The organism is Nonomuraea sp. NPDC001636 (assembly GCF_040298265.1).
In the GTDB taxonomy this organism is placed as follows: Bacteria; Actinomycetota; Actinomycetes; order Streptosporangiales; family Streptosporangiaceae; genus Nonomuraea.
Genome location: NZ_JBEOZT010000001.1, coordinates 340,105 through 395,845, shown reverse-complemented (window position 1 = coordinate 395,845; position 55,741 = coordinate 340,105). Strand labels below are relative to the sequence as shown.

Genomic DNA, 55,741 nt, shown 5'->3' with positions numbered 1-55,741 from the left:
TGCCCGGGTCGTCGTGCGGGCCCGGGATGTAGAAGGGCTTGCCGTCGCGGCCGAAGGTGATGGCCGAGCCGCCCTCCCACTTGCCCAGCAGGTCGCTGACGGGCGAGAAGTCCTCGTGGGGCTCGAAGCCGAGGGTGCGCGCGTAGTCGATCGAGCCGAAGACCAGGTGCTGGGCCAGCTCGATCGGCGCCTCCTGGTAGCCCGCGTACTCACCGAAGAAGTATTCGCGGAACCTGCGCAGGTCGCGCTCGTCGAGCACGTCGGGGCCGATGGTGTTCTTGATGCCGAGGCAGTAGACGTCGGCGAGGTAGCCGCAGACCGTCATCCGGTCCCAGGTGTGGCGCCGGGCGACCAGCACGCACACCATGCCGCCGGCGCCGGACTCCGGGGCCTCGTCGACCCAGCCCTTGGCCGGGTCGACGCCCAGCCCGGCGCTCCAGCCGACGTTGATCCAGCAGCCGACCACCTCGGGCTCGGCCGACGTCACGTTCTCGGCGGCGATGGCGCGCACGAGGGGCGCGACGACCGACGGCGACACCTTGAGCGCCCGGGCGATCTCCTTGGGGGACCTGCCCTGGGCGCGCAGCTCGCGTACCTGATCCTTCAACTCCACACGCGGCAGCCTAGCGCCCGGCGTCCCGTCAGGCGGACAGGCCGCGGGCGAGCCACGCCAGGAACCGGAGCGGCCGGGCCTTCCCCTCCGGCTCAGCCGACGGACGAGGTCACGGTGTCGACGTGCTTCTGGCTGACCGACCGCCCCGACACCAGCACGAGGTCGAGCGCGCGCAGGTCGGCCAGGCGGTCGAGCGGGTTGCCGCGGACCGCGATGACGTCGGCGCGCTTCCCGGCCGCCAGGCTGCCGGTCTGGGCCCCGACCCCGCACGCCTCGGCGGCGCGTACGGTGGCCAGCTCGACGATCTCGGCGTTGCCGAACCCGGCCTCGGCGAAGACCTCCAGCCCCGACACGTAGTCGTCGGTGCGCTTGTCCAGCCCGGCGATGGCGAACCCGGTGTCGGTCCCGGCGACGAGCCTGATCCCGGCCTCGCGCATGGCGGCGAGGTTGCCCAGCCAGCGGTCCATCGGCTCGGCGCCGACGAGCGCGCGCAGGTTCCAGAACTGGCCGTGCACGGTCGGGCACACGTACGTGCGGCTTGCCGCGATGCGGTCGGCCAGCCGCGCGTCGTAGGCCGGGCCCGCCGGGGTGTGGAACGTGCAGTGCTCGATCGTGGTGACCCCGGCCTCCAGCGCGTTGCCGATCGACTCGGGGGCGTGGGCGTGGGCCGCGACGGTCTTGCCGCGCGTCGCGGCCTCCTCCACGGCGGCCCTGATCAGCGCGGCCGGGTACTGGGCCCGCCAGCTCGGCACCGAGCCGGGCGACATCTCGCCGCCCGAGGCCATCACCTTGAGGCAGTCGGCGCCGGCCCGCAGGTTCTCCCTGGCCACCCGGCGGACGGACGGCTCGTCGTCGGCCTCGCCGCCCATGTACCAGCAGTGGCCGCCGGTGACCGTGATCGGCCGGGTCGCGGCGATCAGGTGGGGGCCGACGGCGAGGCCGCTTTCGATCGCGTCGCGCAGGGTGAGGTCGAGGAAGCCGCGGCCGCCGAGGTCGCGGGCCGTGGTGACGCCCGCGGAGACGAGCTTGCGGGCGTTCTCGGCCATGCGCAGCAGCAGATGGCCGTCGCTCACGGCGCTGCGCCCGGTCACCGGGTCGACCGTGCCGTCGAACCCGAGGTGCACGTGCGCGTCGACGAGACCGGGCAGCAACGTGTGGCCGGGCAGGTCGAGCGTCTCCGCGGCCTGTCCCGCGCTGCCGCGCGGGCCCACCGAGACGATGCGCGAGCCGTCGATCAGCACCTCGCCGTCCGTGATGACCTCTCCGGGACGCCCGGTGAGCACCGTGCCGGCACGGATGATCCGCATGCCCTCCACAGTGCCACACGCGGCCCCGCCACGCCCGCCCCGCCGGGCGCCGGAAACACGGCCCCCCAATTGATAGGAAGGTTTACTTATTACGGCATGATGGCCGTCCATGTGGACGCGCGACTTCGTGCTCTTCTTCACCGCCCGCACGGTGTCGATGCTGGGCTCGGCGATGATGCCGGTGGCCACCGCGCTCGGCATGCACGACGCCGGTTACGGCGCCACCGGCGTCGGCCTGGCGCTGGCCGCCTGGATGGTGCCGATGGCCGGGCTCATCCTGTTCGGCGGCGTGCTCATGGACCGGTTCACGCCCCGCCGCATGATGGTCGGCGCCGACCTGGCCAGGACGGCGACGCAGGCGGGCACGGCGGCCCTGTTCGGGCTGGGCCGGCCGGAGTTGTGGCAGGTCGTGGCGCTGTCGGCGGTCGCAGGAGCGGCGGCCGCCATGTACACGCCGGGCGTCGCGGGCACTATCTCGCGGATCGCGGCCGACGTGCAGCGGGCCAACGCGACCCTGCGCATGTCCGAGGCGATCATGCAGTTGCTCGGGCCGGGGCTGGCGGGGGCGCTGGTCGGGCTGGCCGGGGTGGGCGTGGTGTTCGCCGCCGACTCGGCCGGGTTCGCGATCAGCGCGGCGTGCCTGCTGCTCATGCGGGTGCGGGTGGCGGGCTCCGGTGAGGAGCCGGTGCTGGTGCGGCTGCGGGAGGGCTGGCGGGAGTTCCGGTCGCGCACGTGGATGTGGAGCGTCATCCTGATCTGGGTGGTCTTCGGGATCACCCTGTTCGGGCCGCTGATCCCGCTGGGCTCGGTGCTGGTGACCGACGCGTACGGGCAGACCGCGTACGGGCTGGTCATGTCGGCGAGCGGGGCCGGGACGATCGTGGGCGGCCTGGTGGCGCTGCGGATCAGGCCGGCCAGGCCGCTGGCGGCGGGCGGGATCGGCATGTTCCTGTTCGCGCTGGAGCCGCTGAGCTTCGCGGCCGGCGTGCCGCTCGGCGTGATCATGGCCTGCCACGTGGTGGGCGGGGCGGGGTGGGCGTTCTGGTCGGTGATGTGGGCGACGAGCGTGCAGACGCTGGTGCCGGCCGAGGCGCTGAACCGGGTCAGCGCGTACGAGATCGGCGGCTCGACCATGTCGCTGCCGATCGGCCAGGCGCTGGCCGGGCCGGTCGCCGCCCTGGTGGGCTCCCGCGAGGTGCTGGGCTTCTCCGCGCTGGTCACGGTCGCCGGCTGCCTGGCGCTGCTGACCTTGCGGCCGGTGCGGCAGATCACCGTAAGGCCGCCGGAAGAGGACCGTAAGGCCGCTCCCGCATCGTAGAGGCATGACAACGACGCAGACCGCGCAGTACGAGATCGTCCGCACCTTCGACGCCCCCCGCGAGGACGTCTACGCCGCCTGGACCCAGCCCGAGCGCTTCTCCCGCTGGTTCGGCCCCCGCATGCTGGCCACGCCGGTCGGCCGGATCACCCTCGACGCCCGTCCCGGCGGCCGGTGGCGCGCGACGCTCGTCGGCGAGGAGGGGTTCGAGGCGACGCTGGAGGGCTCCTACCGCGAGGTGCAGGAACCCGCCCGGCTGGTGTTCACCACCGGCGACCCCGACAACCCCGGCGACGGCCCGGCCTCGGTCGTGACGCTCGACCTGCTCGACCGGGACGGCGGCACCGAGATGCGCTTCCACCAGTTCGGCGTCAACACCGACCAGGAGCACGCCGAGCAGGCCAGGGCAGGCTGGGACGAGTTCTTCGACCGCCTGGCCGAGCATGTCGCCCGCTGATCCCGAGCGCGTGCCGACCCTCAGAACAGGCCGAGGGCGTCGTCCAGCTTGTACGTGCCGCCCCGCTCGTACGCCGCGGCGAAGGCGCGCTCACCGAGCGCGTCCCGGACCCTGGCCGTGACCCGCTGCTCCGCCTCGCGTTCGGCGGCGTTGGCCGGGGTCTGGATCTGCTCGCGGACCGCGGCGGCCAGCCCCAGCAGCACCGCCGCCCGCTCGGTCGGCCCGGCCGCCGACGCCGCGCCCGCGACGCACGCCGCCGCCGTGCGCGGGTCGCCGACCCTGACCGCCGCGGCCAGCGCCTCCCGGTGCAGCTCCAGGGCCGCGGCCGGGTCGCCGCGCAGCTCGGTGACGTGGCCCAGCTCGACCAGCAGGTCCGGCAGATGCAGCGGCGGCTCGACGGCGGGGTCGCGCGGCAGGCCCGCCAGCAGGTGGTGCAGGTGCGACTCGGCCAGGTCGAGCAGCCCGGCGCGGCGCGCGGCGAAGGCCAGGCCCATCTCGGCCATGGTCTCGCCCATCTTGTAGCCCTGGCCGAGCGCCAGCTTCATCGCCCGTCCGCACAGCTCCATGGCCTGGTCGTAGGCGCCGTCGTGCAGGGCCGTCCAGCCCAGCCAGGCGATGCGCCCGGCCACCTCGGGCCACAGGCCGAGCTCCTCGGCCATGCGCAGCCCCTCGGCGAACAGCCGGCGCGCCCGCTCGTGGTCGCCGGCCATCTCAGCCGCGCCCGCCAGCCATTCGGTGGCCTGCAACATGCCCCAGCGGTCGCCCAGCTCGCCGAACAGCCGCGCGCTCTCCCCCGCGTCGCGCTCCAGCGCCTCGGTGTCGCGCATGGTGAACGCGTCCCGCGCCCGCCTGGCCAGCGCGACGGCGACGCCCCACGTGTCGCCGAGGGCGCGGCAGGCGGCCAGCGCCCGTCCGGTCAGCTCCTGGCCGGTGACCATGTCGGGCACGCTCATGCCGGCGAACAGCTCGGCCCTGGCCCGCTCGCCCGGGTCGGCGACCCGCTCCAGCAGCGGCTCCCACGCGACCTGCTCGCCCAGCAGGAGCGCGAACCCGGCATGCCAGGCCGCCGCCCGGTGCCTGGCCGGGCCGTCCGGCCCCGCGACGGCCAGCGCCGCGCCCAGCGAGCGCCTGCCCTCGGCCAGCCGGCCGCGCAGGAACCAGTACCAGGCCAGCGCGTTGACCAGGCGCGCGGCGGTGTCGGCGGCCCCCTCGGCGATCGCGGTGTCCAGCGCGGCCCGCATGTTGGCCGACTCGGCGTCCAGGCGCAGCAGGCGGTCCCGCTGCTCGCCGCCGTACAGGCCGGGTTCGGCCGCCACGGCCAGCTCCAGGTAGTGGCGCAGGTGGGCGCGGCGCACGTCGGCCAGCTCGCCGGCCTCGGCCAGGCGGCCCACGCAGTACTCCGACACCGACTCCAGCAGCCGGTACCTGACGCCCGTCGTGCTCTCGGCGACCACCACGAGCGAGCGGTCGACCAGCCGGGCCAGCAGGTCGAGCACATCGAGCCCCGGCTCGGCGCACACCGCCTCGGCCGACTCCAGGGTGCAGCCGTCGGCGTGCACGGCCAGGCGGCGCAGCACCACCCGTTCCTCGTCCGACAGCAGGTCCCAGCTCCAGTCGATCACGGCGGTGAGCGTCTGCTGCCTGGCGGGCGCGCCCCTTCGTCCGGACGCCAGCAGCCTGAACCGGTCGTCCAGCCGGTCCACCACCCCCTGGACGCCCAGCGCCCGCACCCGCGTCGCGGCCAGCTCCAGGGCCAGCGGGATGCCGTCGAGCCGCCGGCAGAGCTGGGCCACCGCCTGCGCGTTGCCCGCCTCCAGGGCGAACCCGCGGGCCGAGGCGGCGGCCCTGGCGACGAACAGCCGGACGGCGTCCGAACGGGCCATCTCCGCCAGGTCCGTGCCCGCCGGCAGGTCGAGCGGCGGGACGCTCCACAACACCTCGCCGTCCACGCCGAGCGGCTCCCGGCTGGTGGCCAGGACGGTCAGGCCAGGCGCCGCGGCCAGCAGCCCGTCGACCACGTCGGCGACCTGCTCGACCACGTGCTCGCAGTTGTCCAGCACGAGCAGCACGCGCCTCGGCCGCAACGCCGCGGCCAGCCGCTCGCGCACGTCGCCGCCCGACGGGTCCTCCCGGATGTCCAGGGCGGCCATGATCGCCTCGGCGGGCGAGTGGGTGGCGCCGTCGAGCGCGACCAGCCAGGCGCCGTCGGCGAAGCCGTCCAGCAGCCGGTGCGCCGCCTCCAGCGCCAGCCTGGTCTTGCCGACGCCGCCGGTGCCGGTCAGCGTCACCAGCCGCTCGGCGGTGACCAGCGAGCAGACCTCGGTCAGCGCCCCGTCCCTGCCGACGAGCTTGCTGACGGACGCGGGCAGGTTCGTGGTGGGCCGCTCGGCGGGCAGGCTCAGCGCCGGGTCCTGGGCCAGGATCGCCTGGTGCAGCGCGACCAGCTCGGGGCCGGGGTCGAGGCCCAGCTCGTCGGCCAGGCGCTCGCGCAGCTCGGCGAAGCTCGCCAGGGCGTCGCTCTGCCGTCCGGCCCGGTACAGGGCGCGCATGTGCACGGCGCGCAGCCGCTCGCGCAGCGGATGCCGGGCCACCAGGTCGCCCAGCTCGCCCACGAGCAGCCCGTGCTCGCCCAGTTCGAGCCGGGCCTCGGCGCGCTGCTCCAGCGCCGTGAGCCGCTGCTCCTCCAGCCGGACGATCGCCGACCTGGTGTACTCCTCGTCGGCGAAGTCGGCGTACGCCGCCCCCCGCCACAGCGCCAGGGCGTCGGCCAGCAGCCCCGCCCTGGTCCGCGGGCTGTCGGCGGCCTCGGCGCGGGCCAGCAGGCCAGCGAAGCGGTCCGCGTCGAGCGCGCCGGGATCGGTGCGCAGCAGGTAGCCGGGCGCCCGCGAGACCACCAGGTTCTTGCCGCCCGGCTCGGCGTCCTCCAGCGCCTTGCGCAACTGGGACACCCGCACCTGGAGCGCGCCCGCCGGGTTGCCCGGCGGCTCCTCGCCCCACAGGTCCTCCACCAGCCGGTCGGCCGAGACCGGATGGCCCTCGTGGACGAGCAGGTCGGCGAGCAGCGCCCGGACCTTGAGCCCGGGGATCGTCACGGGCTCGCCCGCGTCGGTCCACACGGCCAGCGAGCCCAACACCCCAAAACGCATGTCCGTCACCTTATGCGCCGCCGTAAGCCCACGAGAAGCGCACCGGAAGCGCCCTCCGGCACCGTGAAGGCAACGAAAGGGGAAACGACATGAAGACCGGCACCCTCGCTGGACGGCGTGAATGGACGGGCCTCGCGGTCCTCGCCTCGGTGGCCCTGCTGCTCTCCATCGACCTGAGCGTGCTCTACCTGGCGCTGCCGCACCTGAGCGCCGGACTCGGCGCCTCCGCGCCGCAGCAGCTGTGGATCCTGGACATCTACTCGTTCATGCTGGCCGGGTTCCTGGTGACGATGGGGACGCTGGGCGACCGGATCGGGCGGCGCAGGCTGCTGCTGATCGGCTCGGTGGCCTTCGCCGCGGCCTCGGTGGCCGCCGCGTACTCGGTGAACGCGGAGATGCTCATCGTGTCCCGGGCGCTGCTCGGCGTCTCGGGGGCGACGCTGCTGCCGTCGTCGCTGGCGCTGATCCGCACGATGTTCACCGACGGCCGGCAGATGGGCACCGCGATCGGCCTCTGGTACGGCTGCTTCATGCTCGGCATGGCGGTCGGCCCGCTGGTGGGCGGGCTGCTGCTGGAGCACTTCTGGTGGGGGTCGGCGTTCCTGATGGGCGTGCCGTTCATGGCGGCCGTGCTGGTCGCCGGACGGCTGCTGCTCCCCGAGTACCGCGACCCGCACGCCGGCCGCCTCGACCCGGCCAGCGTGGCCCTGTCCCTGGCGACCATCCTGCCGGTCGTCTACGGGCTCAAGGAGGTCGCGCGCGGCGGCTGGCAGCCCGTCCCCCTGCTCGCGGTGGCCGCCGGGACGGCCTTCGGCGTGGTGTTCGTCAGGCGGCAGCGCGAGCTCCCCAACCCGCTGCTGGACCTGCGGCTGTTCGGCAACCGCGCGTTCGCGGCGACGCTGGGGATCATGTCGCTCGGCGGGATCGTCATGGCCGGGACCACGCTCATGACCACCCAGTACCTGCAGACCGTGGAGTCGTTGTCGCCGCTGGGCGCCGGGCTGTGGCTGGTGCCGCAGAACGTGGCGATGATCGTGGCCCTGTCGGTCGCGCCGCGGCTCGCCGCCCGGATCGGCACCGCGTACGTGATGGCCGCCGGGCTCGCGCTGGGCGCCGTCGGGCTGTTCCTGCACACCCAGGTCCCCAGCGTGGGCGGGACCGGGCTGGTCGTCACCGGGCTGGTCCTGGCCTCGGCGGGCATCGCGCTGCCGATGGGCGCGGGCAACAGCGTGATCATGACGGCCGCGCCCGCCGAGAAGGCCGGGTCGGCGGCGGCGCTGACCGAGACGAGCGGCGAGTTCGGGGTGGCGGTCGGGGTGGCCGCGCTCGGCAGCCTGGGCACGGCCGTCTACCGCGGGCGGCTCCCCGAGCACCTGCCGGTGGAGGCGGTGCGGGAGAGCATCAGCGCGGCGGTGACCGCCGCCAAGGACCTGCCCGGCCTGCTGGAGATGGCGCGGGCGGCGTTCACGGCGGGGCTGAACACGGTGGGGGCGGTGAGCGCGGTGGTCTTCGCGGGCCTGGCCGTCTTCGCCCTCCTCACCCTCCGCCACCACCGCCCCACGCCCTGACCCCTTCGTGCCCTCTCGCCCTCTCACCTCTTCGTCCCCACGCCCTCCCGCCCTCTTCGCCCCTTGACCGCCGGCCCAGCCGGCGGTCCTTCGCCGTCCCCGGGTCTCTCGGGACATGCCGTTCGTACGCCCGGTCAACCGGACCGGGCCGGCCGTTCGTGCGCCGGGTCAGCCGGACGGCGGCGCCTTCCGGGCATGCCGTTCGTACGCCGGGTCAGCCGGACGGCGGCGCTTTTCTGGCCGAGCCGCGGTAGCCGGCCGCGTCGTAGCGGCGTTCGTTGTCGGCCAGCTTGGCGGTCGCCGCCGCCACCAGATCGACCCCCAGGACGTCGGCCAGCCGGACCAGGTACAGGGTCACGTCGCCGAGCTCGGCGCGGATGCGGGCGAGCGTGTCGGGGTCGGGGTTCGCGGACTCCTCGGCGGTCAGCCACTGGAACTCCGCTACCAGCTCGCCCGCCTCCCCCGCCAGCGCCATCGCCAGGTTCTTCGGCGTGTGGAACCTCTCCCAGTCGCGGGCCCGCGCGAACTCCCGCAGCCGTACGGCCAGCCCTTCCAGCTCCTCGCTCACGCCACCCGACCCTACTGGCCCACCGGCCGATTCATCACGACCGGTGATGACAGTCCGGGCGAACCCCGTCTGGTTCCCCGGCCGCTTCCGCCATCGACCGGCTTCCGTGTCCTCCCACTCCAACGGCCCGGTCCTGGCCCCGGCGCCCCCGGGTACGACGACGAGACGGCCCGCGTCGGGGCCGGGCTGCGCTGGGGCCAGGTCATCGACGCCGCCGCCGGACCCGGCCTCGCCCTCTGACGGGCACTGCCAGGCCCCCAAAGCCCGTTTGACGCCCTCTGACGAACGAAACGCGCGCCAGACGGCTCCAAATGGGTATGGTGATCCCGACAAGGGAGACACCGTGCTTCTCAACTTCCGGTTGGCCAACGTCCTGTCGTTCCGTGACGACCAGCGTCTCTCGCTGATCGCGACGGAGCTGAACGACGGCACCGCCCGCCCCATCCCGGTCCGGGAGGGAGGGCGGCCCCTGTCCGTGCTCCCGGTCCTGGGGATCTACGGAGCAAACGCCTCGGGAAAGACCAACACGCTCGCCGGTCTGCGGCTGATGCGGCAGGCCGTGCTGCACTCGGTGGCGTGGATCAGCGAGGAGAAGCCGACTCGCCGGATCCCCTTCGCGCTCGACCCGGGCTGCGCGGACGAAACCTCCTTCGTCGAGATCGACCTCGAACTGGCGGGTGTCCGCTACACCTACGGATTCGAGCTGGACGACGAACGCGTCCACGCCGAATGGCTGCACGCCTATCCCAAGGGGCGACGTCAGGTCTGGTTCGACCGCGACGGCGACGACATCCGCTTCGCCGGGGAAGGGCTGCGCGGCGAGAAGCAGGACCTTGCGCGGAAGACCCGCCCGGACTCCCTCTTCCTCACGGTGGCCGCCGAGTGGAACAACGAGCAACTGCTGCCGGTGTTCGAGTGGTTCCGCGACAATCTGTGGCTGATCAGCCCCGAACAGGACCTGCCCCAGCGCCAGGAGTTCACCAAGGCCAGGGCTCTTGCGGACGAACGGTTCAGGGATCAGGTCGGCCGCCTCCTGACCCGGGCCGACCTCGGCATCGTCGGCTTCGACAACGACGCCCTGGCGCGCGGCGACGTCCGGCTGCTCCACCGCGCGGGTGATCACACGGCCTCTCTGGACTTCGCGCACGAGTCCATGGGCACGCGCGCCTGGTTCGCGATGCTGGGGCCCCTGCTGGAGGCGTTCCAGCACGGCACCACCGTGCTCGTGGACGAACTGGACGCCAGCCTGCACCCCGCACTCGCGGCCGAGGTGATCAGGATGTTCGAGGACCCCGAGGTCAACGCCCGAGGGGCGCAGATGGTGTTCACGACGCACGACGCGTCGCTGCTGCGTCCGCTCGCGGGCGGGGAGCGGATCCTGGACCGTGACGTGGTCTGGATGGCGGAGAAGGACCCCAGGGGCTCGACGGAGCTGTATCCGCTGTCGAGCCTGCGTCCACCACCCCGTCCGAACGAGAACCTCGAACGCGGCTGGCTGCTCGGCCGCTTCGGCGGCGTGCCACGGGTCGCCCCCGGCGAGCTGGCACGCGAGGCGGGAGAGGCACTCGCATGAGCCCCGACAAGGTCAGGAAGAAGCGCCAACGCGGCTCCAGCCTGACGGCCCAGCCGCCGCCCCGCGCCGCCAATCGCATCTTCTACGCCGTCGCCGAGGGCGCGGTGACCGAGTACGACTACCTCACGATGCTGCAGAACGCGTTCTCCCGGCAGTGCTCGTTCCGCATCGACATGCCGAAGTACCGGCCCGACGACATGAAGCCGTGGAAGGTCGCCCAGCGCGCCCTGACCGTCGCCAAGGAAGACGCTCTTCGACCGGACAACGAGCAGTACGCGGAAATCTGGGCACTCTTCGACCGCGACCAGCACGGTGACCTGGACGACGCCCTGAGCGCGCTCAAGGAGCACTCCAAGATCAGGGTGGCCCTGTCCCATCCGTCCTTCGATTTCTGGCTCTACCTGCACTACGGCCTCTACGACCAACCGCAGGACGGCCGTAACCACCAGGTCCACCAGTTGTTGTCGCAGCGGCCCGGCTTCGCGGGTTTCGGGGCGAGGGACAAGAGGATCACCAAGGCCCGCGCCGACCACCTCATGCCACGCCTCAAGACCGCGTTCGACAACGCGCGGAGCTTGGACAGGCGCTGCGCCTCGGGCAGGTGCTCCCATCCGCGGGGCTCCGAACCGCGTTGCGACCTCCTCGACCAGGACCCGTCCAGCGGCATGTGGCGCCTTCTGGAAAGCCTCGGCATCCCGCCATTCCTCTGAGGCGGCCGGAGCGACAGGCTCGGCGAGCGAGCACCGAAGTGCCGCACATGCGACCAGGGCTGTCGAGCGGCGGACGCGAAGAGGTCTCGCAGGTCAAGGGCGAGGCGCCAAGGTGCCGGAGGCGCGGGGGTGCGCCGGAGGCGCCGGAGGAAGGGCGCCTGAGCCCGGAGGGCGAAGACCCTTGGAGCGCACCTCACTCCACGGCGGCCGTGCTTTCGCGGACGATCAGTTCCGTGGCCAGTTCCACCCGTTTCGTCTCCGGCACCTCGCCCTTCCCCATCCCCAGCACCGTACGGGTGGCCAGCGCCGCCATCTCCTGCAACGGCTGGCGCACGGTCGTCAGCGGCGGCCAGGCCGACTTCGACAGCGGCAGGTCGTCGAACCCCACGACGCTCAGGTCCTCCGGGACGCGCAACCCCCGCTGCCGGGCGGCCTCGAACACGCCGAACGCCATCAGGTCGCACCCGGCGAAGATGGCCGTGGGCGGCTCGTCCAGTGACAGGAGTTCGTGGCCCTGGTCGTGGCCGGAGTCGACGAGGAAGGTGCCGCGCCGGACGAGTTCGGGGGCGAGCGGCACGCCGGCCGTCTCCAGTGCGGCCCGGTAGCCGTCGACGCGGGCCTGGCTGCACAGCATGTCGGCGGGGCCGCTGATCATGCCGATCCGGCGGTGGCCGAGTTCGAGCAGGTGGCGGGTGGCGGCCAGGCCGCCGTTCCAGTTGGTGGCGCCGACCGAGACGATGCCGGGGGCCGGCTCGCCCTCGGGGTCGACCACCACGAACGGCAGCGACCGCGCGCTGAGCTGGGCCTGCACGCCGGTGGACAGGCGTGAGGCGACGATCACCACGCCGTCGGTGCGGCGGGCGGCCAGGCGTTCGAGCCAGTCGCGGCCGGGACCGGCGTGGGTGTGCAGCACCGAGATGACGACGCTGGCCCCGGCCTCGTGGGCCGCGCTCTCCGCGCCGCGCACGATCTCCATGGCCCATGGCGACTCGATCTCGGCGAACACCAGGTCGATCAGGCCGGCGGGGGTGTCGTCCTGGCTGACGCGCCGCTGGTAGCCGTGTTCCTGGAGCAGCCGTTCGACCTTGTGACGGGTCGCCGGCGCCACCTCGGGCCGGCCGTTGATGACTTTGGAGACCGTGGGGATGGAGACCCCGGCCTCTTCTGCGATCAGTGCGATCGTCACGCGCCTCTTAGCTGACACGTTCGGGAGTGTATCCGAAAGTTTCGGACTGGGATCGCTCCCAAAACAGCTATTGACGCCCTGCGCAGCACGTACCTATGCTCCGACCAACGAAATTATCGGGGGCTATACGAAACTTTCATACCGCTCGTGCCCGATGAAGGGACCCCTGGATGAAACGCGGTCTGATCCTCATGGCCACCGCCGTGCTCGTCGCCGGATGCGGCAGCGGCGGGAGTGGCGAGAGCGGCGGGCAGCCCGGCGCCTCGCAGCCCGGCCAGAAGCCCGCCAAGGTGACGCTGGAATGGTGGCACCTGTCCACCGCCGAACCGCTGAAGTCCCTGTGGGCGCAGCGGGCCAAGGACTTCGAGGCCGCGCACCCCGACGTCACCATCAAGGCGACGGTCCTGGAGAACGACGCCTACAAGGCCAAGCTGACCACGATCACCCAGTCGGGCAAGGCCCCCGACGTCTTCGTCACGTGGGGCGGCGGCGTGCTCAAGCAGCAGATCGACGCCGGCCTGGTCAAGGACCTCTCCGCCGACGTCGCGCCCGTGCTGGGCACGTTCACCCCCGCGGCGCTGAGCGCGTACCAGTTCGACGGCAAGACGTACGGGCTGCCGACGGACATCGGGCTGGTCGGCTTCTGGTACAACAAGAAACTCTTCGCCAAGGCCGGCATCTCGGCCCCGCCCGCCACCTGGGCGGAGTTCCTCGACGACGTCAAGAAGCTGAAGGCGTCCGGCACCACCCCGATCGCGCTGGCCGGCAAGGAGAAGTGGCCGGGCCACTACTACTGGGCCTATCTGGCGATGCGCATCGCCGGCCTGCCCGCGCTCACGCAGGCGGGCGTGGACCACGACTTCACCAAGCCCGACTTCGTGGCCGCCGGACAGCAGGTCAAGGCGCTGGCCGAGCTCCAGCCGTTCCAGAAGGGCTTCCTCGGCGCGGGGTACGGCACCCCTGACGGGCAGGCGGCCACGGTCTCCAACGGCAAGGCCGCCATGGAGCTGATGGGCCAGTGGGCGCCGGCCGTGCAGAAGGACTCCGGCAAGGGCCTCGGCGACGACCTGGGCTTCTTCCCCTTCCCCGCGGTCGAGGGCGGCAAGGGCTCGATCGGCGACGCCTTCGGCGGCGGCAACGGCCTGTCGGTGGGCGCGGACGCGCCCCCGCAGGCCGTGGAGTTCGTGAAGTTCATGACGCAGATGGACCAGCACACCAAGGCCGTGGCGGCGGGCGGCGTGCTGCCGGTGCTCAAGGGCGAGGAGAGCGCGGTCAAGGACGCCAACCTCAAGCAGGTCGCGACCCTGCTGGCCGGGGCCTCCGGCTACCAGCTCTACCTGGACCAGGCCTACCCGCCGGCCGTCGGCCAGCAGGTCAACGACAGCGTGGCCGAGCTGATCGCCGGGACCAAGACGCCGGAGCAGATCGGCCAGGACATCAGCGAAGTGGCCAAGAGCGAATGACGACGCTGACCCGAGGGCCGGCGGCGGTCGCGCCGCCGGCCCCCGCCCCGCCGGGCCGGCGGCGCGGGCGCGCGGTGACGATCGCGCTGTTCCTGCTGCCCGCGCTGGTGCTCTTCGTCCTGCTGGTGGTGGCGCCGATCCTGGTCGCGGTCTACGCCAGCGCGTTCAAGTGGAACGGGTTCGGCGGGCTGCCCACCGAGTTCGTCGGGCCGGACAACTTCACCAGGCTGCTGTCGTCCGGCATCTTCGCCACCGACCTGTGGCACCTGGTGGTCCTGGTGCTGTTGTCGGTGCTGGTCCAGCTGCCGTTCTCGCTGGCCGTGGCGATGCTGCTGAACCAGCGCATCCGGGGGCGGGCGGTCTACCGGCTGGTGTTCTTCGCCCCGTACGTGCTGTCCGAGGTGATCACCGGCGTGCTGTTCTCGCTGATCCTCGCGCCGGACGGCGGGATGGCGAACCAGCTGCTGTCGGTGTTCGGGCTGGAGTCGGAGTTCCTGGCCGATCCGGACACCGTGATGCCCGCGCTCTTCCTGGTCATGACGTGGAAGTACTTCGGCTTCCACATGATGATCTACCTGGCCGGACGGCAGGGCATCCCGAACGAGCTGATCGAGGCCGCGCAGATCGACGGCGCGACGGCCTGGGAGACGTTCCGGCACATCACGCTGCCGCTGCTCGGGCCGACGATCAGGATCAGCGTGTTCCTGTCGGTCATCTACACCATCCAGCTGTTCGACCTGGTCTGGATCCTCACCGGCGGCGGCCCGTCGCACTCCTCGGAGACGATGGCCGTCACCATGATGGAGTTCGGCTTCAAGCGCTCCCAGGTGGGTTACGCCAACGCGATCAGCGTCGTGATGTTCGCGCTCAGCCTCGTCTTCGCCCTCGTCTACCAGCGCGTGGTGCTGCGCCGGGACCTGGCGGGCGCGACGACGTCCATGGGAGGCCGCCGATGAACCACGGAAGGCCGCCCGCGCGGCGGCGCCGTCCCACCCTGCCCCTGCACGTGATCGCCTGGATCGTCGGCGCGTTCATCCTGGCGCCGATCGTGTACGCGCTGCTCGGCGGGTTCAAGAGCAACAGCCAGCTCTCGGGCAACCCCTTCGGCCTGCCCGATCCCTGGGTCACCGCGAACTACACCGACGTGCTCGGCTCGGGGTCGTTCTGGCGGCAGGTGTGGAACAGCACGTTCATCGCGGTCGCCACGACCGTGGTGATGGTGGGGCTGGCGGCGCTGGCCGCGTTCGTCTTCGCCAGGTTCGCCTTCCGCGGCAGGGAGGCGCTGTTCACGCTGTTCACCGCGGGGCTGATGTTCCCGTTCGCGGTGGCCATCCTGCCGATCTTCGTGCTGCTGCGCACGTTCGGGCTGCTGGACGACCCGCTCGGCGTCATCCTGACGCAGGCCGCCTTCGGACTGCCGCTGACGATCATCATCCTGCGGGGGTTCTTCCGGAGCATCCCGGGCGAGATCGAGGAGGCCGCGATCATCGACGGCTGCTCGCCGTTCGGGTTCTTCTGGCGGATCCTGCTGCCGATGGCCCGCCCGGCCATGGCGACGGTCTCCGTGCTGGCCGTCGTGGGGAGCTGGAACAACTTCATGCTGCCCCTGGTGGTCTTCAGCGACGAGTCGAGCTGGACGTTGCCGCTCGGCATCCAGCAGTTCCAGGGCCAGTACGCCACCGACACCGCCCGCGTCCTCGCCTACCTGATCCTGGCCATGGTGCCGGCGCTCGGGTTCTACGCCATCGCTGAACGTCACCTGGTCGGTGGGCTCACCGCGGGTGCGACGAAAGGGTGAACATGCTCCACGTCTCAGGAAGCCGGCTCCTCACCCCCGAAGGCACGCCCGTCCGGCTCAGGGGGGTGGGCCTCGGGGGCTGGATGAACATGGAGAACTTCGTCACCGGCTATCCCGCGAACGAGACCTCGATGCGCGCGGCCGTGGCCGGCGTGCTGGGCGAGGAGCGGGCCGAGCTCTTCTTCGACCGGCTGCTCACCTCGTTCTTCACCGGGAGCGACGCCGGGCTGCTGGCCGGGCTCGGCATGAACTGCGTGCGCATCCCGGTCAACTACCACCACTGGGAGTCCGACGACCGGCCCATGGAGATCGACCCGAGGGGCTTCCGGCACCTCGACCGGGTGATCGGCCTGCTGGCCGAGCGCGGCCTCTACAGCGTGATCGACCTGCACGCCCTGCCTGGCTCCCAGAACCAGCACTGGCACAGCGACAACCCCACGCACGTGGCGGCGTTCTGGCAGCACCGGCACTTCCAGGACCGGGCCGTGCACCTGTGGGAGGCGCTGGCCGACCACTACCGCGGGCATCCGTGGGTGGCCGGGTACAACGTGGTGAACGAGCCGGGCGACGTCTCGGGCAAGGTGGTCGGCCCGTTCTACGACCGGCTGGTCAAGGCCGTACGGGCCGCCGACCCGGATCACATCCTGTTCCTGGACGGCAACACCTACGCCACCGACTTCTCGATGTTCCGGGAGATGTACGAGAACACGGTGTTCGTCATGCACGACTACGCCCTGGCCGGGTTCGCCCACGGCGGCCCGTACCCGGGGCTGACCAGGGGCGAGTGGTGCGACCGCGGGCAGCTGGAGGAGACCTTCGCCCGGCGGTCCCGGTTCCAGCGCGAGACCGGCACGCCGTTGTGGGTGGGCGAGTTCGGCCCGGTCTACACCGGCGACCCGGACCGGGACGCCCAGCGCTACCAGGTCCTGCGCGACCAGCTCGACATCTACGACGCCCACGACGCGGGCTGGTCGCTCTGGACGTACAAGGACGTGGGCCTCCAGGGGCTGGTGCACGCGTCGGGGGCGTACCTGGACCGGTTCGGCGCGTTCATCGGCAAGAAGCGGCGGCTCGGCGCGGACCGGTGGGGCTCGACCATGGAGGAGTGCGCCGACGTGCTGGCCCCGCTGCACCGGCTGGTCGAGACCGAGTTCCCGGACTGGGCGCCCTACCCCTGGGGCGCCCGCTACCAGACCGACGACCTGATCAGGCACATCCTGCTCGCCCAGGCCCTGCTGCCCGAGTACGCCGGGCTGTTCAGGGGGCTCGGCGACGACGAGCTGCTGGCCCTGGCCGACTCGTTCACGCTGGAGCAGTGCGTACGGCGGGAGCCGCTGCTCGACCTGCTGGCCGGCAACCTCACCGGGTAACAAACCGCTCATACAGTCGGGTGCGTCACACCACCGGGCAAACTATCGCCATCACTGCTTGCGCTAGGTATGCTTCGGCTGCCCTAATTTAGGTAAGCCTTTCCTCAGCCAGCAGGAGTGACGGTGTTCGCCAGCTACCTCATCGGACTGCGCGAGGGACTGGAGGCGACGCTCGTCGTCTCCGTCCTCATCGCCTTCCTCGTCAAGAGCGACAGGAAGGACAAGCTTCCCCAGGTCTGGACGGGCGTCGCCGCGGCGGTCGCGCTGTCCGTCGGCTTCGGCGCGCTGCTCACCTTCACCGCCGCCAATCTCGGGCACATGGGCCAGGAGCTGTTCGACGCGATCACCTCGCTGCTCGCCGTCGCGTTCGTCACCTGGATGATCTTCTGGATGCGGCGCACCGCCCGCGCGCTCTCCGGCGAGCTGCGGGGCAAGCTCTCCGACGCGCTGCAGATGGGCTCGCTCGCGGTGGTCGTGATGGCCTTCCTGGCCGTGGCCCGCGAGGGGCTTGAGACGGCGTTGCTGTTCTTCGCCGCCGTCCAGGGCGCGACCGCCACCATGGACCCCCTGCTCGGCATCGCGCTCGGCCTGCTCACCTCGATGGTCATCGGCTGGGGGCTGTACAAGAGCGCGCTGAAGATCAACCTCACCAAGTTCTTCACCTGGACGGGCCTGCTGCTCATCCTGGTCGCCGCCGGCATCTTCAAGTACGGCGTGCACGACCTCCAGGAAGCCAACATCCTGCCCGGCCTGAGCTCCTACGCCTTCGACATCAGCGCCGTCCTGCCCGCCGATTCCTGGTACGGCGCGCTGCTTTCCGGCATGCTCAACATCACGCCGCAGCCGAGCATCGTCGAGGCCGTGGCCTGGATCGTCTACCTCGTGCCCACTCTCTTCCTCTTCCTGCTGCCACAGCGGGTGAAGACCACTCCCGCCTCCCCCGCACCCGCGGCCTGAACAGGAGCATCATGCGTACCGCCATCAGCCTGTCCTTCGGCGCGCTCGCCCTCGCGGGCCTGACCGCGTGCGGCTCGGGCACCCCCACGGAGACCGCCAAGGGTCCGGCCGCCGCGCCCGGCAAGATCACCGTGGCCGCGTCCGACACCGAGTGCAAGGTCGCGGTCGCCGAGGTCGCGGCGGGCACGAGCACGTTCACGATCACCAACGGCGGCTCCAAGGTGACCGAGTTCTACGTGTACGCCCCCGGTGACCGGGTGATGGCCGAGGTCGAGAACATCGTGCCCGGCCTGACCAGGGAGCTGGTCGCCGAGCTGCCGGCCGGCGCGTACGAGGCCGTCTGCAAGCCCGGCATGGCGGGCAAGGGCATCCGCAACGCGCTGAAGGTGACCGGCGAGCACAAGGCGCTCACCTCCGACGCCCAGCTCGCCGACGCCGTCGCCAGCTACAAGCGCTACATCAAGTCGCAGAGCGACACGCTGCTGGTCAAGACGCAGGAGTTCGTGGACGCGGTCAAGGGCGGCGACATCGACAAGGCCAAGGAGCTGTACCCGGTCGCGCGGACGTACTGGGAGCGCATCGAGCCGGTCGCGGAGATCTTCGGCGACCTCGACCCGGCCATCGACGCCCGCGAGGCCGACCTGGCCGACGGCGAGGAGTGGACCGGTTTCCACCGGATCGAGAAGGATCTGTGGATCAAGAAGGACATCAGCAAGGACGGCCCGGTCGCCGACAAGCTGATCGCCGACGTCAAGACCATCGTCCAGAAGTCCAACTCCGCCGAGCTGACCCCGCTCAACCTGGCCAACGGCGCCAAGGGACTGCTCGACGAGGTGGCCTCCGGGAAGATCACCGGCGAGGAGGACATCTGGTCGCACACCGACCTGTGGGACTTCGACGCCAACCTCCAGGGCTCCAAGGCCGCCGTGCAGTCGCTGCGCCCGGTGCTGGAGCAGCGCTCCCCCGACCTGGTCAAGACGCTGGACGAGAAGTTCGCCGCCGCGGAGGCCGCCCTGGGCGCGCACCGGAAGGGCGACGGCTGGAAGCTGCACGACGAGCTGTCCAAGGCCGAGCTGAAGGCGCTGTCCGACGCGATCAACGCGCTGGCCGAGCCGATCAGTAAGATCGCACCGGTCATCGCCAAGTAACGGGAGGTGGGGGCGTTGTCGCAGGCCGGCGGGCGGATGAGCCGCCGCAAGCTGTTCGGGCTGGGCGCCGCGGGCGCGGCCGTGCTCGGGGCGGGGGCGGTGACGACCAGGTCGCTGCTGGAGGAGCCGCCGGTCGCGCACGCCGCCTCGACGTCCGATCCGTTCCCGTTCTACGGGCAGCACCAGGCGGGCGTCGTCACGCCCGCCCAGGACCGGCTGCACTTCGTCGCCTTCGACGTCATCACCGACAAGAAGGCCGAGCTGGTCGATCTGCTCCAGGAGTGGACGGCCGCGGCGGCCCGGCTGACGCAGGGCAAGGAGGCCGGGGCGTTCGGCGCGGTGGGCGGGGCGGCCGAGGCGGCGCCCGACGACACCGGCGAGGCCCTCGGGCTGCCCGCCTCGGGGCTGACGCTGACGATCGGGTTCGGGCCGTCGCTGTTCGACGACCGGTTCGGGCTGGCGGGCAGACGACCGGCCGCGCTGGCCGACCTGCCGAAGTTCCCCGGCGAACAGCTCATCCCGGAGATCTCGGGCGGGGACATCTGCGTCCAGGCGTGCGCGCACGACCCTCAGGTGGCCGTGCACGCCATCCGCAACCTGGCCAGGATCGGCTTCGGCAAGGTCTCGGTGCGCTGGTCGCAGCTCGGTTTCGGCCGTACGTCGTCCACGTCGCGGGCCCAGGCCACGCCGCGCAACCTCCTGGGCTTCAAGGACGGCACCAACAACATGAAGCTGGAGGACGCCGACCTGCTGCGCGACCACCTGTGGGCGAGCGCCTCGGACGGCCCCGCCTGGATGGCGGGCGGCACGTACATGGTCACCAGGAAGATCCGCATGACGATCGAGACCTGGGACCGCGCCTCGCTCGCCGAGCAGGAGCAGATCTTCGGCCGGGACAAGGGCGAGGGCGCGCCGCTGGGCAGGAAGGCCGAGTTCGACCCCGTGGACTTCGCCGCCAAGGGCCCCGACGGGCAGCCGCTGATCAAGGACGACTCGCACGTCAAGCTGGCGCACCCGAGCAACAACGGCAACGCCCACCTGCTGCGCCGCGGCTACAACTTCGTCGACGGCTCCGACGGCCTCGGCCGCCTGGACGCCGGGCTGTTCTTCATCGCCTACCAGCGCGACCCGCGCAGGCAGTTCGTGCCCGTGCAGATGAACCTGGCCCGGCACGACGCGCTCAACGAGTACATCAAGCACGTCTCCAGCGGCCTGTTCGCCTGCCCGCCCGGCGTCCAGGACGCGGGCGACTACTGGGGCCGCACCCTGTTCGCCTGACCCTGCTCGGCGCGGCGCATCCGGTCGCGCCGTCAGCGGTGGCGGGCGCGCGAGGCCTGGGCGTGGGCGCGGTTGGCGCAGCGGGTCGAGCAGAACTGCCGCCTGCCCGGCCGGCTGCGGTCGACGAAGGCGTCGGTGCACGGCGTGGCCGCGCACCGGCGCAGCCGTTCCCAGTCGCCGGCCGCGGCCAGCTCCAGCAGCTCGGTGACGGCCCGCACGGCGAGCCGGCCCGCCGCCGTCGCCCCGTCCGGCGCGACCAGCCGCAGCCGGGGCACGCCGCCCGCGTGCTCCACCGCCGCCCGAGTCGGCAGCCCGGCCACCCACTCCGCCAGCGCCCCCGCCCGGCCCTCGGGCTCGGCGGCCAGCACCGCCCGCAGCCGCTCGCGCACCTCCCTGACCTCCCGCAGGTCCTCCTCGCCTAGCCCATGGTCGTTCTCCAGCGGTTCGTCCAGTTCGCGGCAGAAGCGGCGCAGCTCCGCCACGTCGGGCAGCCGCTCGGGATCGTCCAGGTACTCGTCCCACGTGTTGGCCAGATCGACGGCCACGAGACCCGTCTCGATGAACTGGCGCATCCCTCACCCTCCTGCTACCGTCACGACTATGAGCACTATAACCCCTGACAGAAAATTGACCGTCCTCGACGCGCCGTCCAACCTCGGGCTGCGTCCACTCGCCGAGGATGTCATCCCCGGCTGCTACAAGGCTCCCTGGGCGTTGCGGGACAACAGGCTCGTCGCCCGGATCGGCGCGGCCGACGCGGGCGCGCTGGTCCCGCCGCGCTACGTGGCCACCTGGAAGCCCGGCGACGGCGTGCGCAACGGCGCGGCCATCGCCGCCTACACCCGGCGGCTGGCCGACCGCGTCGCCGGGATCAGGGCGGACGGCGGCTTCCCCGTCCTGCTCGGCGGCGACTGCTCGATCGTGCTCGGCTCCGCGCTCGCCCTGCGCAGGACGGGCCGCTACGGGTTGGCCTACCTCGACGCCCACACCGACTTCCGCCACCTCGGCAACTCGCCCCACGTCGGCGCGGCGGCCGGCGAGGACCTGGCCCTGGTGACCGGCCGCGGCGACGACTACCTGACCGACATCGACGGCCTGCGCCCGTACGTCCGGGACGAGGACGTCATCGTGCTCGGCGTCCGGGACGACGACGACGTCCAGGAGCTCGCCGCCGAGGGCATCGCCTTCGTCGCCGGGAACGACATCCCGCTGGCGGCCGCCGAACGCGTGCTCGTGCGCGACGACCTGGACGGCTTCTGGATCCACGTGGACGCCGACGTGCTCGACCCGTCCGTGGTGTCGGCGGTCGACTCGCCCACCCCCGGCGGCCTGACCGGCGACCAGCTCGCCGGCCTGCTCCGCGGGCTGCTCGCGCTGCCCGGGGCGGCCGGGATCCAGTTCACCATCTTCGACCCCGACCTCGACGAGGACGGCGGCCAAGCGGCCACCCTGACCGACATCCTCGTCTCAGCCCTGACCTGACCCGTGGCCGCCCGGGGCGGCGCCGCCCGCCCGCGACGCCGCAGCACGGCCCGGCCACCGGGCGAGGCGGATCACCGCGCCCTCCTCCACAGCAGCACGACCGCCACCAGCCCCGGGACCAGCGGAAGCACCTGCAGCCAGCCGAGCAGCGGCGCCAGGCCGACCTCGCCGTTGCTGTCCCGGACGGTCAGGCCCGCGAGCGCGAGGCACGACGCCACCACGAACAGCCCGGCCCCCAGCCAGCGGGCCCACCCCCTGCCCGCCCCGGCCCCCCGGACGGTGACGAGCCAGCCGGCCAGCCCGAGCGCCCCCACGACCGACAGGATCACCGTGTACGTGGTGACCCCCTCGTCGATCTTCCCCGGCCCCAGCTCCGGATAGCCCGCCCTCAGGTACTCGGCCAGCCCGGACTGGTAGGCGAAGGCGAAGAGGGTGACGAGCACCGTGAGCGCGGCGCCGCCGTACAGCAGGGCGGAGGCTCCGCGCGGCTTCCCTGTCATGACATGAGTCCCTTCCGGACGGCATTCTTACAAAGTATGTTTTGACTATACTTACCACGTAAGAATCGAGAAAGGGCACCATGTCGCCGAAGCGCACCCGCGGCCAGAACGCCGGACTGACCCGGCAGGCCATCCTGCGGGCGGCCCTGGCGCTGGCCGACCGCGAAGGGCTGAAGGCGCTGTCCATGCGCCGCATCGGCCAGGAGCTCGGGGTCGAGGCCATGTCCCTCTACCAGCACGTCGACAGCAAGGACGCGCTGCTCGACGGCCTGGTCGAGCAGGTCGTCACGCAGGCCGCGCCGCTGCTGGCCGAGGCCGCCTCATGGCAGGAGGCCCTGCGCGAGTACGCCCACGCGCTGCTGCGGGCGCTGCTCGCGCACCCGAACGTCGTCCCCTTGGTGGTCAGCCGTCCCGCGATCACGCCCGGGAACCTGCGCCTGATGGAGGAGGGGCTGCGCGTGCTGCGCGCGGCGGGGCTGCCGCCGGAGCGCGCGCTGGACATGCTCTACGCCGTGACCGGCTTCGTCGTCGGCCACGTCGCCGTCCTGGCCGCCGGTGAGGTCGCCGGTGAGGTCGCCGGTGGGGCCGAACGGGCCGCGCCCGCGATGCGCGACATCCCCGAGCCGGACCTGGTGGAGACCCCGCTGCTGGCCGAGGCCACCCGGGCGCGGCGCGCCCGGCCGTCCTCGGGGACCGACCGCCGCTTCGTCTTCGCGCTCGAAGCCATGCTGCGCGGCTTCGGCGGCGAACCCAGCGAAAACGGCGACCCCTGACGGACACGGCGAGCCCTGACGGACGCGGCGAATCCTGACGGACGCGGCGAGCGCTAGCGGAAGACGTATCCGCTCGTGCTGGTGCGGCCGGCGGCGTTCGTGGCGGTGACCGAGGTCCACGGGCCCGATGGGACGTAGGGGGCCCACGCCGACTCGGGGCGGCCCGGCCCGTGCCACCGCTGGGCCACGCCGACCTCCCTACCGCCGGGCGAGGTGAAGCGCAGGGTGCCGCCGCGCAGGTTGTAGCCCTCGACGGTGATCCCGGGCCGGCCGTCCCGTTCCTCGCGGTAGGCGTTCACGATGATCGGCTCCCGGCCGCCGTTCGCGATGTCGTCGGCCAGCGAGGGGGTGGCCGGGCTCGCCTGGCAGGTGAAGAAGGGCTCCCAGCCGTAGGAGATGATCTTCGCGGCGTGCCCGCCCGTCGCCATGATCTGCTGGTCGAGCCGGGCCTTGCTGGTACGTCCCCGCAACGGCAGCGGCTCGACCCGCCCGCACTCGCCCTCCGCGGGGGCGGGCTCGAACCCCTCGACGTTGACCCACAGCTCGACCCCGGCGGGCACGCTGCCGGCCGCCGCCTCGATGTAGTCCCTGGTGGGCCCGTAGTAGCCGTCGGCGTTGCGCACCCGGCCGACCACCGGGACGAGCCGCGGGGCGACCATGGACCCGCCCTCCTCGATCCCGTGCACGGGGACCTTGCCCGTGCCCCGCCCGTCCTGTACGGCGACGGCCATGGGCGCGCCGGCGCGGGTGGCGGCGATGCCGGCCAGCCCGCCGGGCACCTGGCCGGGCGGGAAACCGCGGCCCCTGCGGGCGTCGATGTAGGGGCTGACCAGGATCTTCCGGCCGGGCAGCGCCGCTGCGACCGCCGCGTGCTGGGCCGCGTACAGGGCGAGGACGGGGTCGCGCGGCCCCCGCTCGCGCATGGCCAGCTCGAACGACTGGTAGACCCCGCCGAAGGCGGCCGACCCGCCGAACCGCTCGCGGTAACCGGCCAGCACCCGCGCGGTGAAGGCGTTCAGCGCGGCGAGGTGCGCGAGGTCGGGCTCCCACGGCTTGCCCCGCCGTTGCGGCGCGGCGGGCAGCCCGGGGAACACCCTCATCCCGTACGCCGCCGCCTCCTCGACCAGGTTGCCCAGCCCGTCGCCGTCGGTGGAGACCAGCACCAGGTCCTGGACGCGCGCGGCGCACGACGCGGCCAGCGACACGCGGTAGAAGACCCGCCCGCCGCTCTCGATCCGCCGGTCGAGACCCGGGCAGCGCAGCACGGAACGCCCGAACTCCTCGCTGGTCACGTACGTGTAGACGTGCCGGATCCGGGTGCCGGGCACCCGCGCGCAGGGCCGTCCGTCCACCCGGCAGGCGGCGAACTCCGGCTCCATCGGCCCGGCGTCGAACCGCGGCCCGAACGTGACGAGCGTGTCACCGCCGAGCGAGTGGATCGCCTCGACCGTCCGCCGCGTGACGCACACGTCGGCCCGCGGCATGACCCAGTAGCCGGTGATCGCGTACGGCGAGGTCACCCGCGTGTCCCTGGGCGGGCACCCGTCGTCGCCGGCGCCGGGCCCGGCCGGGACCACGACGAGGACGGCGAGGACCACCATCACGACCAGCCACCGTAACCGGCGCACCCATGCTCCCCTCGACGTACCGACCAGAGTAGGCATCTACCCGATCCGCGGCCGGTAGTGCCCCGGTGCCGGTCGGCCGCGGGGCGGCACGGACAATGGAGTCATGGTGAGCATCGACCTCAGTGGCAGGACGGCGCTGGTCACGGGCTCGACCCAGGGCATCGGGGCGGCCATCGCGACCGGTCTGGCACGGGCGGGCGCGCGCGTCGGCGTCAACGGCCGCAGCGAACGCTCGGTGGCCGCGGCCATCGAGCGCATGGACCATCGCGGCCTGGTCGCCGCGCCCGGCGACGTCGCCACCGACGAAGGGCTCCAGCGGGTGCTCGGCTCGCTGCCGCAGGTGGACATCCTCGTCAACAACCTGGGCATCTTCGAGGCCAGGCCGGCGCTGGAGATCGACGACGCGGAGTGGCGGCGCTTCTTCGAGGTCAACGTCCTGACGGCGGTGCGCCTCACGCGCGCCTACCTGCCCGGCATGATCGAGCGCGGCTGGGGCCGGATCCAGTACATCGCCAGCGACTCGGCCGTCGTCACCCCCACCGAGATGATCCACTACGGCATGAGCAAGACGGCGCTGCTGGCCGTCTCGCGCGGGTTCGCCAAGGAGGCCGCCGGCAGCGGGGTGACGGTCAACTCGGTGATCGCCGGGCCCACGCACACCGGCGGCGTGGAGGAGTTCGTCTACCAGCTCGTGGACCGGGAGCTGGCGTGGGAGGAGGCGCAGCGGGCGTTCATGCGCGAGCACCGTCCGCAGTCGCTGCTCCAGCGGCTGATCGAGCCCGAGGAGATCGCCAACATGGTCGTCTACCTCAGCTCGCCGCTCGCCTCGGCGACCACCGGCGGCGCCCTGCGCGTGGACGGCGGCTACGTGGACGCCATCCTGCCCTGACCGCCCGCGCTCAGTACGACTGGAGCTCGATCAGGTTGCCCTCCGGGTCGCGCAGGTGGGCGGTACGCAGGCCGGGCCCCCATGCGGGCCGGTCCTGGGGCGGCGCGGCGACGGTGGCGCCCAGCCCGACGAGCCGGTCGGCCTCGCCGTCGACGTCGTCGACCCGCATCACCAGCATCACCGTGTCCTGGGCGCCCGCCGCCGGCAGCCCGGACGTGCCGACGACCTCGGCGAGGCGGTCGCGGCCGAAGAGCACGAGACCGGCCTGGCCGTCGATGTCCCAGTTGGCGTAGGTAGCCTCCGTCAGCACCTTCACCGGCTCCAGCCCGAGGGCGGCCCGGTAGAAGGCGACGCTCGCCGGGAAGTCGCGCACCAGCAGCCGAGGGTAGAGGGCGTCCATTCTGATCCTCCGAAATCAGTGGGTGATTACCAACTATTGGGAACAACCTACACTTCTGGATGAGATGGAACTGCCACCCACCCTGCTCGGGACGACCACCTTCGTGCTGCACAAGGTCGGTGTCGCGGGCCGGCGCGCCCTGGCCGCGCGGCTCACCGCCGACACGGGGCTGAGCCTGTGGGAGTTCGCGGCGCTGGCCACGCTCGACGACTTCGGCCCGGCCGCCCAGCGGGAGGTCGGCGACCGGCTGGGCCTCGACCCGAGCGACATGGTCCGCCTGATGGACGGCCTCATGGCCGAAGGGCTGGCCACCCGGGAGCGCGACCCCGCCGACCGCCGCCGCTACCGGATCTCGCTGACCGCCGCCGGCCGGGACGCCCTGGAACGGGCCCGCGCGGTGGTGGCGGACGTCGAACGCGAGACGCTCGCCCCGCTGACCGACGCCGAACGCCGCGACCTCCACAGCCTGGTGATGAAACTCTTCTCACCCTGACAAATTGCATAACTCACGTCAACTGACGAACAACTGTCACAACAACTGCCCTCTTTGCACAAAGAATCAGATCATGTTAGATGGAGGGCAAGCTCCGGGAGAGAGGACCGGGCATTGTGACGCTGATCCTCGATGGCGTCCGCGTACGGCAGCGCGGGGAGACCTGGCTCGACGACATCCACCTGGAACTACCTCACGGACTGACCACCCTCGTCGGCCCGATGAACTCGGGAAAGACCACGCTCATGCGGGTCGCCGCCGGATTGCAGCCGCCCGATTCTGGGCGGGTGCTGGTCAACGGAAATGACGTCACCTCGATTTCCGTGCGAAAGCGGTCGGTCGCCTTCGTCTATCAGCAATTCATCAATTACCCGTCCCTCACCGTTTACGAGAACATCGCCTCGCCGTTGCGGCTGGACCGGTCGTACCGCAAGGACGGCATCGACCGGCGGGTGCGGGAGGTGGCCGCCGTCATGGGCCTCGGCGACCTGCTGGGCCGCAGGCCCGCGGAGCTGTCGGGCGGCCAGCAGCAGCGCACGGCGATCGCCCGCGCGCTGGCCCGGCCCGTGGACGTGCTGCTGCTCGACGAGCCGCTGGCCAACCTCGACTTCAAGCTCCGCGAGCAGTTGCGCGAGGACCTCAGGCGCATGTTCACCGGCTCGGCGGGCGTCGTCCTCTACTCCACCGCCGACCCGAACGAGGCCCTGACCTTCGGCGCGCCCGCCGTGGTGCTCGGCGAGGGCCGGGTGCGGCACGTCGGCGACCCGGCCACCATGTACGCCGAGCCGCCCACGCTCGCCGTCGCGGCCACGCTCAGCGACCCGCCGCTGAACCTGCTGCCCGGCACGGTCAGGGACGGCCGGATCGAGGTCATGGGCACGTCCTTCCCCGCGCCGGGCGCCGCCGCCGCCGGCCAGGGGGTCGTGCTGGGCATCCGCCCCCACCAGGTGACGATCACCAGGACCGGCCCCGGCCTGCTGGAACTGCCCGCCGAGATCAGGCTGGCCGAGGTGACCGGCGGCGCGACGTTCCTGCACCTGCTGCTGGCGGGACGCCGGCACCTGGTGGCCCACCTGCCGGGCACCCGCCCGTTCACGCCGGGCCAGGCGGCCACCGCGTACGTGGACCCGCGGCACGTCTTCGTGTTCGACGAGGCCGGCGGCCGATTACCGGTCGCCCCGGCGGCGGGGGCGGGACGGCATGGCTGACATCCGCCTGGAAGGCGTGGGCCACAGCTACGACGGCGGCCGCACGTGGGCGCTCAGGCCGACGACCTGGACCTGGCGCGGCGGCCGGGCCTACGCCCTGCTCGGCCCGAGCGGCTGCGGCAAGACGACGCTGCTGAACATCGTCTCGGGGCTGCTCACGCCCACGACCGGCCGGATCTGGTTCGACGACCGCGAGGTCACCGGGGTCCCCACGGCCGGCCGCGACATCGCGCAGGTCTTCCAGTTCCCCGTCCTGTACGAGGAGATGTCCGTCTACGACAACCTGGCCTTCCCGCTGCGCAACAGGAAGGTCCCGGCCGAGGAGGTCCGCCGCCGCGTGCTGCGGGTCTCGGCCATGCTGGGCCTGGACGACGTGCTGCGCCGCCGGGCGCGCCGGCTCGACCCGGGCCGCAAGCAGATCGTCAGCCTGGGCCGCGGCCTGGTGCGCGAGCAGGTGGCGGCCGTGCTGCTCGACGAGCCGCTGACCGTGGTGGACCCGGCGCTGAAGTGGACGTTGCGCAGCAAGCTCAAGGAGATCCACCGCGACACCGGCCACACCCTGGTCTACGTCACCCACGACCAGACCGAGGCGCTGACCTTCGCCGACGAGGTGGTCGTGCTCAACGACGGCGAGATCGTGCAGGCCGGGGAGCCGGCCGAGCTGTTCCTGTCGCCCGCGCACGAGTTCGTCGGCCACTTCATCGGCTCCCCCGGCATGAACGTGCTCCCTGCCGAGATCGACGGCGGCGTGGTCAGGATCGGGGGCTCGCAGGTCGGCGCGGTGGTCGGCGCGCTGGCCCCCGGGCCGGTGCGGATCGGCGTGCGGCCCGAGTTCGTCCGGGTCGGCGGGCCGCCGGCCGGGCCCGGCGTGGCGGCCAGGGTGACCCGGATCGACCGCATGGGCTCGCACGACCTGGTGCGCGCCGAGGTCGGCGGCCATCCGGTGATCGCCAGGGCCGAGGCGGGCTCGTCCTGGACGCCGGGCACGGTCGAGTTCCTGCATTTCCCCGCGGACCGGACGTTCCTGTTCCGCGACGCGGTCAGGTGCGGCTCGCTCGCACCCCTGGACGGAAGGGGACAGGCGTGAGCGACCGGACCGCCGTCGCGGGCAGCCAGGCGGATGGCGAGGTCGTACCGGCCGCCGCCGCGCCCGCCGCCGCGGAGGCCGCCGGGGCCGCTGGGCCGCGCGCCGACCCCCGTCCGCGGAACAACCGGGCCTGGCTGCTGGTGCTGCCGGTCGTGGTGTCGGTGGCCTTCACCGCGGTGATCCCGCTGATGACCGTCGTGAACTTCTCCGTCCAGGACGTCTTCAGCCCGGTGGACCGGGTGTTCGTCGGCCTGGACTGGTTCCGGCAGATCGCCCGCGACCCCGAGGTGCGCGCCGCGCTCGTGCGCACGCTGCTGTTCTCGGCGCAGGTGCTGCTGGTGGAGGTCCCGCTCGGGGTGGCCATCGCGGTCTGCATGCCGCGCCGCGGGTTCTGGGTGTCGGTGGCGCTGGTGCTGGTGGCGCTGCCGCTGCTCATCCCGTGGAACGTCGTGGGCACGATCTGGCAGATCTTCGCCCGCGGCGACATCGGGCTCGGCGGCTGGGTGGTCAACAACGTGCTGCGCGTCAACTTCAACTACACGCTCGACTCGGCCGACGCCTGGATCACCGTCCTGGTCATGGACGTGTGGCACTGGACGCCGCTGGTGGCGCTGCTGGCCTACGCGGGGCTGCGGTCGATCCCGGAGCCGTACTTCCAGGCGGCGCAGATCGACGGCGCGTCGGCCTGGGCGACGTTCCGGCACATCCAGCTGCCGAGGCTGCGCGGGGTGCTGACGATCGCCATCCTGCTGCGGTTCATGGACAGCTTCATGATCTACACCGAGCCGTTCGTGGTGACCGGCGGCGGGCCGGGGAACGCGACCTCGTTCCTGAGCATCCTGCTGTCGAAGATCGCCGTCGGCCAGTTCGACCTGGGCCCGGCGGGCGCGTTCTCGCTGCTGTACTTCCTGCTCGTACAGATCGCCTGCTACGTCTTCTTCACCGTGCTGACCAGGTCGGGGAGGTGAGTTCCACGCGCCACCGGCTGCCGTGGGCGCGCACGGTCTTCTGGCTGTACGCCGCCACGCTGATGTTGCCGCTGCTGTGGATGTTCGGCATGTCCATCCGCCCGAACGAGGACATCCTGGGCAGCTTCTCGCTGATCCCGCAGCGCGTGACCTTCGACAACTACGTCACGTTCTTCACCGACCCGTCGTGGTATTCGAGCTACCTCAACTCCATCGTCTACACCTCGATGAACGCGGTCATGTCGCTCGTCGTGGCGCTGCCGGCGGCGTACGCGTTCTCGCGGTTCCGCTTCGCCGGGGACAAGCACCTGTTCTTCTGGCTGCTGACGAACCGGATGGCGCCGCCGGCGGTGTTCCTGCTGCCGTTCTTCCAGATCTACCAGGCGGTCGGGCTGTTCGACACGCATCTGGGCGTGGCGATCGCCCACATGCTGTTCAACGTGCCGCTGGCGGTCTGGATCCTGGAAGGCTTCATGTCGGGGATCCCCCGGGAGATCGACGAGACCGCGGCGATCGACGGATATTCGCTGCCGCGCTTCTTCGTCCGCGTCTTCCTGCCGATGATCCGGTCCGCGCTCGGTGTCACCGCGTTCTTCTGCTTCATGTTCAGCTGGGTGGAGCTGCTGATCGCCAGGACGATCACGTCGGTGGACGCCAAGCCCATCGCGGCCACCATGACGCGGACGGTGAGCGCGGCGGGCGTGGACTGGGGGCTGCTGGCCGCGGCCGGCGTGCTGACCATCGTCCCGGGGGCCGTCGTCATCTGGTTCGTGCGCAACTACATCGCCAAGGGGTTCGCCCTGGGGAGGGTCTGACCGTGCAGTGGATGGTGTGGACCGCCCCCACGGCCCTGGTGTTCGCCGGGCTGGCGCTGCTCCTGTGCGTGATGGCCGTCTGGGGGCGGATCTCGCCCCCCGTGGCCAGGCGCGGGTTCCTGCGGATCGAGACCGACCGGGGCGACCGGCTGTACATCGGCCTGATCAGCGCGGCCGTCGTGCTGGCCCTGTGGATTGCAGTCACCGACCTGTCCATGTGGGCGGCGCTCGGCGTCGCGCTGCTGGTCATGGTCGTGATCGGGATATGGGGCTGAGAGGAAGAGGAGCCAGGCGATGAGGCATGCGGTGGGTGTCGCGGCGGCGGTCGTGGCGGCGCTGGCCCTGGTGGCGGCCGGTTGCACGGGCGGCGGCGAGGAGAAGCCGAAGAGCGACTTCAAGGAGGCCGACGGCAGGGCCGCGGCGCAGCGGTGGGTGTCGGAGGAGTTCACGCCGAGCACCCTGTCCAAGGACCGGCAACTGGCGGAGATGGACTGGTTCATCAAGGCGGCGGCGCCGTACCGGGGCATGCAGATCAACGTGGTGTCCGAGACGATCACCACGCACGAGTACGAGTCGCAGAAGCTGGCCAGGGCGTTCACCGAGATCACCGGGATCAAGGTCAAGCACGACCTGATCCAGGAGGGCGACGTCATCGAGAAGCTCCAGACGCAGATCCAGGGCGACCAGAACATCTACGACGCCTACGTCAACGACTCCGACCTCATCGGCACCCACTCGCGCGGCACGTACGTGTTCCCGCTGTCGGACTACATGGCCGGAGAGGGCAGGAACGTCACCTCCCCCACCCTCGACCTGAACGACTTCATCGGCATCAGCTTCACCACCGGCCCCGACAAGAAGATCTACCAGCTCCCCGACCAGCAGTTCGCGAACCTCTACTGGTTCCGCTACGACTGGTTCACCGACCCGGCGATCAAGAAGCAGTTCAAGGACGCCTACGGCTACGACCTGGGCGTGCCGGTCAACTGGGCGGCCTACGAGGACATCGCCGACTTCTTCAGCAACAAGGTCAACGGCAACGGGACCGTGGACGGCCGGAAGGTCTACGGCCACATGGACTACGGCCGCAAGGACCCCTCGCTGGGCTGGCGCTTCACCGACGCCTGGCTGTCCATGGCCGGCAACGGCGACCCCGGCATCCCCAACGGCCTGCCGGTGGACGACTGGGGCATCCGGGTGGAGAACTGCCGGCCGGTGGGCTCGTCGGTGACCCGCGGCGGCGACACCAACGGCCCGGCCTCGGTGTACGCGCTCACCAAGTACGTGGACTGGCTGAAGAAGTACGCGCCGCGCGAGGCCGCCGGCATGAACTTCAGCGAGGCGGGCCCGGTCCCGGCGCAGGGCAACATCGCCCAGCAGATCTTCTGGTACACCACGTTCACGGCCGACATGACCAAGAAAGGCCTGCCGGTCGTCAACGACGACGGCACCCCCAAGTGGCGCATCGCGCCCAGCCCGCACGGCGTCTACTGGAAGGACGGCAACAAGCTCGGCTACCAGGACGCGGGCTCGTGGACGCTGCTCAACAACACCCCGAAGGACCGCAGGGCCGCGGCCTGGCTCTACGCCCAGTTCGTCACGTCGAAGACGGTGTCGCTGAAGAAGTCGATCACCGGGCTGACCTTCATCCGCGACTCCGACATCAAGAGCGACTACTTCAAGGACAACGCCGCCAAGTACGGCGGCCTGATCGAGTTCTACAACTCCCCCGCCCGCAAGCAGTGGACCCCGACCGGCACGAACGTGCCCGACTACCCCAAGCTGGCCCAGCTCTGGTGGCAGAACGTGGCCACCGCCGTCACCGGCGAGACCACCCCGCAGCAGTCGATGGACAACCTGGCCAGGCAGCAGGACGAGATCCTGGCCCGGCTGGAACGCCTGTCGCGCGAACGCCAGGGCTACGGCGGCCAGTGCGCGCCCAAGCTGAACCCCGAGCGTCCGGCCCAGTACTGGTTCGACCAGCCGGGCGCGCCCGCGCCGAAGCTGGCCGACGAGCGCGGCGAGCCGGCCACGCTCGACTACGACAAGCTCATCGCCCGGTGGAAGGCGGGCGGCTGACCAGCTCCCGCGCCAGCCAGTCGAAGGCCCGCTCCTGCATGGGCACGTCGAAGCAGTGCGGGGACGGCGCGAACACGGCCTCGTAGCGGCCGGGGGCGTCGCGGTAGCGCTCGCCGATGCGGGCGTGCGCGCGGCGCATCCCGGCCTGCGGGAACAGGTCGTCGCGCAGGGCGTACTGGACCATGAGGGGGGCGGGGGCGCGGGCGGCCACCAGGTCGGGCCAGTCGCCCAGCCGCGACAGGCCCGGCGGGTAGAACATCCAGGTGTGCCGCTCGACGTGGCCGCCGGCCAGCAGCTCCGGGTAGGTCGAGACCATCGCGGCGACCACGACCGCCCGCACCTCCGGGTCGAAGGCGCCGAGCAGCGCGGCCCGCAGCCCGCCGCCCGACACGCCGGCGCAGCCCACCTCGCCGACGTCCGGCCTGGAGCGCAGGTACGCCGCGGCGGCCAGGTCCTCGCCCGCCACCACCCCGGCGAACGAGGTGCCGAGCAGGGCGCAGTGCTTGGCCACGACGTGCTCGTGCCGGGCCGCCGCGCGGTCGTACCGGTCGGGGAGGCCGTCCTCCCCCTCCGGGACGTCGAGCGCGAAGCGGCGGCTGCCCCAGGTCAGCACGTCGTGGGCGAGCACGGCGAACCCGCGGCGGGCCAGCTCGCCGGCGAACGCGCGGCCGCCGTAGACGTCCCGCCGCAGCCGCCGCACCTCGGCCGACGGCCCTTCCGGGCCGTCGGCGATCTTCTCCTTGCCCGCCCACTTCATGCCCGCGTGGCAGTGCAGCGCCACCACCCCGGGCAGCGGGCCGGACAGCGGGCCGCCGTGGTCGCGCGGTCTCAGCAGGTACGCCCGGGTCCGCGGCCCGAACCCGACCGTCCACGACAGTTCCTCGCCGTACAGGTCGCCGTCGGTCCACGTGCGCTCGACCCGCACGTCCGCGGCGGTCAGGGCGGGCACCCCGATCGCCTGCCGGGCCGCGGCCCGCAGCCGCGGCCCCGGCAGGGAGGGGAACAGCTCCCACTGCCCGCCGACGACCTCGGCCAGCTCGCCGAACACCGCCGGGGCGGACCCGTCAGGCAAGGCGGGTGCCGGTGTCCGCCAGGTGCACGGGGGCGCCCGAGGCGGCCGACAGGTTGGCCGCGACGCCGGTCAGGACGCTGCGGATGCCGTCCAGGTAGCCCGCCTGCCGGGCCAGCGGGTCGCCGGTCGGGCCGCGGAACACGTCGTCCAGCAGCAGCCGGTCGCCGCCGCCGTGGCCGCCCGCGCCCGGCTCGATCGGCACCTCGCGCGGCTCGGCCCAGTGGGGGCGCAGGGTGAGCCGCTCCCACGCCCCGGCGGCGTGCTCCTTGGCCGCGGCGCTCGGGTCGATCGCCGCGTGCGGCGGCGTCCAGGCCCGCTCGACCACCTCCAGCTCCAGCCGTCCCGCCGTGCCGTTGAAGGCCACCCGGTAGCCCTCGAAGGGCGCGTGGGCGTTCAGCGAGTACGTCAGCAGCGCCCCGCTGTCGTACCGGACCAGCACCGCCATGTTGTCGTCGATGGTCACGCCGTCGCCGAAGACGTCCTGGTCCCGGACGTAGCCGTCCTCGTGCTCGGCGTCCAGGTAAAGGCGCTTGAGCCGGGGATCGGCGGCGATGTCCAGGATGAACGGGTCGCTGCCGAGGCCGGGCGCGCCCCGGCCGCGTTCGGGACGGTCGGCCAGCCCCCGCGACCGCGCGTTGGCCGAGCCGTAGAAGCGCAGCGAGGTCTGCGCGAAGACGGTCTCCGGCGCTGCCCCGAGCCACCAGTTGACCAGGTCGAAGTGGTGGGTGGACTTGTGCACGAGCAGGCCGCCGGAGCTGGCCCGGTCGCGGTGCCAGCGGCGGAAGTAGTCCGCGCCGTGGATGGTGTCGAGCGTCCACTCGAAGTGCGCGGACGTCACCTCGCCGATCGCGCCGTCCATGAGCAGGCGGCGCACGGCCGAGTTGCGCGGCGAGTACCGGTAGTTGAAGGTGACGATCAGCCTGCCGGTGCTGCGCCGGGCCGACTCGGCGATGGCCGCGCAGCTCCCGGCGTCCACGGTGAGCGGTTTCTCCACGATGACGTCGCGGCCCGCGTCCAGGGCCGCGCACACGTAACGGGCGTGCGCGGCGTCCACGGTCGCGACCACGACGGCGTCGGCGAGTTCGAGCACCTTGCCGAACTCGGCGGGGGCGAAGCACGGCACCTCGTGGCCGATCCGCTCGGCGTAGTAGTCCATGCGGGTCCGGTTGGTGTCGCACAGGGCGACGACGGTGCCGGTGTCGCGCCACTCGCCGAGCAGCGCGTCGACGTACAGCTGCGCGCGGTGCCCGAGCCCGACGAACGCGTACCTCATGGTCGTCCTCTCAGCCGCCGAGGGCGGCGTTGGCCTCGGTCAGGAACTTCTGGGCGGCGGCGTCGGGGGCCATCCGGCCGAAGATGACCTCCTCGGTGTACCGCTTGAGCATGTCCTCCAGGGCGCTGGCGCCCTTCGGCGGCGCGGCGGGCGGGTCGGCCAGCTCGCCCTTGATGGACTCGACGAACTGCAGCGTCTTCTGGTCCGCGGGCGGCAGCTTGTCCTTGACGGCGGCCAGGACCTTCGAGCTGGCGGGCAGGCCGCGGTCGCTCAGGATGATCCCGCCGACCTCGGCGTCGTTGATCATGAAGTCGATGAACTTGGCGGCCTCGGCGGCGTGCTCGCTCTTGGCGGAGGCGGTGTAGAACATCGCCGGCTGGAGGAACATGCCGCCGGTGGTCGCGCCCTCCGCCTTGGGCAGGCGCAGCAGGCTCATCTCCTTGCCCGACGCCTTGGCGACCGCGCCTAGCTGGTTGCTCCACCACATGCCGGACGCGCCGGTGTTGGTGGCCAGCAGCGACTGGTCCACGCTGGTCGCGCCGACCTCGGCGGTCTTGGCGGCGTCGGGGCTGCCCTTGGCCTTGATCGTGTCCAGCATGACCTGCCACCAGGCCACGATCGTCCCGGGCGTGACGGCGATCTTGTTGCCCTGGTAGAAGGGCTCGCCGCGCTGGGCGGCGAAGATCTGCAGGAAGGCGGGGTTCCAGTTGAGCTGGGTCCCGTAGACCGTGCCGCCGCCCTTGGCGGTGATCTTCGAGCTGAGGTCGACGTAGTCCTTCCACGTCCACTTCGTGTCGTCGGGCACCTTCTGCCCGGCCGACTCCACCAGGGCCGGGTTGAGCACCACCGAGAAGACGTTCGCGCCGGTGGGGACGGCGAACTGCTTGCCGTCGATGCCGCCGGTGCCGAGCAGCTTGGGGTCGATGTCGGCGGTCTGGACCTTGCCGGTCAGGTCGGCCAGCGTGCCGCGGTCGGCGTACTCGCGAAGGCCGCGGATCTCCAGGGTGATGACGTCCGGGGCGTCGCTCGCGGCGACCTTCGTGGACAGCGTCTCGTAGTAGCTGGCGAAGTCGGAGAACTCGCCCTCGACGTCGATGCCCGGGTTCTTGGCCTCGAACTTCTTGATGGCCTCCTCGGTCATCTTCTGCCGGGCGTCGCTGCCCCAGTAGGAGAAGCGCAGCTTGACCTTCCCGTCGTCGCCGCCGCCGCTGCCGCAGGCCGCGGTGACCGCCAGCACGGCGGTGGCGAGCAGTGCCGCCGACCACGTCTTCTTGCCAGAGCTCACGGCTCTACCTCCTGTGGGATTCGTCTGTGTCGGGGGGTGGGGGAACTACTTCAGTCCCGTGGTGGCCACACCACGGATCAGGTACTTCTGACCGGCCAGGAAGAAGCCGAAGATGGGCCCGAGCGCGACGATCGACATGGCGAACATCGGGCCCCACGACGAGTCGCTGCTGGCGTCGAGGAAGGTGCGCAGCGCCACCGGAGCGGTGAAGTTGTCCGGGTTGTTGAGGTAGAGGAGCTGGCTGAGGAAGTCGTTCCACGTCCAGATGAACGTGAAGATCGCCGTGGTGGCCAGCGCCGGGGTGCAGAGCGGGATGATCACCCTGATGAACGTGCGCCAGTAGCCGGCGCCGTCGATCTCGGCGGCCTCGTCCAGCTCCCTGGGGAGGGAGCGGATGAACTGCACCATCAGGAACACGAAGAACGCGTCCGTGGCCAGCACCTTCGGCATGACCAGCGGCCAGATCGTGTTGATCAGCCCGAGCTTGGAGAACATGACGTACTGCGGCACGATCAGCACGTGGTGCGGCAGCATGATCGTGCCCAGCATGAGGGTGAACCACAGCTTCTTGAGCGGGAAGTTCAGCCGGGCGAAGGCGTAGGCGGCCAGCGAGCAGGCCACCAGGTTCGCCACCACCGACAGCACGGTGATCACCGCGGAGTTCCACAGGTAGTAGCCGAAGGGGTGCTTCAGCGCCGTCCAGCCCTCGGTGTAGTTCTCCAGCGTGACCTCGCTCGGCCACAGGCCGGGCTGCCGGAAGATCAGCTCCTCGGGCTTGAGCGAGCTGGAGATCATCCACAGCAGTGGATAGAGCATGACCAGGCCGAACCCGATCAGCAGCACGTGCTTGACCACCCGGCCGCCCCTGAGCGGGCGGAACAGGACGGGCAGCGGCCTACTTGGTGTCGCCATAGAAGACCCAATACTTGGACGCGAGGAAGTTCACCCCGGTGAGACCGGCGATGATGAGCAGCAGGACCCACGCCATGGCGGCCGCGTAGCCCATGTCGAAGCTCTTGAAGCCCTTGAGGTAGAGGTAGAGCGTGTTGAACATCGTGGAGTCGGCCGGCCCGCCTGAGCCGCCGCTCACGATGAACGACTGCGTGAACGACTGGAACGACTTGATGATCTCCAGCACCAGGTTGAAGAAGATGATCGGCGTCAGCAGCGGCAGCGTGATCGACCGGAACCGGCGGAAGGGGCCGGCGCCGTCCACCGCGGCGGCCTCGTAGTAGCTGGCCGGGATCTGCCGCAGCCCGGCCAGGAAGATGATCATCGGGGCGCCGAACGTCCAGACGTGCAGGATGATCAGCGTGCCGAGGGCGGTGTCGGGGTCGCTGACCCAGCCGGGCCCCTGGATCCCGAAGACCGCCAGCACGGCGTTGACCAGGCCCTCGGCTCCGAAGACCTTGCGCCACAGGATCGCGATCGCCACGCTGCCGCCCAGCAGCGAGGGCAGGTAGAAGATCGACCGGTAGAGCGACAGGCCGCGCAGCCCGCGGTCGAGCACCAGGGCCAGCGCGAGCGCGAAGGCCAGTTGCAGCGGCACGGAGACGACCACGTAGATCGTCGTCACCTTCAGCGAGTTCAGGTAACGGGGATCCTCGGTGAACATCTTGACGTAGTTGTCGAACCCGACCCACTTGGCCTCCTCCAGGAGGTTGTAGTCGGTGAACGACAGGTAGAGCGAGGCGACGATGGGGCCGATCGTGATGACGAGCAGACCGGCGAACCAGGGCGCGAGGAACAGGTAGGCGGCCCGCGCCTCGCGGCGGGAACGTCTGGACGCGCGACGGTCTCCCCGCTCGGGCGGGGTCGCGGCGTCCGGGAGTCTCACCGCCACCGAGTCAGCCATGACGGAACTCATTCGTCATCACGGACCTTCCGGCGAGATGTGAATGGATAGCGCTTTCCTATAGCTGCCGGGAAAGTTCCGTCAACCCTTTGCAGGCGTTACATCGTCGTTATCGATATATCGCCATGGCGTTTTCCCTGGTGACAAGCGCTTACCAACGAGAGGTGGGATGAATATTGCTGCGATTTAGTACAACCGTTTGCAGCTCATCTGGGCGGCGCCGTCGACTCCCGCACCACCAGCCGGGTCTCCAGCGAGGTCGTGGCGCTCACCTCCTGGATCAGCAGGTCGACCGCCAGCCGCCCGGCCGCCGCGGTGGGCATGGCGACCGTGGTGAGCTTGGGACGGTTCAGCCGCCCCGGGACGATGTCGTCGATGCCCACCACGCTGACGTCCTCCGGCACGCTCAGCCCGAGCTCGCCCAGCCCCTCGACCAGGCCGATCGCCATGAGGTCGTTGTAGGCGAGCACCCCGGTCACCCCGGCCTCGCGCACCGCGGACGCGGCGGCCAGGCCGCCCTGCTCGGTGGGCGCGTTCGGCCCGAGGACGACCAGCTCGACGCCCGGCACCCGCTCGGCGGCCGTCCGGATCTCGCCGCTCGTCCAGGAGCCCGGCGGGCCGGACAGCAGCGCCACGCGGCGGTGCCCGAGCCCGGCCAGGTGCTCGACCGCCAGCCGCGCGCCGTGCCCGACGTCCATCAGCACCGTGGCCGCGCCGCGCAGCCGCCGGTTGACCACCACGAACGGCACCCGCTCGGCCAGCCGCTCCAGCGCCTTGTTCGACGAGCGCGGGCTGCACAGCACCACGCCGTCCACCTGCTTGGAGAACGCCTGGATCAGCTCCTCCTCGGCGGCCGGCTCCTCGTCGGTGTCGGCCACGAACAGGTGGTAGTCGCGCTGCCGGGCCGCGGCGTGCGCGGCCTTGATCAGCGGCGGGAAGAACGGGTTGGCGATGTCGGCCACGATCAGGCCCAGGTTGTGGGTGCGCCCGGTCGTGAGCGCCCTGGCCGCCCTGTTGGGCCGGTATCCCAGCTCCTCGGCCACCGTCAGCACTCTGGTCCGGGTCGCGGCGTTCACCATGTGCGGCGCGGAGAACGTCCGCGACACGGTCGATACGTGCACACCGGAAGCGCGGGCCACATCACGAATCGTCACTGTCACAGCCACCCACCCTAACGCAACCGCTTGCAGGCGCCATGGCGGTGATGAAAGCGCTTGCCGACCGACCCACCGTCAGACGGTCGTGCATATCCCCAGCTAGACGCCATGGTCGAAAATCGGCTCTTGACGCCTCGCCCTGCCTGGCCCATAGGTTTGGTGCAACTGTTTGCAGTACTGAAGGAGTCCCCCACGGTGAGCAGAGTGCTCGTCACCGGCAGCGCCGGACGCCTCGGCCGCAGCGTCGTCACCACGCTCGCCGCCGCCGGGCACGAGGTGATCGGCGTGGACCAGGCCCCCGGCACGCCGGTCGAGGCCGCCGCGACGTCACCGGCCGACCTCACCGACACCGGCCAGGCGTACGAGGTCGTCGCCCGGTTCCGGCCGGAGTCGGTGATCCATCTGGCGGCCATCGCGACGCCGTTCAGCCGGCCGGAGTCAGTGATCTTCCAGGTGAACACCCGGCTCGCGTTCAACGTCTGCGCGGCCTCGGTGGAGCTGGGCGTGTCCGGCGTGGTGGTGGCCAGCAGCCCCACGGTGATCGGGTACGGCGCGCCCGGCGGCTGGCGGCCGTCGTACCTGCCGATCGACGAGGAGCACCCGGCGCTGCCCTGGAACGCCTACAACCTGTCCAAACTGGTGGCCGAGCAGACCATGCGGACGTTCGCGCGGGCGGGCCGGACGAGGATGGCGGCCGTCCGGCCGTGCTTCGTCATCCCGCCCGAGGAGTGGGCGGGCGCGCCCACGCAGTCGGGGCACACCGTCAGGGAGCGGCTCGACCAGCCGGAGCTCGGCGGCGTCTCGCTGTTCAACTACATCGACGCGCGCGACGCGGCCGAGCTGTTCGCCGTGCTGGTCGCGGCGTTGCCCGAGCTGCCGGGCGGCGAGGTCTTCTTCGCCGGCGCGGCCGACGCCCTGGCCAGGAAGCCGCTGGCCGACCTGCTCCCGCAGGCGGTGCCGGGCACCGAGGAGCTGGCGGCGGGCCTCACCGGCACCGCTCCCGCCTTCTCCACGGACAAGGCCCGCCGCCTGCTCGGCTGGGAGCCCCAGCGAAGCTGGCGAACCGAACTCAAGGAATGCGAATGAATCTCAGCGGTGTGCTGTTCTTCCCCGTCACCCCCTTCGACGCCCGCGGCGCGCTCGCCGAGCAGGTGCTGGCCGAACACATCCGGCAGGGCATGGCGCACGGCCCCGGCGGCGTGTTCGTGGCCTGCGGCACCGGCGAGTTCTCCGCGCTGTCGGAGGCGGAGCACGCGCGGGCCGTCCGGGTGGCGGCCGAGGTGGTGGACGGGCGGGTGCCGGTGTTCGCCGGGGCCGGCGGCCCGATCGGCGCGGCGCTGAACCAGGCGCGGGCGGCCCGCGCGGCCGGCGCCGACGGCCTGCTGCTCATGCCTCCCTACCTGACGCAGGGTCCGGCGAGCGGCTTCGCCGCGTACGTGGCCGCCGTCGCCGCCGAGCTGCCGGTGATCGTCTACCAGCGCGGCCCGGTCGTGCTCGCCCCGGACGCCGCGGTCGAGCTGGCCGGCGTGCCCGGCGTGATCGGGCTCAAGGACGGGCTCGGCGACATCGACCGGATGCAGCGGACCGTCCTCGCGGTCCGCGAGCAGCACCCGGACTTCCTGTTCTTCAACGGCCTGCCGACCGCCGAGCTGACCATGCCCGCCTACCGCGGCATCGGCGTCGACCTGTACTCCAGCGCGGTCTTCGCCTTCGCCCCCGAGATCGCCGTGGCCTACCTGAACGGCGACGAGCGGCTGCTGACGGAGTTCTACGCGCCGCTGGTCCGCCTGCGCGACCAGGTGCCCGGCTACCCGGTGGCCCTGGTCAAGGCCGGCGTACGGCTGCGCGGCCTCGACGTCGGCCCGGTGCGCCCGCCGCTGGTCGACGTGGCCGAGGACCACCTGGCGGAGCTCGACGCCCTGATCAGGTCCGGGCTCGCGCTGGCGGCCTCGTGATCACCGGCCTGCGGACCGAGCTGCGGACGGTCCCCCTGCCCCGCCCGTGGGGCCCGGACGTGCCCGCCAACCACCTGATCGTCTGCCACGTGACGCTGGCGGACGGCCGCACCGGCACCGGGTTCTCCTGGACGCCGCAGATCGGCGCGCACGCCGTGCACGCCCTGCTGGAGCACGACCTGCGCGCGGCGCTGATCGGCCTGCCCGCCCATCCCGAGCTGGTGTGGGACCGGCTGTGGCGGCACCTGCGCGAGGCCGGCCCCGGCGGGATCACCACGGTCGCGCTGGCCGGGATCGACCTGGCGCTGTGGGACCTGCGCTGCGGCGCGACCGGGCTGGCCGACGTGCTGGGCCGGCGCCGGGAGCAGGTCCCGGTCTACGGCAGCGGCGTCAACCTGCACTACTCCCTGGAGGAGCTGACCGAGCAGGCGCGGCGCTGGGTGGCCGCCGGGTACCGCGGCGTCAAGATCAAGGTCGGCCGTCCCGACCTGGCCGACGACGTGGCCCGGGTGGCGGCCGTACGCGAGGTGATCGGGCCCGACCGGCTGCTGATGATCGACGCGAACCAGCGGTGGGACCTCCACCGGGCCCGGCGCGCCCTGTCCGCGCTGCGCGAGTTCGACCTCCATTGGATCGAGGAGCCGCTGCCCGCCGACGACGTGGCCGCGCACGTCGAGCTGCGCCGCTCGACCGACGTGCCGGTCGCGGTGGGCGAGAACGTCTACACCGTCTACGGCTTCCGCGACCTGCTCACCGCGGGGGCCTGCGACGTCGTCCAGCCGAACGTGGTGCGCGTCGGCGGCGTCACGCCGTTCCTGCGGATCGCCGAGCTGGCCAGGGCGTTCGACGTGCCGGTCCATCCGCACCTGCTGGGCGAGGTGTCCGGGCAGCTCGCCCTGGCGCTGCCGCTGCTGCCGCTGGCCGAGGACGTCGAGGACGCCTCGTTCGCCCGCCTGGGGCTGCTGGCCGAGCCGTACCCGGTGCGGGTCGAGGACGGCCTGCTGCGCGTGGGCGGCCACGCGGGACTGGGGTTGCGATGGGCGTGAGGACGGACCCCGTGAAGGTCGTCCTGGCCGGTGCCACCGGGCACGGGCGGCATCACCTGGACAACCTGCGCAGGCTCGCGGCCGCCGGGCTGGTCGAGCCGGCCGGGATCTGCGACGTGCGGCCGGTGGAGCTCGACGTGGAGCTCGACAAGGAGCTCGGCGGCGGCCCCCTGCCGCAGTCGGCGGACCTGGGCGAGCTCATCACCGCCACCGGCGCGGAGATCACGATCGTCTGCACGCCGATCCACACGCACGCCGACCTCGCGGTCACGGCGTTGCGCGCCGGGTCGCACGTGCTGCTGGAGAAGCCGCCCGCGGCGAGCCCCGAGGCGCACGCGCGGATCGCCGCGGCGGTGGCCGAGACCGGGCTGGCCTGCCAGGTCGGCTTCCAGAGCCTCGGCTCGCGGGCCGTCCCCGCGCTGCGGGAGCTGATGGCGAGCGGCGCGCTCGGCCGCGTCCGCGGCATCGGCGGCGCGGGCGCGTGGGAGCGGCCCGCGTCGTACTTCACCCGCTCGGCCTGGGCCGGACGGCGCAGGCTGCACGGCGCGGACGTGGTGGACGGCGCGCTCACCAACCCCTTCGCGCACGCCGTCGCGACCGCGCTGGCCCTGGTGGACGGCCCGGTCGAGGCGGTCGAGACCGAGCTGTACCACGCCCATCCGATCGAGGCCGACGACACCTCCTGCCTGCGTGTCCGGATCGCCGGCGGGCCGGTGATCACGATCGCGGTGTCGCTGTGCGCGACCGGCCGCAGCGAGCCGTACCTGGTGGTGCACGGGGAGGCGGGGCGGGCGACGCTCACGTACACGCTGGACGAGCTGCGGGTCGAGCGGGCCGACGGCTCGGTGGAGACCACCGTGCACGAGCGCGACGGGCTGCTGGAGAACCTGGTCGCGCACATCCGCACGGGGGCCGAGCTGCTCGTCCCGCTCTCCCGCACCGAGACGTTCACCCAGGTCCTGGACGCGGTGCGGCTGGCCCCCGAGCCGCTGCCCATCGCCGAACGGCACCAGGTCGTGGAGCGCGACGGCGGCGGCGCGGTCACCCACCGGTACCTGCCCGGCATCGCCGAGCTGACCGCGCGCAGCGCCGCGGAGCTGGCGCTCTACTCCGAGCTCGGCGCGCCGTGGACGAAGGTGGAGCTGCGGGTGGCGGGCGCGCCGGTCGCGGCCTACGAGTGGCGGCCCGACCTGCCCGCCACCGACTCGCCGCGGCCGTACCTGCATCCGGTGCGCACGCTGGGCGGCGTCACCGTCACCGAGGTGCGTCCCGGCGACCACGTGCACCACCTCGGCGCCGGCGTGGCGATCGCCGACCTGGGCGGCGCGAACTTCTGGGGCGGCCGCACCTACGTCAGGGGACGGGGACCGGCCTGGCTGGACGACCACGGCAGGCAACGGCACGTCGCGTTCACCCGGCTGGCCGACGACGGCTTCACCGAGGAGCTGGAGTGGATCGGCCCCGGCGACCGGCTGATCGCCCGCGAGCGGCGCACCGTCACCGCCCGGCCGGTCGGCGACGCGTGGGCGCTCGACCTCGCCTTCACGCTGACCAATTGCACCGGCTCGCCGCTGGAGGTCAACAGCTCGGCCACCAAGGGCCGGGCCGGCGCGGGCTACGGCGGGTTCTTCTGGCGCGCCCCCGGCGCCTCGACCGGCCGGGTGACCTACCCCGGCGACGAGGAGACCGTGCACGGCAGCCGGGACCGCTGGGTGGCCATGGCCGGGACCGGCCCGGACGGGCGGGACTGGACGCTGGTGTTCGTGCAGGCCGGCGACGACCCCTGGTTCGTGCGGGTGGCGGAGTATCCCGGGGTCGGGCAGGCGCTCGCGTGGGACCGTCCGCTCGTCGTCGAGGACACGCTGAGCAGGCGGGTCGTCACGGTCGTGGCCGACGGGCGGCTCGACGGGCCGTCGGTCTCGGCGCTGGCCGCCGCCGTGGCGGCGACGATCGGGGAGGCGACGATCGGGGAGGCGACGATCGGGGAGCGGGCGTGACACCCGCTCTTCGGTAAGCCCTCATTCCCGGTTTCCCGGCGGTTCGGCGGGCCGCGGCTAGGGTGCGGAGTCTGTGAACGCACCCGTCATCGCCCGGCCCGCCACCGCCAGGGACCCGTTCTTCGACAACGCGAAGTACCTGGCCATCGTGCTGGTCGTGTGCGGTCACCTGATCGAGGACCAGCGCGACGCGCCGCTCGCCCACGCCCTGTACTTCTACGTGTACGTCTTCCACATGCCGCTGTTCATCGTGCTTAGCGGCTATTTGTCCCGAAATTTCACGTTTTCGGGGGGCAAGGCGCGCAAACTTCTCTCCACCCTCGCCGTCCCCTACCTGATCTTCGAGCTGGCCTACTCGCTCCCCCGCCCGATCCTGTACGGCACGTTCGAGCTGAGCCTGCTCGACCCGTACTACCTCACCTGGTTCCTGCTCTCGCTGTTCCTGTGGCGGCTGTCCACGCCGGTGTGGCAGCAGCTCAAGTGGCCGCTCGCGGTCGCGGTAGCGCTGTCCCTGCTGACCGGGCTCGACCGGTTGCCCGGCGAGCTGGCCATGAACCGCACGTTCGCGCTGCTGCCGTTCTACGTGCTCGGCCTGATGCTGCGGCCCGAGCACTTCGCCCTGCTGCGGCGGCCCTCCGTGCGGCTGGCCGGGTTCTGCGTGCTGGGGCTGGGGCTCGCGGTCGCGCTGCTGGTGCACGAGCGGGTGCCGACCGAGTGGATCAGGTGGCGGCACTCCAACGCGGCCATCGGCGTGGACGACCTCACCGGCACCGCGATCAGGCTGGGGCTGCTGGCGGCGGGTGCGGTGCTGGTGGCGGCGTTCCTGGCGGTCACCCCGGCCCGGCGCACCTGGTTCAGCGGGCTGGGCTCGGCCACCATGTACGCGTACCTGCTGCACGGGTTCGTGGTGAAGGGCGCCGAGCGGCTCGGCCTGGGGCTGCCGCTGTCACTCCTGCTGGGCGTCCTGACCGCCACCGTGCTGTGCACGCCCTGGGTGCGCGGGCTGTTCCGCTGGGCCGTCGAGCCCCGCATGACCTGGGCCTTCACCCCGCTCCGCCGTCCCGCCTGACTCGTGCCTGAGCAGCCGAAGCGCGCCTCTGGACAGCGCGACCAGGATGTCGGCGCACTCGTCCAGGTCGGGGTAGCGGCCTTCGAGGTGGCCCATGGCCAGGGCGTTGGTGGCCGCGTTGACGCCCTCGGCGATCATCTCCAGGCGGCGCCGGTCCCGTTCGTCGCCGGCCGTGTAGCCGAGCGCGGCCAGGTCGGCCGCGTGGTGCTCGCGGTAGGCCGCGGCCGTACGGTCGGCGAAGTCGCGCAGCGACGAGGACGGGTCGTGCCGCGCGCGCAGCTGGATGCGCAGCAGCTCGGGGTGGCGGCAGATCGCCTCCAGCGGGATGCGGAAGGTGTCGCGGTGGCGTTCGAGGTCGCCGGGCGCCTCGCGGGCCCTGCGCCGGGCCTCCCGCATCGCGCCGCGCAGCCGCTCGCCGCCCTCCTCGGCGAGCACCAGCAGCAGCTCCTGCATGTCCTTGAAGTGCACGTAGAAGCTGGACTGCGCGATTCCGGCGGCCTTGGCGACCTTGCCGGTGGTCAGGCCGGTCTCGCCCTCCTCGTCCAGGACGGTCAGGGCGGCCTCGATCAGCCTGCGCCGGGTCAGGTCCTTCGCCTCGCTCCTGCTGAGCGGTGTGCTGGTCACGATCGCCTCACGGGACTTGTGTCTGATTTCACCGATAGTACTATCGGTGAAATTGCCGAAGGAGAGTCATGGCCATCGATTTCACTCTCGCCCCCGAGCACGAGGAGATCCGCAAGCGGGTCAGGTCCTTCGTCCAGGAGACCGTGATCCCCGCGATGTCCGGCGTGGAGGAGGGCGACCGGGACGCCTACCTCCGCACGATCTTCGAGCTGCGCCGCCGGGCCAAGGCCGAGGGCCTGTGGCTGCCGCACATGCCGAAGGAGTGGGGCGGCATGGGCCTCGGCCACGTCGAGCTGGCCATGGTGCAGTCGGAGGCGGCCAAGACCCGCATCGGCCCGTGGGTGCTCAACTGCCAGGCCCCCGACGAGGGCAACATGCACACACTCCTCCACTGGGCGGACGACGAGCAGAAGGAGAAGTACCTGCGGCCGCTGCTGGACGGCGTCCAGATGTCGTGCTTCGCGATGACCGAGCCCGAGGTCGCCGGGTCCGACCCGACCCTGATCCGCACCGAGGCGGTCAAGGACGGCGACGAGTGGGTGATCAACGGCCACAAGTGGTTCATCTCCAACGCCCGCCGGGCGAGCTTCGCCATCCTCATCGCGCGCACCGAGCGGGACGTGCCCGAGGGCTCGCGCGGCGCGAACACGGCCTTCCTGGTGGACCTGCCCAACCCGGGCTGGAAGGACGTGCGCGAGGTCGAGACGATGCACGGCTCGACCGGCCACAGCGAGATCGTGATCGAGGACCTGCGGGTGCCCGACAGCGCGATCCTCGGCGGCCGGGGCAACGGCCACCGGCTGGGCCAGTACCGGCTGGGCCCGGCGCGGCTCGCCCACTGCATGCGGTGGATCTCGCAGGCCGAGACGGCGCTGGACATGATGGTGGACCGGGCGCTCAACCGCTACAGCCACGGCTCGCTGCTGGCCGAGAAGCAGGGCGTGCAGTGGCTGATCGCCGACTCGGCCATGGAGCTCTACCAGTGCAAGCTCATGGTGCTGCACGCCGCCTCCAAGATCGACCGGGGCGAGGACTTCCGTACGGAGGTGTCGATGGCCAAGCATTTCGTGGCGAACAGCCTCAACCGCATCGTCGACCGGGCGATCCAGGTGCACGGCGCGCTCGGCTACTCCACCGACACGCCGCTGGCGAGCATGTTCCAGCACGCCCGCTGGGCCCGCTTCGCCGACGGCGCCGACGAGATCCACCAGATGCGCATCGCCGAGCGCACGATCGCGGCCTACCAGGCGACCGGTTCGACAAGCGCGGCGACCGGCGGCCTGCCGCTATAGCGCAAGATATCCCCGCATGACGGGCTGCCAGCGGTTGGCCGGGACGCCCCGGAGCGCGGCCACCGCCAGGCAGTACTTGCTGACGCTGACCGGCCGCACCCCCAGCCCGCGCAGCACCCGGTCCACCAGCGCCCGACCGTCGGCCGACTTCGACTCCAGCAGCACCCGGTCGCGGCGGGCGGGCACCCGGCGGCCGCCGTCGTGGCAGAGCAGGCCCGTGTCGCAGGTCAGCCGGGCCTGCCCGGTTCGGTCGACGAGCGTGACCCGCCGGTAGTCGGTGGACAGCACGGGCCCGAGCGCGTCGGGCACGACGACGCTCAGCTCGCTGCTCAGCGTGTCGCCGACGAACTTCATGGCCTCGCTGGTCAGCTCGCCGGCCGCCGCGGCATCGTACGGGATGCGGTGTTTGTCGGTGTTGCCGCGGGTGCCGTTCAGCTTCAGCTCCAGCCATCGCCCGCCCCCGTCCAGGTACGTACGGGTGCGCAGCTTGAAGCGGCGCCGCCGGTCCTGCCGGTGCTGGCGGAAGGTCAGCAGGTCGGGCGTGTCGAAGTAGGTCGAGGTGTAGCGGAACTGGCGCAACGCCCCGATCCGCAGCACCGAGAGCCGGTCGCCCAGCTCGGCCACCAGCTCGGCCATGGCCGGGACGCTGACCACGTACTTGCGGTCCACCCGGCTCATCAGCTCCGGCACGTCGTCCAGCCCGACCGGCGGCAGCCCGGCCGCGACGCCCGCCATCAGCGCGCCCGCGTCCCTCATCGGGCCACCTCGGCAATCTGGAAGCGCACGTCCACCACGGTCACGTCGCGCACATAGTCCACCTGGGTGACGACGCAGTGCAGGACGCGGCCCCGCAACCGGCCCTCCAGGTCGGCCCTGAGCAGCTCGGGGTCGGCGTGCACGACGTCCAGCGTCACGACCTGCTGCCTGGTGCGGCCCAGCAGGCGGGGGTGGTCGGCGACGTGCACGACGGCCAGCAGCACGCCGTCCAGGAGCAGCGCGGTCAGCGGGAGCTGGGAGGCGATGCCGTTCACCAGCCCGAGGACGATCGCCACGAAGTAGTAGGCGATCTCCTGCTGGGTGATCTCGCTGGACCGCAGCCGGATGATCGACAACACCCCGAACAGCCCGAACCCGACCGCCAGGTCCACCCGCTGGACCAGCAGCAGGGAGACCACCGCGAAGATGCCCACGTTCAGCGCCACGTAGGCGAACAGCAGGTCGCGCCGGTGGTGTCGCCGGTAGTACAGGCCGTAGGCGAGGACGGTGATCGCCGCCAGGTCCATCGCCAGTCCGGCCGTCACGGTGTCTTGCCCCTCGTTCTCATGTCCACCAGCCTGCGGCTCGCCGGTGAGGGAGCCGTGAGGCGCCCATTAGGCGGCTCTCATCCGGTAGCCGGTGCCGCGCACGGTCTCGATGCGGTCGGGGCCGATCTTCCTGCGCAGGTAGCGGACGTAGACGTCCACGACGTTCGAGCCGGGGTCGAAGTCGAAGCCCCAGACGTGGCTGAGCAGCTGCTCGCGGGTCAGCACCTGGTCGGGATGCCGACAGAAGATCTCCGCCAGCGCGAACTCCCTGGTGGACAGGTCCACCACGCGGTCGCCGACGTGCGCCCGCCGGGTCCGCAGGTCGAGCGCCAGGTCGCCGACGCGCAGCACGGTCGGCTCGGGCGTGCGGTCGGCCCGCAGCCGCAGCCTGACCCGGGCCAGCAGCTCCTCGAAGGCGAAGGGCTTGGCGATGTAGTCGTCGGCGCCCCCTTCGAGCCCGGCGACCGTGTCGGTCACGCCGCCCCGGGCGGTCAGGATGATCACCGGGATGGCCACCTTCGACTCACGCAACCTCCGCAGCACGGTGAACCCGTCGCTGAGCGGCAGCCCGATGTCGAGCAATAACAGGTCGAACCCGCCCGAACCGGCCAGGTCGTAGGCCGCGACGCCGTCCGTGACCACGGCCGTGACGAAGCCGTTGCCGCGCAGGCCCTTCTCCAGGAAGGCCGCGATCCTGCTCTCGTCCTCGGCGATCAGGATCCGGTTCATGCCCTGGCCAGCGGCAACGTCATCACGAAACAAGCGCCCCCCGCCGGGACGTCCGCCACTCTCACACCGCCTCCGTGCGCCTCGGCGATCGATCTGACGATCGCCAGCCCCAGTCCTGCCCCGTCGTGCCCACCCGTACGTCCCGCACCCCTGACGAACCGGCGGAAGATGCGCTCCCGGTCGGCGGGCGCGACGCCCGGCCCGCTGTCGCGCACCCACAGCTCGGCCCGCCCGTCCCGCACGGCCGACCCGACCGCGATGAGATCGTCGTCCATGGTGTGGCGGACGGCGTTCACCACCAGCTGCATGAGCGCCTGCGTGAGCCGTTGCCGGTCGGCCGGGATCCGCGCCTCGGCCACCTGGTCGACCCGCCACCGCCGGTCGCCCAGCGGCCGGGCCTTGGCCACCACGCTCACCGTCAGGTCGGCCAGCTCGACCTCCTCGATCGCGAGGAAGCCGGGCTGCTCGGCCTTGGCCAGGGTGAGCAGGTCGTCCACGATCCGGTTCATCCGGTCCAGCTCGTCGGTGACCAGGGCGAGGGTCTCCGCGCGCTCGGCCGGGTCGTCCCCCATCAGCTCCAGGTGCCCGCGGATGACCGTGATGGGGGTGCGCAGCTCGTGCCCCGCGTCGTCCACGAACGTGCGCTGGACGGCGAAGGAACGTTCCAGACGATCGAGCATGTGGTTGAACGTGGCGGCCAGCGCGGCCACGTCGTCGTCGCCGGTCACCTTGAGCCTGCGGGTGAGGTCGGCCGAGTCACTGATCTGCTCGGCCGTCTGGCTCACCAGCCGCACCGGGGCCAGCACCCGCCCCGCCACGAACCATCCCGCCGCCCCCGCCAGAGCCAGCGCGGCCAGCGCCGACAGCCCGAGCACGCCGACCGCGTCCACGATCTCGCCCCGATGGCGGTCGTAGAAGACGGCGGCGACGAAATGGCCGGGACGGGGGTCGGCCGCCACCCTGACCGGGATGACGGCGTACCTGACCGTGCCCTCGACGCTCTCGGTGTCGCCGTAGGCGGGCCTGGTGGCCGCGGCCAGCGCCTTGACCAGCTTCTCGTCGGTGTCGAGCCGGGCCGGGGGCGTGACGGCGGTGATCCGGTCGGCCCTGCCGCCCACCATGGTGAAGAAGGTCTCCCAGCGGTCGGGCGCGTTGATCGCCAGGTAGCCGGTGAGCAGTTCCCGCACGTCGGAGACCGGCCGGCCGGTACGGGGGTCGTGGGCGGTGGCGGCGTACCTGCGCAGCTTCTCGGCCTCGTTGGTGAACTCCAGGTTCATCCGGTCGTCGAGGCGGGCGAGCAGGACGGTCCAGGTCGCGAAGATCGAGACCGCCAGGGCCAGGCCGACGACGGCGAGCATCCAGCCCACGATCCGGGCGCGGGCGCTCACCCGCATCCGGCTCCCCGCTCAGTCGTCGTCATCGTCGTCATCGTCATCGTCTTCGCGGTCGTCGTCGTCATCGTCGTCTCCGCCGGTCCAGGCGCGATGGTGGTCGTCGTCGCCATCATCATCGCCGCCTCCGGGCTTCGGCGCGGGCGGCTTGACGGGTTCCGCCTCGGTTCCCGGCGACGTGAACGGCCGTACGTCGCCGGCCGACGTCCCCGGCGAGGTCGAGACCGTGACGGACTCCCCCAGATCGGGCCCGTCGCCGGCCGCCCGTACCAAGCCGGCCGAGAGGAACCCCGCCGCCGTCAGCGCCACGAGAATGAGCAGCACGCGTTTCATGAGGTAGAGCGTCTGCCGCCCGGAGGAGACCATCCTGAGGCCAGGATGAGGAAGCTCTCATCCCTTCCCATCCGGCCGGTCGTCATTAGAATCATGTTCTGATACCGGCTGGTCGGTCAGGAGGTCTTCATGAGGGTGCGGGACAAGGTGATCGTCGTGACGGGCGCGGCCGGCGGCATCGGACGGGCGATGGCCCTGCGCTTCGCCGCCGAAGGAGCCGCCGGGATCGTGCTGGCCGACCTGGACGAGCCCGGCGCGAAGGCCGTGGCCGACGAGATCGGCGACCGGGCGGTGGCCGTCCGCGCGGACGTCTCCGTCGAGTCCGACGTGGCCGCGCTGGCCGAGCCCACCCCCTTCGGCCCGGTGGACGTGTTCTGCTCCAACGCCGGCGTCATCGGCGGCTCCGGCCTCGACGCCCCCCGCCAGGAATGGACCTCCCTGTACGCGGTCAACGTCCTGGCCCACGTGCACGCCGCCCGCGCCGTCATCCCCGGCATGGTCGCCCGCGGCGGCGGCTACCTGCTGAACACCTGCTCGGCGGCCGGGCTGGTGAGCTGCCCCGGCGACGCGCCGTACGCCGTCACCAAGGCCGCGGCCATCGCCTTCGCCGAGTGGGTGGCCATCCACTACGCCGCGCAGGGCATCAAGGTGAGCGTGCTGTGCCCGCAGGGCGTGCGTACCGGGATGCTGCAACGCGGCGTCGAGGAGGGCCACCTGACGGCGCGCGCCGTGGGGGCGTCGGGCGCGATCCTCGACCCCGCCGACGTGGCGGCCGCCGTGATCGACGGCCTGGCCGCCGAACGGTTCCACATCCTGCCCCACCCCGAGGTGGCCGACTTCTACCGCCGCAAGGCCGAAGCCCCGGACAGATGGCTAGCCGGAATGTCCACCTTCATCACCACCCTCCAGTCCACCCCGACCGACTGACCACGCCCGCCTCCCGCCAACCCGACCGACCGCGAGCCGCCTCCCCGCCAACCCGACCGACCACGGGCCGCCTCCCGCCAACCCGACCGACCACCGGCCCCGCCCACCCGGCAAGCGCTCCCGCAAGGCACTCCCGCGAGGCACTCCCCTCGCCGTCGCCCGTCGCGAAAGGCCCGACCCGACCATGGACCAGCACCTCGCCCGGACCGCCCGCCAAGCCTGGCGCCGCCTGGAACCCGTCCACGGGATGATCTACTTCGTCCCCGAGGCCACCACCCGGTACGCCGCCCTCGGCCTCACCGGCATGTCCGGATATTTCACCTCACGGTCCGCCCCCTTGGGCCCCGCCCCCGCCGACCTCGTCATCGCCACGTTCTACAACTTCAACCCCGACCTCGTACGCCGCTCCCTCCCCTGGGACCGGGTCACCCCCGCCCAGGTCCTGCAAGCCCGCCGCGAAGCCGCCGCCGAAGCGCTCCGCCGGGCCGCCGTCCACGAACTGCCCGGCCTCGTCCCCGTACTGACCCTGGCCAGGCGCGCCGCCGAGGCCGCCTGCGACCACCCCCAGGGCCGCCCCCTGTTCGCCGCCCACGCCGCACTCCCCTGGCCCGACGACCCCGTCCTCCAGCTCTGGCACGCCCAGACCCTCCTGCGCGAGTTCCGCGGCGACGGCCACGTGGCGACGCTGCTGGCCGAGGGCATCACCGGCCTCGAAGCCCTCGTCCTGCACGCGGCCAGCGGCGAGGTCGCCAAGCCGTTCCTCACCATGAGCCGCGCCTGGCCTCCGGACCAGTGGGCCCACGCCGAGACCGCCCTCCGCACCCGCGGCCTCCTGACCCCCGACAACGACCTGACCCCCGAAGGCAAGTCCCTGCGCCACCACCTCGAAACCCGCACCGACACCCTGGCCCTGCCCGCGTACGGCGCCCTGGGCGAACCCGACTGCGAACGCCTCGCCGCCCTCGCCCGCCCCTTCGGCCGCCGGGTGGTGGACGCCGGCCTCCTCAAGCTGAGCTGATCACCTGCGCCTCGCGTCCTTCCCGAGGGCCGTCAGCTGGAGGCCGGACGAGGAGACGACCGCGGACCTGGGCGAAGCATGACGTTACCGATACCCCGTCAGGGGAAGATCGCCGGACATGTCGGAGACACCACCACCCCAGAGCCAGCCGTACCCGGGCCGTACGGACGAGATGTCCCCCGAGCCGCGCGACGAGATGCGCGGTTACGAGGGCAGGGACCTGCTGGCGGGCAAGAAGGCGCTGATCACCGGCGGTGACTCGGGCATCGGCCGGGCGGTAGCGGTGGCGTTCGCCAAGGAGGGCGCGGACGTCGCCATCGCCTACCTCGACGAGCACGACGACGCCAACCACACCCGCGGCCTGGTCGAGCACGAGGGACGGCGCTGCGTGCTGCTGCCCGGCGACCTGGGCGACCGCGACCACTGCGCGACGGTCGTGGAGCAGGCGGTCTCCGAGCTGGGCGGCCTGGACGTCCTGGTCAACAACGTGGCCTACCAGGCGCCGGTCGACTCCCTGGAGGAGCTGACGGACGAGCAGTGGGAGCACACGTTCGCGGTCAACATCCACAGCTACTACCGCGTCACCAAGGCCGCGCTGCCGCACCTGCGGGAGGGCAGCGCGATCGTGAACACCTCCTCGATCAACGGCCTGCGCGGCAACAAGACCCTCATCGACTACGCCGCGACGAAGGGCGCGATCAACGCCTTCACCTACTCGATGGCCCAGAACCTGGTCGAGCGCGGCATCAGGATCAACGCCGTCGCCCCCGGCCCGGTCTGGACGCCGCTGATCCCGGCCACGATGCCGGAGGAGAAGGTGGCGAAGTTCGGCGCGCAGGTGCCGATGAAGCGGGCCGCCGACCCCGACGAGATCGCCCCTTCGTACGTGTTCTTCGCCGCCGACCGGCTGTCCTCGTACTACACGGGCGAGGTGCTGGCCCCGATCGGCGGCGAGACGCTCCCGGGCTGACCGCGGCGGGCTACAGGTAGATCGTGCCGCCCTTGCCGATGAACTCGGCCGCCTTGTCGGCCAGGCCCGCCCGCACCTCGTGGCTGAGCTTCATCGAGCAGAACTTCGGGCCGCACATGGAGCAGAAGTGCGCGGTCTTGGCGGGCGCGGCCGGCAGGGTCTCGTCGTGGAAGGCGCGGGCGGTGTCCGGGTCGAGCGACAGGTCGAACTGGTCCTCCCAGCGGAACTCGAACCGGGCGTCCGACAGGGCGTCGTCCCACGCCTGGGCCTGCGGGTGCCCCTTGGCCAGGTCCGCCGCGTGCGCCGCGATCTTGTAGGTGATCACGCCGGTCTTGACGTCGTCGCGGTTGGGCAGGCCGAGGTGCTCCTTGGGGGTGACGTAGCAGAGCATGGCGGTGCCGTACCAGGCGATCATGGCGGCGCCGATGCCGGAGGTGATGTGGTCGTAGCCGGGGGCGATGTCGGTGACGAGCGGGCCGAGGGTGTAGAAGGGCACGTCGTCGCAGAGCTCGCGCTGCAGGTCGACGTTCTCCTTGATCTTGTGCATCGGCACGTGGCCGGGGCCCTCGATCATCACCTGCACGTCGTGCGCATGTGCGATCTTGGTCAGCTCGCCCAGGGTGCGCAGCTCGGCGAACTGGGCCTCGTCGTTGGCGTCCGCGATCGAGCCGGGGCGCAGCCCGTCGCCCAGCGAGAACGTCACGTCGTAGCGGGCCAGCAGGGCGCACATCTCGTCGAAGTGCTCGTACAGGAAGCTCTCGCGGTGATGGGCCAGGCACCAGGCGGCCATGATCGAGCCCCCGCGCGAGACGATCCCGGTCTTGCGGCGGGCGGTCAGCGGGACGTGCGCCAGCCGCACGCCCGCGTGCACCGTCACGTAGTCGACGCCCTGCTCGCACTGCTCGATCAGGGTGTCGCGGTAGACCTCCCACGACAGCGCCTCGGGACGCCCGCCCACCTTCTCCAGCGCCTGGTAGACGGGCACGGTCCCGACCGGGACGGGCGAGCTGCGGATGATCTGCTCGCGGGTCTCGTGGATGTTCGGCCCGGTGGACAGGTCCATGACGGTGTCGGCGCCCCACCGGGTGGCCCACGTCATCTTCTCGACCTCCTCCTCGATCGAGGAGGAGACGGCGGAGTTGCCGATGTTGGCGTTGATCTTCACCAGGAAGTTCCGGCCGATCGCCATCGGCTCGGACTCCGGATGGTTGACGTTGGCGGGGATGACCGCCCGCCCGGCCGCGACCTCCTGCCGGACGAACTCGGGCGTCATCCCCTCCCGTACGGCCACGAACTCCATCTCCTTGGTCACCACGCCGCGCCGCGCCGCGCCGAGCTGGGTGACCGGCGACCCCCACGCCGAGCGGTCGGTACGCGACGGCCCCGAGGTGTCGTAGAGCCGCACCGACGTGCCGTTCGACAGCCTGACCTCGCGCATCGGCACCTGGAGGTCACCGATGTGGATCTTGGAAAAGCGCGCGTCGCTCATCGCGCAAACTCCCTTCGCCGGCATTATCCGGAGCAGGTTCTGGCGGTCGGCGGCTGACAGCCGTCCTCTCAGCCCGGTCCGCACCGGGCTCCCGCGTTGGTCACCGCGATCATAACCCCGCGCGTGGCAGGATCAAGGGGATGTCCGATCCCATTGCGCACACGACCGCCACC

At 71.8% G+C, this 55,741-nt stretch carries 53 protein-coding genes, 1 pseudogene and 1 riboswitch (2 of these 55 running past the window's edge); of the genes and pseudogenes, 32 read left to right on the top strand and 22 right to left on the bottom strand.

Annotated features, from left to right (window positions below; genetic code table 11):
* Nucleotides 1-613: the 5' portion of a helix-turn-helix domain-containing protein gene (locus ABT158_RS01785; protein WP_352349811.1), read on the bottom strand. 86 nt of this gene lie to the left of the window's left edge; 613 of the gene's 699 nt are visible here — the first part of the coding sequence; it begins with the start codon at nucleotides 611-613; its stop codon lies off the left edge, out of view.
* A 92-nt stretch (nucleotides 614-705) separates the two neighbouring features.
* On the bottom strand, nucleotides 706-1,920 hold the full coding sequence (locus ABT158_RS01780) for an amidohydrolase family protein (protein WP_352349809.1): 1,215 nt from the start codon (nucleotides 1,918-1,920) through the stop codon (nucleotides 706-708).
* A 109-nt stretch (nucleotides 1,921-2,029) separates the two neighbouring features.
* On the opposite strand from ABT158_RS01780, the gene ABT158_RS01775 reads away from it, so the two are divergent.
* Nucleotides 2,030-3,238: an MFS transporter gene (locus tag ABT158_RS01775; RefSeq protein ID WP_352349807.1), complete on the top strand. Its 1,209-nt coding sequence runs from the start codon at nucleotides 2,030-2,032 to the stop codon at nucleotides 3,236-3,238.
* 4 nt (nucleotides 3,239-3,242) lie between these two features.
* On the top strand, nucleotides 3,243-3,695 hold the full coding sequence (locus ABT158_RS01770; RefSeq protein ID WP_352349805.1) for an SRPBCC family protein: 453 nt from the start codon (nucleotides 3,243-3,245) through the stop codon (nucleotides 3,693-3,695).
* 20 nt (nucleotides 3,696-3,715) lie between these two features.
* Here ABT158_RS01770 and ABT158_RS01765 read toward each other — a convergent pair whose 3' ends face one another.
* The gene (locus ABT158_RS01765; protein WP_352349803.1) at nucleotides 3,716-6,841 is read right to left on the bottom strand and encodes an AfsR/SARP family transcriptional regulator; all 3,126 of its coding nucleotides are present in this window, start codon (nucleotides 6,839-6,841) and stop codon (nucleotides 3,716-3,718) included.
* Between the two features lie 89 nt (nucleotides 6,842-6,930).
* On the opposite strand from ABT158_RS01765, the gene ABT158_RS01760 reads away from it, so the two are divergent.
* Nucleotides 6,931-8,409: an MFS transporter gene (locus ABT158_RS01760; RefSeq protein WP_352349801.1), complete on the top strand. Its 1,479-nt coding sequence runs from the start codon at nucleotides 6,931-6,933 to the stop codon at nucleotides 8,407-8,409.
* Between the two features lie 214 nt (nucleotides 8,410-8,623).
* On the opposite strand, the gene ABT158_RS01755 is transcribed toward ABT158_RS01760, so the two are convergent.
* Nucleotides 8,624-8,977, bottom strand: coding sequence for a nucleotide pyrophosphohydrolase (locus tag ABT158_RS01755; protein WP_352349799.1), 354 nt, complete (start codon nucleotides 8,975-8,977; stop codon nucleotides 8,624-8,626).
* 343 nt (nucleotides 8,978-9,320) lie between these two features.
* On the opposite strand from ABT158_RS01755, the gene ABT158_RS01750 reads away from it, so the two are divergent.
* Both ABT158_RS01750 and ABT158_RS01745 read left to right on the top strand, forming a co-directional pair.
* Nucleotides 9,321-10,550, top strand: a complete 1,230-nt coding sequence (locus ABT158_RS01750; protein ID WP_352349797.1) for an AAA family ATPase — start codon at nucleotides 9,321-9,323, stop codon at nucleotides 10,548-10,550.
* Nucleotides 10,547-11,260 (top strand): RloB family protein, encoded by a 714-nt coding sequence (locus ABT158_RS01745; RefSeq protein ID WP_352349795.1) that lies wholly within the window; start codon nucleotides 10,547-10,549, stop codon nucleotides 11,258-11,260. Before ABT158_RS01750 ends, ABT158_RS01745 begins: the two co-directional genes overlap by 4 nt.
* Before the next feature lie 193 nt (nucleotides 11,261-11,453).
* Here ABT158_RS01745 and ABT158_RS01740 read toward each other — a convergent pair whose 3' ends face one another.
* On the bottom strand, nucleotides 11,454-12,464 hold the full coding sequence (locus tag ABT158_RS01740) for a LacI family DNA-binding transcriptional regulator (protein WP_352349793.1): 1,011 nt from the start codon (nucleotides 12,462-12,464) through the stop codon (nucleotides 11,454-11,456).
* Between the two features lie 152 nt (nucleotides 12,465-12,616).
* Between ABT158_RS01740 and ABT158_RS01735 the strand changes: the two genes are divergently transcribed.
* From ABT158_RS01735 to efeB, 7 genes are all read left to right on the top strand, one after another.
* Nucleotides 12,617-13,909: an extracellular solute-binding protein gene (locus ABT158_RS01735; RefSeq protein WP_352349791.1), complete on the top strand. Its 1,293-nt coding sequence runs from the start codon at nucleotides 12,617-12,619 to the stop codon at nucleotides 13,907-13,909.
* Entirely contained in the window at nucleotides 13,906-14,865 is a 960-nt protein-coding gene (locus ABT158_RS01730) for a carbohydrate ABC transporter permease (protein ID WP_352349789.1), read from the top strand. The genes ABT158_RS01735 and ABT158_RS01730 overlap by 4 nt, the downstream gene beginning before the upstream one ends.
* A complete protein-coding gene (locus ABT158_RS01725; protein ID WP_352349787.1) occupies nucleotides 14,862-15,707 on the top strand; it encodes a carbohydrate ABC transporter permease in 846 nt (281 codons plus the stop codon). Before ABT158_RS01730 ends, ABT158_RS01725 begins: the two co-directional genes overlap by 4 nt.
* A gap of 2 nt (nucleotides 15,708-15,709) precedes the next feature.
* Nucleotides 15,710-17,077, top strand: coding sequence for a glycoside hydrolase family 5 protein (locus tag ABT158_RS01720; RefSeq protein WP_352349786.1), 1,368 nt, complete (start codon nucleotides 15,710-15,712; stop codon nucleotides 17,075-17,077).
* Nucleotides 17,078-17,200: 123 nt separating this feature from the next.
* Entirely contained in the window at nucleotides 17,201-18,034 is an 834-nt protein-coding gene (gene efeU / locus ABT158_RS01715; protein WP_352349784.1) for an iron uptake transporter permease EfeU, read from the top strand.
* An 11-nt stretch (nucleotides 18,035-18,045) separates the two neighbouring features.
* Nucleotides 18,046-19,182 (top strand): iron uptake system protein EfeO, encoded by a 1,137-nt coding sequence (gene efeO / locus ABT158_RS01710; protein WP_352349782.1) that lies wholly within the window; start codon nucleotides 18,046-18,048, stop codon nucleotides 19,180-19,182.
* 15 nt (nucleotides 19,183-19,197) lie between these two features.
* Nucleotides 19,198-20,460, top strand: coding sequence for an iron uptake transporter deferrochelatase/peroxidase subunit (gene efeB, locus ABT158_RS01705; RefSeq protein ID WP_352349780.1), 1,263 nt, complete (start codon nucleotides 19,198-19,200; stop codon nucleotides 20,458-20,460).
* 32 nt (nucleotides 20,461-20,492) lie between these two features.
* Here efeB and ABT158_RS01700 read toward each other — a convergent pair whose 3' ends face one another.
* Entirely contained in the window at nucleotides 20,493-21,032 is a 540-nt protein-coding gene (locus tag ABT158_RS01700; protein WP_352349778.1) for a CGNR zinc finger domain-containing protein, read from the bottom strand.
* Nucleotides 21,033-21,060: 28 nt separating this feature from the next.
* Here ABT158_RS01700 and ABT158_RS01695 point away from each other — a divergent pair, with 28 nt between their 5' ends.
* Nucleotides 21,061-21,942 carry an arginase family protein gene (locus ABT158_RS01695; protein ID WP_352349776.1) on the top strand — a complete coding sequence of 294 codons (882 nt, stop codon included), beginning with the start codon at nucleotides 21,061-21,063 and terminating at the stop codon, nucleotides 21,940-21,942.
* 71 nt (nucleotides 21,943-22,013) lie between these two features.
* Here the strand turns inward: ABT158_RS01695 and ABT158_RS01690 are convergent, their stop codons facing one another.
* Complete coding sequence (locus tag ABT158_RS01690; protein WP_352349774.1) at nucleotides 22,014-22,442, bottom strand: hypothetical protein; 429 nt, start codon at nucleotides 22,440-22,442, stop codon at nucleotides 22,014-22,016.
* Nucleotides 22,443-22,522: 80 nt separating this feature from the next.
* Here ABT158_RS01690 and ABT158_RS01685 point away from each other — a divergent pair, with 80 nt between their 5' ends.
* Nucleotides 22,523-23,215: a TetR/AcrR family transcriptional regulator gene (locus ABT158_RS01685; RefSeq protein ID WP_352349772.1), complete on the top strand. Its 693-nt coding sequence runs from the start codon at nucleotides 22,523-22,525 to the stop codon at nucleotides 23,213-23,215.
* 53 nt (nucleotides 23,216-23,268) lie between these two features.
* Here the strand turns inward: ABT158_RS01685 and ABT158_RS01680 are convergent, their stop codons facing one another.
* Entirely contained in the window at nucleotides 23,269-24,843 is a 1,575-nt protein-coding gene (locus tag ABT158_RS01680; RefSeq protein ID WP_352349770.1) for a hypothetical protein, read from the bottom strand.
* Nucleotides 24,844-24,949: 106 nt separating this feature from the next.
* On the opposite strand from ABT158_RS01680, the gene ABT158_RS01675 reads away from it, so the two are divergent.
* Nucleotides 24,950-25,732, top strand: a complete 783-nt coding sequence (locus tag ABT158_RS01675; RefSeq protein WP_352350477.1) for an SDR family NAD(P)-dependent oxidoreductase — start codon at nucleotides 24,950-24,952, stop codon at nucleotides 25,730-25,732.
* Between the two features lie 10 nt (nucleotides 25,733-25,742).
* On the opposite strand, the gene ABT158_RS01670 is transcribed toward ABT158_RS01675, so the two are convergent.
* A complete protein-coding gene (locus ABT158_RS01670; protein ID WP_352349768.1) occupies nucleotides 25,743-26,132 on the bottom strand; it encodes a VOC family protein in 390 nt (129 codons plus the stop codon).
* Between the two features lie 64 nt (nucleotides 26,133-26,196).
* Here ABT158_RS01670 and ABT158_RS01665 point away from each other — a divergent pair, with 64 nt between their 5' ends.
* From ABT158_RS01665 to ABT158_RS01635, 7 genes are all read left to right on the top strand, one after another.
* Nucleotides 26,197-26,625: a MarR family winged helix-turn-helix transcriptional regulator gene (locus ABT158_RS01665; protein WP_352349766.1), complete on the top strand. Its 429-nt coding sequence runs from the start codon at nucleotides 26,197-26,199 to the stop codon at nucleotides 26,623-26,625.
* Between the two features lie 116 nt (nucleotides 26,626-26,741).
* On the top strand, nucleotides 26,742-27,833 hold the full coding sequence (locus tag ABT158_RS01660) for an ABC transporter ATP-binding protein (protein ID WP_352349764.1): 1,092 nt from the start codon (nucleotides 26,742-26,744) through the stop codon (nucleotides 27,831-27,833).
* Nucleotides 27,826-28,920: an ABC transporter ATP-binding protein gene (locus ABT158_RS01655; RefSeq protein ID WP_352349762.1), complete on the top strand. Its 1,095-nt coding sequence runs from the start codon at nucleotides 27,826-27,828 to the stop codon at nucleotides 28,918-28,920. The genes ABT158_RS01660 and ABT158_RS01655 overlap by 8 nt, the downstream gene beginning before the upstream one ends.
* A complete protein-coding gene (locus ABT158_RS01650; protein ID WP_352349760.1) occupies nucleotides 28,917-29,888 on the top strand; it encodes a carbohydrate ABC transporter permease in 972 nt (323 codons plus the stop codon). The genes ABT158_RS01655 and ABT158_RS01650 overlap by 4 nt, the downstream gene beginning before the upstream one ends.
* Entirely contained in the window at nucleotides 29,885-30,703 is an 819-nt protein-coding gene (locus tag ABT158_RS01645; RefSeq protein WP_502911462.1) for a carbohydrate ABC transporter permease, read from the top strand. Before ABT158_RS01650 ends, ABT158_RS01645 begins: the two co-directional genes overlap by 4 nt.
* A gap of 11 nt (nucleotides 30,704-30,714) precedes the next feature.
* A complete protein-coding gene (locus tag ABT158_RS01640) occupies nucleotides 30,715-30,978 on the top strand; it encodes a DUF2160 family membrane protein (RefSeq protein WP_352350473.1) in 264 nt (87 codons plus the stop codon).
* Nucleotides 30,979-30,997: 19 nt separating this feature from the next.
* Entirely contained in the window at nucleotides 30,998-32,782 is a 1,785-nt protein-coding gene (locus ABT158_RS01635) for an ABC transporter substrate-binding protein (protein ID WP_352349759.1), read from the top strand.
* On the opposite strand, the gene ABT158_RS01630 is transcribed toward ABT158_RS01635, so the two are convergent.
* The 6 genes from ABT158_RS01630 to ABT158_RS01605 form a co-directional block, all read right to left on the bottom strand.
* Nucleotides 32,754-33,854 carry a dienelactone hydrolase family protein gene (locus ABT158_RS01630; RefSeq protein WP_352349757.1) on the bottom strand — a complete coding sequence of 367 codons (1,101 nt, stop codon included), beginning with the start codon at nucleotides 33,852-33,854 and terminating at the stop codon, nucleotides 32,754-32,756. The two genes, ABT158_RS01635 and ABT158_RS01630, sit on opposite strands and share 29 nt — an antisense overlap.
* Nucleotides 33,847-35,127 (bottom strand): Gfo/Idh/MocA family protein, encoded by a 1,281-nt coding sequence (locus ABT158_RS01625; protein WP_352349755.1) that lies wholly within the window; start codon nucleotides 35,125-35,127, stop codon nucleotides 33,847-33,849. Before ABT158_RS01625 ends, ABT158_RS01630 begins: the two co-directional genes overlap by 8 nt.
* A 10-nt stretch (nucleotides 35,128-35,137) precedes the next feature.
* Nucleotides 35,138-36,412, bottom strand: a complete 1,275-nt coding sequence (locus tag ABT158_RS01620; RefSeq protein ID WP_352349753.1) for an ABC transporter substrate-binding protein — start codon at nucleotides 36,410-36,412, stop codon at nucleotides 35,138-35,140.
* Between the two features lie 45 nt (nucleotides 36,413-36,457).
* On the bottom strand, nucleotides 36,458-37,324 hold the full coding sequence (locus ABT158_RS01615) for a carbohydrate ABC transporter permease (RefSeq protein WP_352319678.1): 867 nt from the start codon (nucleotides 37,322-37,324) through the stop codon (nucleotides 36,458-36,460).
* Entirely contained in the window at nucleotides 37,308-38,267 is a 960-nt protein-coding gene (locus ABT158_RS01610; protein ID WP_352349750.1) for a carbohydrate ABC transporter permease, read from the bottom strand. The genes ABT158_RS01615 and ABT158_RS01610 overlap by 17 nt, the downstream gene beginning before the upstream one ends.
* A gap of 206 nt (nucleotides 38,268-38,473) precedes the next feature.
* Nucleotides 38,474-39,427, bottom strand: coding sequence for a LacI family DNA-binding transcriptional regulator (locus ABT158_RS01605; RefSeq protein WP_352349748.1), 954 nt, complete (start codon nucleotides 39,425-39,427; stop codon nucleotides 38,474-38,476).
* A 192-nt stretch (nucleotides 39,428-39,619) separates the two neighbouring features.
* Between ABT158_RS01605 and ABT158_RS01600 the strand changes: the two genes are divergently transcribed.
* The 5 genes from ABT158_RS01600 to ABT158_RS01580 all read left to right on the top strand — a co-directional run bounded on the left by ABT158_RS01600 (nucleotide 39,620) and on the right by ABT158_RS01580 (nucleotide 45,491).
* Nucleotides 39,620-40,510: an NAD-dependent epimerase/dehydratase family protein gene (locus ABT158_RS01600; RefSeq protein WP_352349746.1), complete on the top strand. Its 891-nt coding sequence runs from the start codon at nucleotides 39,620-39,622 to the stop codon at nucleotides 40,508-40,510.
* Nucleotides 40,507-41,379, top strand: a complete 873-nt coding sequence (locus ABT158_RS01595; protein ID WP_352349744.1) for a 5-dehydro-4-deoxyglucarate dehydratase — start codon at nucleotides 40,507-40,509, stop codon at nucleotides 41,377-41,379. The genes ABT158_RS01600 and ABT158_RS01595 overlap by 4 nt, the downstream gene beginning before the upstream one ends.
* Complete coding sequence (locus ABT158_RS01590) at nucleotides 41,376-42,425, top strand: mandelate racemase/muconate lactonizing enzyme family protein (RefSeq protein WP_352349742.1); 1,050 nt, start codon at nucleotides 41,376-41,378, stop codon at nucleotides 42,423-42,425. The genes ABT158_RS01595 and ABT158_RS01590 overlap by 4 nt, the downstream gene beginning before the upstream one ends.
* Nucleotides 42,426-42,436: 11 nt before the next feature.
* Complete coding sequence (locus tag ABT158_RS01585; protein WP_352349740.1) at nucleotides 42,437-44,422, top strand: DUF6807 family protein; 1,986 nt, start codon at nucleotides 42,437-42,439, stop codon at nucleotides 44,420-44,422.
* Between the two features lie 73 nt (nucleotides 44,423-44,495).
* Nucleotides 44,496-45,491 carry an acyltransferase family protein gene (locus ABT158_RS01580; RefSeq protein WP_352349738.1) on the top strand — a complete coding sequence of 332 codons (996 nt, stop codon included), beginning with the start codon at nucleotides 44,496-44,498 and terminating at the stop codon, nucleotides 45,489-45,491.
* A 447-nt stretch (nucleotides 45,492-45,938) separates the two neighbouring features.
* On the opposite strand, the pseudogene ABT158_RS01575 reads toward ABT158_RS01580, so the two are convergent.
* Nucleotides 45,939-46,115, bottom strand: a pseudogene (locus tag ABT158_RS01575) (TetR family transcriptional regulator); the annotation flags it as partial.
* Nucleotides 46,116-46,183: 68 nt separating this feature from the next.
* Here ABT158_RS01575 and ABT158_RS01570 point away from each other — a divergent pair.
* A complete protein-coding gene (locus ABT158_RS01570; protein WP_352349736.1) occupies nucleotides 46,184-47,407 on the top strand; it encodes an acyl-CoA dehydrogenase family protein in 1,224 nt (407 codons plus the stop codon).
* Here the strand turns inward: ABT158_RS01570 and ABT158_RS01565 are convergent.
* The 5 genes from ABT158_RS01565 to ABT158_RS01545 all read right to left on the bottom strand — a co-directional run bounded on the left by ABT158_RS01565 (nucleotide 47,402) and on the right by ABT158_RS01545 (nucleotide 51,164).
* Nucleotides 47,402-48,163, bottom strand: coding sequence for a polyphosphate polymerase domain-containing protein (locus ABT158_RS01565; RefSeq protein WP_352349734.1), 762 nt, complete (start codon nucleotides 48,161-48,163; stop codon nucleotides 47,402-47,404). The genes ABT158_RS01570 and ABT158_RS01565 overlap by 6 nt on opposite strands.
* Nucleotides 48,160-48,690 (bottom strand): DUF4956 domain-containing protein, encoded by a 531-nt coding sequence (locus tag ABT158_RS01560; protein WP_352350471.1) that lies wholly within the window; start codon nucleotides 48,688-48,690, stop codon nucleotides 48,160-48,162. Before ABT158_RS01560 ends, ABT158_RS01565 begins: the two co-directional genes overlap by 4 nt.
* An 87-nt stretch (nucleotides 48,691-48,777) precedes the next feature.
* Entirely contained in the window at nucleotides 48,778-49,440 is a 663-nt protein-coding gene (locus ABT158_RS01555) for a response regulator transcription factor (RefSeq protein WP_352349732.1), read from the bottom strand.
* Nucleotides 49,437-50,828, bottom strand: a complete 1,392-nt coding sequence (locus ABT158_RS01550; protein ID WP_352349730.1) for a sensor histidine kinase — start codon at nucleotides 50,826-50,828, stop codon at nucleotides 49,437-49,439. Before ABT158_RS01550 ends, ABT158_RS01555 begins: the two co-directional genes overlap by 4 nt.
* An 18-nt stretch (nucleotides 50,829-50,846) precedes the next feature.
* The gene (locus ABT158_RS01545; protein WP_352349728.1) at nucleotides 50,847-51,164 is read right to left on the bottom strand and encodes a hypothetical protein; all 318 of its coding nucleotides are present in this window, start codon (nucleotides 51,162-51,164) and stop codon (nucleotides 50,847-50,849) included.
* Nucleotides 51,165-51,293: 129 nt separating this feature from the next.
* Here ABT158_RS01545 and ABT158_RS01540 point away from each other — a divergent pair, with 129 nt between their 5' ends.
* The 3 genes from ABT158_RS01540 to ABT158_RS01530 all read left to right on the top strand — a co-directional run bounded on the left by ABT158_RS01540 (nucleotide 51,294) and on the right by ABT158_RS01530 (nucleotide 54,079).
* Complete coding sequence (locus tag ABT158_RS01540) at nucleotides 51,294-52,091, top strand: SDR family oxidoreductase (RefSeq protein WP_352349726.1); 798 nt, start codon at nucleotides 51,294-51,296, stop codon at nucleotides 52,089-52,091.
* A 184-nt stretch (nucleotides 52,092-52,275) separates the two neighbouring features.
* Nucleotides 52,276-53,109 carry an SCO6745 family protein gene (locus ABT158_RS01535; protein ID WP_352349724.1) on the top strand — a complete coding sequence of 278 codons (834 nt, stop codon included), beginning with the start codon at nucleotides 52,276-52,278 and terminating at the stop codon, nucleotides 53,107-53,109.
* Between the two features lie 118 nt (nucleotides 53,110-53,227).
* On the top strand, nucleotides 53,228-54,079 hold the full coding sequence (locus ABT158_RS01530) for an SDR family oxidoreductase (protein ID WP_352349722.1): 852 nt from the start codon (nucleotides 53,228-53,230) through the stop codon (nucleotides 54,077-54,079).
* Between the two features lie 10 nt (nucleotides 54,080-54,089).
* On the opposite strand, the gene thiC is transcribed toward ABT158_RS01530, so the two are convergent.
* Nucleotides 54,090-55,568, bottom strand: coding sequence for a phosphomethylpyrimidine synthase ThiC (gene thiC, locus ABT158_RS01525; protein ID WP_352349720.1), 1,479 nt, complete (start codon nucleotides 55,566-55,568; stop codon nucleotides 54,090-54,092).
* Nucleotides 55,561-55,673, bottom strand: a riboswitch (TPP riboswitch). It overlaps the preceding gene by 8 nt.
* Before the next feature lie 35 nt (nucleotides 55,674-55,708).
* On the opposite strand from thiC, the gene ABT158_RS01520 reads away from it, so the two are divergent.
* Nucleotides 55,709-55,741, top strand: partial view of a class I SAM-dependent methyltransferase gene (locus tag ABT158_RS01520; protein WP_352349718.1) — the 5' portion only. Its footprint extends 588 nt past the window's final position; 33 of the gene's 621 nt are visible here — the first part of the coding sequence; its start codon is at nucleotides 55,709-55,711; its stop codon lies beyond the right edge, outside the window.

Bases quoted from the DNA above. Each gene is read 5' to 3' on its own strand.
- ABT158_RS01780 (WP_352349809.1), bottom strand. From the start codon at position 1,920: ATGCGGATCATCCGTGCCGGCACGGTGCTCACCGGGCGTCCCGGAGAG.
- ABT158_RS01775 (WP_352349807.1), top strand. From the start codon at position 2,030: ATGTGGACGCGCGACTTCGTGCTCTTCTTCACCGCCCGCACGGTGTCG.
- ABT158_RS01770 (WP_352349805.1), top strand. From the start codon at position 3,243: ATGACAACGACGCAGACCGCGCAGTACGAGATCGTCCGCACCTTCGAC.
- ABT158_RS01765 (WP_352349803.1), bottom strand. From the start codon at position 6,841: ATGCGTTTTGGGGTGTTGGGCTCGCTGGCCGTGTGGACCGACGCGGGC.
- ABT158_RS01760 (WP_352349801.1), top strand. From the start codon at position 6,931: ATGAAGACCGGCACCCTCGCTGGACGGCGTGAATGGACGGGCCTCGCG.
- ABT158_RS01745 (WP_352349795.1), top strand. From the start codon at position 10,547: ATGAGCCCCGACAAGGTCAGGAAGAAGCGCCAACGCGGCTCCAGCCTG.
- ABT158_RS01735 (WP_352349791.1), top strand. From the start codon at position 12,617: ATGAAACGCGGTCTGATCCTCATGGCCACCGCCGTGCTCGTCGCCGGA.
- ABT158_RS01730 (WP_352349789.1), top strand. From the start codon at position 13,906: ATGACGACGCTGACCCGAGGGCCGGCGGCGGTCGCGCCGCCGGCCCCC.
- ABT158_RS01725 (WP_352349787.1), top strand. From the start codon at position 14,862: ATGAACCACGGAAGGCCGCCCGCGCGGCGGCGCCGTCCCACCCTGCCC.
- ABT158_RS01720 (WP_352349786.1), top strand. From the start codon at position 15,710: ATGCTCCACGTCTCAGGAAGCCGGCTCCTCACCCCCGAAGGCACGCCC.
- efeO (WP_352349782.1), top strand. From the start codon at position 18,046: ATGCGTACCGCCATCAGCCTGTCCTTCGGCGCGCTCGCCCTCGCGGGC.
- ABT158_RS01700 (WP_352349778.1), bottom strand. From the start codon at position 21,032: ATGCGCCAGTTCATCGAGACGGGTCTCGTGGCCGTCGATCTGGCCAAC.
- ABT158_RS01695 (WP_352349776.1), top strand. From the start codon at position 21,061: ATGAGCACTATAACCCCTGACAGAAAATTGACCGTCCTCGACGCGCCG.
- ABT158_RS01690 (WP_352349774.1), bottom strand. From the start codon at position 22,442: ATGACAGGGAAGCCGCGCGGAGCCTCCGCCCTGCTGTACGGCGGCGCC.
- ABT158_RS01685 (WP_352349772.1), top strand. From the start codon at position 22,523: ATGTCGCCGAAGCGCACCCGCGGCCAGAACGCCGGACTGACCCGGCAG.
- ABT158_RS01670 (WP_352349768.1), bottom strand. From the start codon at position 26,132: ATGGACGCCCTCTACCCTCGGCTGCTGGTGCGCGACTTCCCGGCGAGC.
- ABT158_RS01665 (WP_352349766.1), top strand. From the start codon at position 26,197: ATGGAACTGCCACCCACCCTGCTCGGGACGACCACCTTCGTGCTGCAC.
- ABT158_RS01655 (WP_352349762.1), top strand. From the start codon at position 27,826: ATGGCTGACATCCGCCTGGAAGGCGTGGGCCACAGCTACGACGGCGGC.
- ABT158_RS01640 (WP_352350473.1), top strand. From the start codon at position 30,715: ATGGTGTGGACCGCCCCCACGGCCCTGGTGTTCGCCGGGCTGGCGCTG.
- ABT158_RS01635 (WP_352349759.1), top strand. From the start codon at position 30,998: ATGAGGCATGCGGTGGGTGTCGCGGCGGCGGTCGTGGCGGCGCTGGCC.
- ABT158_RS01625 (WP_352349755.1), bottom strand. From the start codon at position 35,127: ATGAGGTACGCGTTCGTCGGGCTCGGGCACCGCGCGCAGCTGTACGTC.
- ABT158_RS01615 (WP_352319678.1), bottom strand. From the start codon at position 37,324: ATGGCGACACCAAGTAGGCCGCTGCCCGTCCTGTTCCGCCCGCTCAGG.
- ABT158_RS01610 (WP_352349750.1), bottom strand. From the start codon at position 38,267: ATGGCTGACTCGGTGGCGGTGAGACTCCCGGACGCCGCGACCCCGCCC.
- ABT158_RS01595 (WP_352349744.1), top strand. From the start codon at position 40,507: ATGAATCTCAGCGGTGTGCTGTTCTTCCCCGTCACCCCCTTCGACGCC.
- ABT158_RS01570 (WP_352349736.1), top strand. From the start codon at position 46,184: ATGGCCATCGATTTCACTCTCGCCCCCGAGCACGAGGAGATCCGCAAG.
- ABT158_RS01565 (WP_352349734.1), bottom strand. From the start codon at position 48,163: ATGAGGGACGCGGGCGCGCTGATGGCGGGCGTCGCGGCCGGGCTGCCG.
- ABT158_RS01560 (WP_352350471.1), bottom strand. From the start codon at position 48,690: ATGGACCTGGCGGCGATCACCGTCCTCGCCTACGGCCTGTACTACCGG.
- ABT158_RS01555 (WP_352349732.1), bottom strand. From the start codon at position 49,440: ATGAACCGGATCCTGATCGCCGAGGACGAGAGCAGGATCGCGGCCTTC.
- ABT158_RS01545 (WP_352349728.1), bottom strand. From the start codon at position 51,164: ATGAAACGCGTGCTGCTCATTCTCGTGGCGCTGACGGCGGCGGGGTTC.
- ABT158_RS01540 (WP_352349726.1), top strand. From the start codon at position 51,294: ATGAGGGTGCGGGACAAGGTGATCGTCGTGACGGGCGCGGCCGGCGGC.
- ABT158_RS01535 (WP_352349724.1), top strand. From the start codon at position 52,276: ATGGACCAGCACCTCGCCCGGACCGCCCGCCAAGCCTGGCGCCGCCTG.
- ABT158_RS01530 (WP_352349722.1), top strand. From the start codon at position 53,228: ATGTCGGAGACACCACCACCCCAGAGCCAGCCGTACCCGGGCCGTACG.
- thiC (WP_352349720.1), bottom strand. From the start codon at position 55,568: ATGAGCGACGCGCGCTTTTCCAAGATCCACATCGGTGACCTCCAGGTG.